This window comes from Ruminococcus sp. Marseille-P328 (assembly GCF_964249465.1).
Classification (GTDB): domain Bacteria; phylum Bacillota; class Clostridia; order Lachnospirales; family Lachnospiraceae; genus Blautia_A; species Blautia_A faecis.
Map to the genome: position 1 here is coordinate 1 of NZ_CAXUBQ010000031.1, position 41,406 is coordinate 41,406.

At 46.7% G+C, this 41,406-nt stretch carries 45 protein-coding genes and 3 pseudogenes; 3 read left to right on the forward strand and 45 right to left on the reverse strand.

Annotation, left to right across the window (positions count from 1 at the left end; translation table 11 throughout):
* Nucleotides 1-91 precede the first annotated feature (91 nt).
* The 43 genes and pseudogenes from ACESTK_RS17645 to ACESTK_RS17855 form a co-directional block, all read right to left on the reverse strand.
* The gene (locus tag ACESTK_RS17645) at nt 92-436 is read right to left on the reverse strand and encodes a DUF2116 family Zn-ribbon domain-containing protein (RefSeq protein WP_055307234.1); all 345 of its coding nucleotides are present in this window, start codon (nt 434-436) and stop codon (nt 92-94) included.
* A gap of 84 nt (nt 437-520) precedes the next feature.
* Nucleotides 521-1,147: an alpha/beta fold hydrolase gene (locus ACESTK_RS17650; RefSeq protein ID WP_055307235.1), complete on the reverse strand. Its 627-nt coding sequence runs from the start codon at nt 1,145-1,147 to the stop codon at nt 521-523.
* 348 nt (nt 1,148-1,495) lie between these two features.
* The gene (locus ACESTK_RS17655; protein WP_005341250.1) at nt 1,496-1,702 is read right to left on the reverse strand and encodes a helix-turn-helix transcriptional regulator; all 207 of its coding nucleotides are present in this window, start codon (nt 1,700-1,702) and stop codon (nt 1,496-1,498) included.
* Between the two features lie 146 nt (nt 1,703-1,848).
* Nucleotides 1,849-2,259: a single-stranded DNA-binding protein gene (locus ACESTK_RS17660; protein ID WP_055307236.1), complete on the reverse strand. Its 411-nt coding sequence runs from the start codon at nt 2,257-2,259 to the stop codon at nt 1,849-1,851.
* Between the two features lie 23 nt (nt 2,260-2,282).
* Entirely contained in the window at nt 2,283-2,582 is a 300-nt protein-coding gene (locus tag ACESTK_RS17665; RefSeq protein ID WP_370814238.1) for a hypothetical protein, read from the reverse strand.
* Nucleotides 2,583-3,268: 686 nt separating this feature from the next.
* Nucleotides 3,269-3,550, reverse strand: coding sequence for a hypothetical protein (locus tag ACESTK_RS17670; RefSeq protein ID WP_055307238.1), 282 nt, complete (start codon nt 3,548-3,550; stop codon nt 3,269-3,271).
* Between the two features lie 14 nt (nt 3,551-3,564).
* Nucleotides 3,565-3,912: a TnpV protein gene (locus tag ACESTK_RS17675; protein WP_055307239.1), complete on the reverse strand. Its 348-nt coding sequence runs from the start codon at nt 3,910-3,912 to the stop codon at nt 3,565-3,567.
* A 203-nt stretch (nt 3,913-4,115) separates the two neighbouring features.
* Nucleotides 4,116-5,726 (reverse strand): recombinase family protein, encoded by a 1,611-nt coding sequence (locus ACESTK_RS17680; RefSeq protein WP_173841930.1) that lies wholly within the window; start codon nt 5,724-5,726, stop codon nt 4,116-4,118.
* A 111-nt stretch (nt 5,727-5,837) separates the two neighbouring features.
* Nucleotides 5,838-6,026: a transposon-encoded TnpW family protein gene (locus ACESTK_RS17685; protein WP_002569233.1), complete on the reverse strand. Its 189-nt coding sequence runs from the start codon at nt 6,024-6,026 to the stop codon at nt 5,838-5,840.
* Nucleotides 6,023-6,880, reverse strand: a complete 858-nt coding sequence (locus tag ACESTK_RS17690; RefSeq protein ID WP_118371691.1) for an ATP-binding protein — start codon at nt 6,878-6,880, stop codon at nt 6,023-6,025. The genes ACESTK_RS17685 and ACESTK_RS17690 overlap by 4 nt, the downstream gene beginning before the upstream one ends.
* Nucleotides 6,877-7,626 (reverse strand): phage replisome organizer N-terminal domain-containing protein, encoded by a 750-nt coding sequence (locus ACESTK_RS17695; RefSeq protein ID WP_373120378.1) that lies wholly within the window; start codon nt 7,624-7,626, stop codon nt 6,877-6,879. The genes ACESTK_RS17690 and ACESTK_RS17695 overlap by 4 nt, the downstream gene beginning before the upstream one ends.
* Nucleotides 7,616-7,828 (reverse strand): hypothetical protein, encoded by a 213-nt coding sequence (locus ACESTK_RS17700; RefSeq protein WP_005927784.1) that lies wholly within the window; start codon nt 7,826-7,828, stop codon nt 7,616-7,618. The genes ACESTK_RS17695 and ACESTK_RS17700 overlap by 11 nt, the downstream gene beginning before the upstream one ends.
* A 184-nt stretch (nt 7,829-8,012) precedes the next feature.
* On the reverse strand, nt 8,013-9,635 hold the full coding sequence (locus ACESTK_RS17705) for a relaxase/mobilization nuclease domain-containing protein (RefSeq protein ID WP_270497480.1): 1,623 nt from the start codon (nt 9,633-9,635) through the stop codon (nt 8,013-8,015).
* Nucleotides 9,607-10,005 (reverse strand): plasmid mobilization relaxosome protein MobC, encoded by a 399-nt coding sequence (locus ACESTK_RS17710; protein ID WP_118515678.1) that lies wholly within the window; start codon nt 10,003-10,005, stop codon nt 9,607-9,609. The genes ACESTK_RS17705 and ACESTK_RS17710 overlap by 29 nt, the downstream gene beginning before the upstream one ends.
* Nucleotides 10,006-10,507: 502 nt before the next feature.
* The gene (locus tag ACESTK_RS17715) at nt 10,508-10,720 is read right to left on the reverse strand and encodes a helix-turn-helix domain-containing protein (protein WP_117946832.1); all 213 of its coding nucleotides are present in this window, start codon (nt 10,718-10,720) and stop codon (nt 10,508-10,510) included.
* Nucleotides 10,713-11,135 (reverse strand): sigma-70 family RNA polymerase sigma factor, encoded by a 423-nt coding sequence (locus tag ACESTK_RS17720; protein ID WP_117946833.1) that lies wholly within the window; start codon nt 11,133-11,135, stop codon nt 10,713-10,715. Before ACESTK_RS17720 ends, ACESTK_RS17715 begins: the two co-directional genes overlap by 8 nt.
* A gap of 169 nt (nt 11,136-11,304) precedes the next feature.
* Nucleotides 11,305-11,748 (reverse strand): DUF6591 domain-containing protein, encoded by a 444-nt coding sequence (locus ACESTK_RS17725; protein WP_117946834.1) that lies wholly within the window; start codon nt 11,746-11,748, stop codon nt 11,305-11,307.
* Nucleotides 11,749-11,751: 3 nt separating this feature from the next.
* Entirely contained in the window at nt 11,752-12,210 is a 459-nt protein-coding gene (locus ACESTK_RS17730; protein ID WP_117946835.1) for a DUF1700 domain-containing protein, read from the reverse strand.
* The gene (locus tag ACESTK_RS17735) at nt 12,207-12,566 is read right to left on the reverse strand and encodes a PadR family transcriptional regulator (protein ID WP_015534245.1); all 360 of its coding nucleotides are present in this window, start codon (nt 12,564-12,566) and stop codon (nt 12,207-12,209) included. Before ACESTK_RS17735 ends, ACESTK_RS17730 begins: the two co-directional genes overlap by 4 nt.
* 179 nt (nt 12,567-12,745) lie before the next feature.
* Nucleotides 12,746-12,874: pseudogene (locus ACESTK_RS17740) on the reverse strand (Maff2 family mobile element protein); the annotation flags it as partial.
* 241 nt (nt 12,875-13,115) lie between these two features.
* On the reverse strand, nt 13,116-14,816 hold the full coding sequence (locus tag ACESTK_RS17745) for a VirD4-like conjugal transfer protein, CD1115 family (RefSeq protein ID WP_373120379.1): 1,701 nt from the start codon (nt 14,814-14,816) through the stop codon (nt 13,116-13,118).
* 23 nt (nt 14,817-14,839) lie between these two features.
* Complete coding sequence (locus tag ACESTK_RS17750) at nt 14,840-15,091, reverse strand: DUF4314 domain-containing protein (protein ID WP_278592369.1); 252 nt, start codon at nt 15,089-15,091, stop codon at nt 14,840-14,842.
* A 30-nt stretch (nt 15,092-15,121) separates the two neighbouring features.
* Nucleotides 15,122-15,439, reverse strand: coding sequence for a hypothetical protein (locus ACESTK_RS17755; RefSeq protein ID WP_055149034.1), 318 nt, complete (start codon nt 15,437-15,439; stop codon nt 15,122-15,124).
* 95 nt (nt 15,440-15,534) lie between these two features.
* Nucleotides 15,535-16,473, reverse strand: coding sequence for an ArdC-like ssDNA-binding domain-containing protein (locus ACESTK_RS17760; RefSeq protein WP_373120380.1), 939 nt, complete (start codon nt 16,471-16,473; stop codon nt 15,535-15,537).
* 3 nt (nt 16,474-16,476) lie between these two features.
* The gene (locus ACESTK_RS17765) at nt 16,477-17,274 is read right to left on the reverse strand and encodes a PcfB family protein (protein ID WP_278592365.1); all 798 of its coding nucleotides are present in this window, start codon (nt 17,272-17,274) and stop codon (nt 16,477-16,479) included.
* 5 nt (nt 17,275-17,279) lie between these two features.
* The gene (locus ACESTK_RS17770) at nt 17,280-18,578 is read right to left on the reverse strand and encodes a relaxase/mobilization nuclease domain-containing protein (RefSeq protein WP_278592364.1); all 1,299 of its coding nucleotides are present in this window, start codon (nt 18,576-18,578) and stop codon (nt 17,280-17,282) included.
* 3 nt (nt 18,579-18,581) lie between these two features.
* Nucleotides 18,582-18,890, reverse strand: coding sequence for a plasmid mobilization relaxosome protein MobC (gene mobC, locus ACESTK_RS17775; protein ID WP_118437901.1), 309 nt, complete (start codon nt 18,888-18,890; stop codon nt 18,582-18,584).
* Nucleotides 18,891-19,016: 126 nt separating this feature from the next.
* Nucleotides 19,017-19,394 (reverse strand): DUF3789 domain-containing protein, encoded by a 378-nt coding sequence (locus ACESTK_RS17780; RefSeq protein ID WP_118437900.1) that lies wholly within the window; start codon nt 19,392-19,394, stop codon nt 19,017-19,019.
* A gap of 142 nt (nt 19,395-19,536) precedes the next feature.
* Nucleotides 19,537-19,869 carry a hypothetical protein gene (locus ACESTK_RS17785; RefSeq protein ID WP_044920437.1) on the reverse strand — a complete coding sequence of 111 codons (333 nt, stop codon included), beginning with the start codon at nt 19,867-19,869 and terminating at the stop codon, nt 19,537-19,539.
* Nucleotides 19,870-20,009: 140 nt separating this feature from the next.
* Nucleotides 20,010-20,831: a site-specific DNA-methyltransferase gene (locus tag ACESTK_RS17790; RefSeq protein WP_117889129.1), complete on the reverse strand. Its 822-nt coding sequence runs from the start codon at nt 20,829-20,831 to the stop codon at nt 20,010-20,012.
* A 57-nt stretch (nt 20,832-20,888) separates the two neighbouring features.
* Nucleotides 20,889-21,683: a hypothetical protein gene (locus tag ACESTK_RS17795; RefSeq protein ID WP_373120382.1), complete on the reverse strand. Its 795-nt coding sequence runs from the start codon at nt 21,681-21,683 to the stop codon at nt 20,889-20,891.
* Nucleotides 21,683-22,648, reverse strand: coding sequence for a DUF3991 domain-containing protein (locus ACESTK_RS17800; RefSeq protein ID WP_055149045.1), 966 nt, complete (start codon nt 22,646-22,648; stop codon nt 21,683-21,685). The genes ACESTK_RS17795 and ACESTK_RS17800 overlap by 1 nt, the downstream gene beginning before the upstream one ends.
* Nucleotides 22,648-23,808 (reverse strand): methionine adenosyltransferase, encoded by a 1,161-nt coding sequence (gene metK / locus ACESTK_RS17805; RefSeq protein ID WP_055267995.1) that lies wholly within the window; start codon nt 23,806-23,808, stop codon nt 22,648-22,650. The genes ACESTK_RS17800 and metK overlap by 1 nt, the downstream gene beginning before the upstream one ends.
* Before the next feature lie 445 nt (nt 23,809-24,253).
* Nucleotides 24,254-25,051 carry a class B sortase gene (locus ACESTK_RS17810; protein ID WP_373120384.1) on the reverse strand — a complete coding sequence of 266 codons (798 nt, stop codon included), beginning with the start codon at nt 25,049-25,051 and terminating at the stop codon, nt 24,254-24,256.
* Entirely contained in the window at nt 25,048-25,509 is a 462-nt protein-coding gene (locus ACESTK_RS17815; protein WP_373120386.1) for a gamma-glutamylcyclotransferase family protein, read from the reverse strand. Before ACESTK_RS17815 ends, ACESTK_RS17810 begins: the two co-directional genes overlap by 4 nt.
* A 34-nt stretch (nt 25,510-25,543) precedes the next feature.
* On the reverse strand, nt 25,544-31,873 hold the full coding sequence (locus tag ACESTK_RS17820) for a SpaA isopeptide-forming pilin-related protein (RefSeq protein WP_373120387.1): 6,330 nt from the start codon (nt 31,871-31,873) through the stop codon (nt 25,544-25,546).
* Nucleotides 31,874-31,958: 85 nt separating this feature from the next.
* The gene (locus ACESTK_RS17825; RefSeq protein WP_215719380.1) at nt 31,959-32,918 is read right to left on the reverse strand and encodes an amidoligase family protein; all 960 of its coding nucleotides are present in this window, start codon (nt 32,916-32,918) and stop codon (nt 31,959-31,961) included.
* Complete coding sequence (gene dcm, locus ACESTK_RS17830; protein ID WP_373120389.1) at nt 32,915-34,306, reverse strand: DNA (cytosine-5-)-methyltransferase; 1,392 nt, start codon at nt 34,304-34,306, stop codon at nt 32,915-32,917. The genes ACESTK_RS17825 and dcm overlap by 4 nt, the downstream gene beginning before the upstream one ends.
* Nucleotides 34,293-34,889, reverse strand: coding sequence for a hypothetical protein (locus ACESTK_RS17835; RefSeq protein WP_173906674.1), 597 nt, complete (start codon nt 34,887-34,889; stop codon nt 34,293-34,295). The genes dcm and ACESTK_RS17835 overlap by 14 nt, the downstream gene beginning before the upstream one ends.
* 218 nt (nt 34,890-35,107) lie before the next feature.
* On the reverse strand, nt 35,108-35,401 hold the full coding sequence (locus ACESTK_RS17840; protein WP_006428275.1) for a hypothetical protein: 294 nt from the start codon (nt 35,399-35,401) through the stop codon (nt 35,108-35,110).
* The gene (locus ACESTK_RS17845; RefSeq protein WP_373120393.1) at nt 35,389-36,297 is read right to left on the reverse strand and encodes a plasmid segregation actin-type ATPase ParM; all 909 of its coding nucleotides are present in this window, start codon (nt 36,295-36,297) and stop codon (nt 35,389-35,391) included. Before ACESTK_RS17845 ends, ACESTK_RS17840 begins: the two co-directional genes overlap by 13 nt.
* A gap of 207 nt (nt 36,298-36,504) precedes the next feature.
* Nucleotides 36,505-38,439 (reverse strand): P-loop NTPase fold protein, encoded by a 1,935-nt coding sequence (locus ACESTK_RS17850; RefSeq protein ID WP_373120390.1) that lies wholly within the window; start codon nt 38,437-38,439, stop codon nt 36,505-36,507.
* Nucleotides 38,440-38,588: 149 nt separating this feature from the next.
* Nucleotides 38,589-38,933 (reverse strand): hypothetical protein, encoded by a 345-nt coding sequence (locus ACESTK_RS17855; protein WP_373120391.1) that lies wholly within the window; start codon nt 38,931-38,933, stop codon nt 38,589-38,591.
* A gap of 131 nt (nt 38,934-39,064) precedes the next feature.
* Here ACESTK_RS17855 and ACESTK_RS17860 point away from each other — a divergent pair, with 131 nt between their 5' ends.
* The gene (locus ACESTK_RS17860) at nt 39,065-39,316 is read left to right on the forward strand and encodes a helix-turn-helix domain-containing protein (protein ID WP_019162211.1); all 252 of its coding nucleotides are present in this window, start codon (nt 39,065-39,067) and stop codon (nt 39,314-39,316) included.
* 52 nt (nt 39,317-39,368) lie between these two features.
* On the opposite strand, the gene ACESTK_RS17865 is transcribed toward ACESTK_RS17860, so the two are convergent.
* Both ACESTK_RS17865 and ACESTK_RS17870 read right to left on the reverse strand, forming a co-directional pair.
* Entirely contained in the window at nt 39,369-39,977 is a 609-nt protein-coding gene (locus ACESTK_RS17865) for a DUF6664 family protein (protein ID WP_373120392.1), read from the reverse strand.
* A gap of 296 nt (nt 39,978-40,273) precedes the next feature.
* Nucleotides 40,274-40,642: pseudogene (locus ACESTK_RS17870) on the reverse strand (carboxymuconolactone decarboxylase family protein); the annotation flags it as partial.
* Between the two features lie 198 nt (nt 40,643-40,840).
* On the opposite strand from ACESTK_RS17870, the gene ACESTK_RS17875 reads away from it, so the two are divergent.
* Nucleotides 40,841-40,981: a hypothetical protein gene (locus ACESTK_RS17875; protein ID WP_021651320.1), complete on the forward strand. Its 141-nt coding sequence runs from the start codon at nt 40,841-40,843 to the stop codon at nt 40,979-40,981.
* Nucleotides 40,982-40,987: 6 nt separating this feature from the next.
* Nucleotides 40,988-41,110 (forward strand): annotated as a pseudogene (locus ACESTK_RS17880) (transposon-transfer assisting family protein); the annotation flags it as partial.
* Nucleotides 41,111-41,406: the final 296 nt, after the last annotated feature.

A 41,406-nucleotide genomic window follows, 5' to 3' on the forward strand; every position in this document is an offset into this window, starting at 1 on the left:
GCTATTATCTGGTTGGCTAAACCTTGGATAAACCGGAATCCCACCGGCTTGACTACACACCCTTAGCTGGGCGCACAACTGGAATTTGTAATCAAACAAGCCCTACCCATAATCCAACCGCTATAAGTAATATACCAAGTATTCTTCCTACAACTTTTGACTTTCGGTATCCTAAAAAAGTTGTTGTTTCTGGAGTGGTAAATGGCAACACAACAACATCTATACCCATTACTATAATTCCAATTCCTATAATAAAGTCGCTGTTTAATGTAATGCCATAAAACATAACTAAAAACCCTAAAATAATCCCTATCATAAAATACTTGATTTTCTGTCTATCTTTCTCAATTATCTTTCTATAACTGTTTTCGCATTCATTGCTACAGAATTCAAAATTACTATTTAGTTCTTTGCCACAATATCTACATTTCTTCATACTAATGTTCCCCCGATAATTTCCAAAATTCCGTTCAATAACTCCCGATTTTTCGTTCTCTGCGACTTCCCGATAAATGGGAAGTTAATTGATACTATCATAAAATCTTTGCAACACGATCGCCAACTCTTCCGGATCTTCTATGTTTGCTTCATGACCTGTTTTCATAAGTTCATGGAAGTTGGAATTGTTCAAATAATGGCAAAGTTCTTTTGCAGTTTTTTTGTTCGCATTGTCCTTCTCTCCACAAACGATTAATACCGGACAAGACACCTTATGAAGTGAGTCGCTGAAATCTAATTCAGCCATCGTACCACATAGGTTAATAACATCTGCTTTTTTGAAGCCCATTTTATTGAATGCCGAATTCGGCATAAGATGAAACAACATATTCTGAACTTTTAATAATTTTTTTGGCATTTTATATTGTGCTGCAATTAATACGAGTGCCTTTACTTTATCCGGGTGGTCTATCGCATAATTAAGTGTCAAAACAGCTCCCAGTGAAAGCCCACATAAGACAATTTCTTCATTCTCCTTGTCGCATTCTGATGAGAATGCTGAATATAATTCCTTATATGTAGCAGCTTTCCCTTCTAACATCTCTGATAAACTTAAACTGCGACTGCTTTTCGATACTTTCGTTTCTTTTATTACTCTATTCCAACTGTCTGGTTTTTGCCCTAGTCCATGCAAATATAAATACTTCATATATTGTCACCCTTCAAATTTATATTTCACGCTTTCTATCACTTTATATGTCTGTATCTGAAATATTCAGCCACAAACTTTATCGGGGATAGGCACTTGTGCCGCAAGGGGAAACTCCCCTTGTACGAAATCTCTGATTTCGCTGTATTTCCCGGATTGAGATTTCTCAAAACCGGGAGCAGCACCGCAGGTCGCACGATACAGGCAGATGAAATTGCATGTATAGAAGTGCGCTCTTAGCTTTGCCAAGAGAATTATGCCGTATCCGGCATGTTATCTTTTTTCAATTTCTTTTTTCGACTTCTGAAGCATTCTGCCAGATTTAATAATTTGACATATCTGCTCCTGTTATTCATCATCTGTAAATTCCATCATCTCATCAACAGTGCAGTCCAGCTTCTTGCATATCTTCTCAATCGTCTCCATTGATACATACTGGTTTTTTCCCATCCGGGCAAGAATATTACCACTGATCCCAGTGAGGTACTGCATCTCTATCCGCTTCATATTTTTATCTATGAGCATTTTCCATAATCTGTTATAACTTACGCCAATAAGCTACCTCCATATTTCTCATTCAACCATATTTTGATTATATCACGTTTTCGTTAGGTTGAATACCTGTAATTTTTGATTTCTTCTTTAAAATGGAAAAGAGAATGCCCCGGCAAAGAGCAGCCTCTCCAACCATTTATCCCGGTTTAGTCAAATGGAACCTCTCCTTCTGGTGCTTCCATAAATCCGTCCTTATCTGTTTTCTGTGTTTCTGACGAATCTGCACCGGCACCGTTATCCTTGTTCTGAGCAAATTCATGTTCTTCCACAATCACATCTGTGGTGTAAATTGTTTTCCCGTCCTTATCCTTATAATTACCGGTGCTGATACGACCTCCGATCACAATTCTCGTTCCCTTGTGAAGATATTTCTGTGCAAACTCTGCACTCTTTCCAAATGTGACACAGGAAATAAAATCTGCTTCCTGTTCTCCGTCACGTTTATATCTTCTATTTACCGCAAGTGTATATCTTGCTACTGCCATATCATTATCTTTTCCGGCATATTTGATCTCCGGATTCTTTGTCAGTCTTCCCATTAAAATCACTTTATTCATAATCGCTACTGTCCTTTCCGCAGCTACGCTGCCATTGCATATTCTTCATCATCTGGTTCATTGTCCGGCATAAACATTGCACATGCGTCCGGTGGATTAGTATCATCCGGCGAAAACATTTTCCGAATCATTTCATATATGCTCGGATACCGATATGCGATTTCTTCTCTTGTGAGGAATCTGCATACCTTGTAAAGATTCTTTTTCATTTCTGCATCCGTTGCAAGCATAGCTGCCAGATGGATTCTTTTCTTTGTACAGTTCAGATTCGGGCATCCAAACCAGTGGATTATCTGCATTTCTTTCATTTTCAGTTCTGTCATAAACTGCTCCTTTCCAGGCATTTCGCCCTGTAAACATTGTTATCAGTTTCATTCGTCCGGCGGTCTGGCGTGCGTTTCCCTGTCATCTGCAGTCGTCTCAGACTGCCTCTGCCTGCATCAGCAGGCCACTGACCATAAGGCTTTGGTCAGCCGCCCATCATCGGGAGTGTCATTATGATTCCGCTCACTCTCTGTAAAAGAAAGGTCATGGCAGAACTCCTGGTAGACTTCCAGGGTGCACTTATCGGTTGTCAAGGTTCAGCGAAGGAACATTCCAAAACGTCCTCTGATTACTAAAGTCAAATGACTTGGCATGATGCAAAAAATTCGTGATATTTTTTTGCATTTTTATCATTTTTTCTTTTACTTTTGTTAGCTCCTTCACTTACTCTGTATTGGGAGAGATAAAAGCGGACATGATTTTGAAAAATTATGAAAAAATTTTGTTCCTCTACCTATAAAGCTTTTGAAAGTGTATTTACCAACCCCCTTTTGCAAGTTTTTTTCGCAAAAATGAACTATTCCCTCACTAATTGCAAGGTTCAGAGGGTGTTTGGACGGTACTTTCGCAGAAAAATTTATTTTTCTTACTAATCACACGTGGGGACTTGAAGAATGTCAGATGATTTTAAAAAAAACAAAAAAGAAGCACTGACCGTTACAGTCAGTGCTTGTAAGATGAATATTTAAATTTTACTGTCTTTCTCACACACCAGCCTTTCATAATCCAGAAATCCTCGGATATACATTTCTTTTGCCACAATCCCTTCCATGGCATTTTTCGCTGAAATAATTCTGTCCAATGCCTGCCACATCTCCTGTCCGGCATCTCTGAGGACTGGTTCCAGTATATCTATGTAATGATGAATTTCTGCTTCCAGAGAAAACATCTCTGGATCAGATTCAAGAAATCTTTCCAGTTCCTGCTGGTATTCTTCATAATAACTTTCAATCAATTCTCTTCTCATATCCGGAATCCCCCTTATATATAAATCAGTTCCTGCTTGATGATTTCAGCAGCCCGGTTGCGGATATTGTTGCAGTGGCGTACCCATTCCATAGGATTCTGTCTCTTCAGTTCCTCGGTAACTCCCTCCGCACTTCGTATTTGAGCTTCAATCAGCTCAAAGCGTTCCTGTGCCTGTTCATTCAGATCTGCCAGGTAGCTGTCCAGTCTGGCGGTCAGAAGAAGATATGTATAAGTTCCAGATTTATGTTCTTTCAGATATTCCTTCCGAAACATTCCCCAACAGCCGATCGGTCTGGTTTCCTCCGGATAATAAAGATTCGGTAAATAGTAGTCTCCAACTTTTGTGTATTCGATTTTCATAGTGTTTTCCTTTCGCTTTTCATGAAATTGTCATGTTAAATGCGTAGGATGTGCGTTTTTCCTTTAAAATCTTTTCACATAGAAGACATTAAGTGTTTTATCCCTTGTGACTTTGCTGATGTGTGATAAAGAAGTAATAGAAGTGTAAAAAATTTTGCCGTTCCTATCCGGCACTTAGCTCTTGTGTCGGATAGGTCAGGCGGTTATTCGGGTAAGTCCACCTTGCCAACAAAAGAATAATAAATCTCAATGTCCTGTCTGCGGGTCTTGTTCTCGTCATAGCTGCACTCATGCACAACGATTTTCTCTACAAACTCCCGCAGCAGAGTAGGGGTAAGTTCTTCAAAGCTGGTATGCCGCCGGACAACATTCATAAACTTTTCTGCGTTCACGGTGGCTTCCTGTGCTTTGGAAAGCTCCGCTTGGATAGCGGCGGCTCTTTCTTTCAGTTCCCGTTGCTCTGCTTCATAGTCTGCCGACAGCTCTGTGAAACGCTCGTCTGATATGCGCCCGGTTACGCTGTCCTCATACAGCCGTTTGAAGATAGCGGATAACTCGGCTATGCGTTTCTCGGCGGTTTCCAGCTCCTTTTTCTTGGCGGCGTTCCTGCGTTTGCCCCCGTCCTCGTTCTGCTCAATCAAGAGCTTCATAAACCGGGCTTCATGCTTTGCCGCATAGCTTGTCACTTTCCGCAGATTGGAGAGTACACCAGCGGTCAAGAGGTCGGTGCGGATAAAGTGCGCCGTACAGTCATGGGTGCGTTTCTTGTAGTTGCCGCAGATATAACAGTCCTGCTTGCGCTTATCCGTCTGGTATCGTTGCTGATACATCACGCTGCCGCAGTCCGCACAGAACAGTATGCCGGAGAACAAGCCCACTTCATCATAGCGGTTGGGGCGTTTGCGCTGCTTGCGAAGCTCCTGCACCCGTTCCCATGTTTGGGTGTCTATGATAGGCTCGTGGTGGTTTTCAAAGATTGCCTGCTTATCCTCGTCATTGTAAATGATTTTGCTGCACTTGTAGGATTGCGTGGTAGTCTTGAAGTTTACCAGACAGCCCGTGTATTCCCGGTTTTCAAGGATATGCACAACGGTATTGGTCGCCCACTTGCACTCATAGCCGGGGTGGTAACGGTGGGTGTGTCCCGTCCTGCGGTATTCCAGCGTTCCCGGCGTAGGGATTTGCTGCTCTGTGAGCATACGGGCTATCTTGGTCGGACCGTTCCCAGCAAGACAGAGGTTGTATATCTGCTTGACTACGGGTGCGGCTTCCTCGTCAATAATGAAATTTTCGTCCTCGTCCATGAGGTAGCCATACACAGGCTTGCTTGTGATGGGCTTGCCACTCATGCCTTTTGAGCGTTTTACCGCCCGTATTTTCTTGCTCGTATCTCTCACCAGCCATTCGTTAAAAATATTCCGCAGAGGGGCAAAGTCATTGTCGCCCTGTGCGCTGTCCACTCCGTCATTGATAGCGATGAAGCGGACACCTTTCTGTGGGAAAATCATTTCTGTGTACATTCCCACTTGCAGGTAGTTTCGCCCTAACCTCGACATATCCTTTACGATAACTGTCCCGACTTTTCCGGCTTCAATGTCTGCAAGCATGGCTTGAAAACCGGGTCTTTGAAAGTTCGCACCAGAATAACCGTCGTCCGTGTACCAGCGCAGATTGGAAAAGCCGTTCTGCTTCGCATAGGTTTCAAGGATACGCTTCTGATTGGAAATGGAATTGCTTTCGCCTTGCAGCTCGTCCTCATGGGAAAGTCTTGGGTAAAGGGCGGTAATTGGTTGTTGGTTGGTCTGTCTTAACATAAAATCCTCCGTTTCCGACAGCCAGCCCCACTATTCCGTACCTTGATTGTACCACATGGGGCGGCTGTCTGTATAGCGGCAAAAGCGTCAAATCTGCTTCTTTATGGTCGGTCAAATCGCCGTTTTTTGTGTAGCAGCTTCCGCTTCCAGCACTTTCATCATCTTGTCGGCTGCGGTGTCGGTTGCGCCCTGCTTGAAGAAGCCGGAAACGGTAAGGACGGAGTTGCCCATGCGGATTTCCGTTACACAGTCCGGGCGGCGGTCTGTTTTGGTGGTGCTTGTCTGTTTCGTTTCTGTCATAGGCTCTCCTTTCGCTGCTTCATCAGTTGCTTTAAGCGTTCCAGCTTTTCCTGTGCGGTTTCCTTTCGGAAGTTGCTGCCCGTGAAGCGGACGGGGGCGCACATGGAAGTCAGCCTGTCATAAATACGGGCGTGGGGCGTGTCCTGCGGGTGCTGCAATTCCTCCAGCGTGAGGTTGGTCGTGGCGATCAGCGGCTTGCCGCTTCGGTAACGGCTGTCAATCACGCTGTAAACCTGTTCCAGCCCGTATTCTGTCCCTCGCTCCATACCGAAATCATCAAGTATCAGCAGGGGGTAGCTGCAAAGGCGGGAAATATATTCGTTCCTGCCCTCAAAGCTGGCGGCAAGGTCATTGAGTATCGTTGCAAAGTTTGTCATGCGAACGGCAACCTCTTTTTCCATAAGGGCGTTGGCGATACAGGCAGCAAGGTAGCTTTTTCCTGTCCCCACGCCGCCCCAAAACAGGTAGCCGATATTTTCAGCCTGCATGGTTTCCCAGCTCTCCACATAAAAGCGGGCGGTTTCGGTCTGCGGGTTTCTGCCGTTGTCATGCTCAAATGTCCAATTCCGCATAGCAGGGTCGGTAAATCCCCGGCGTTTCAAGTCCTCCACTGTTTCAAGGTGCTTCTGTCGGCTTTCGGCGGCTTGCTGCTTTTCACGGGCTGCCCGCTGGCAGTCGCAGTCTGTTGGGTGTCGGTCATGCCCTAACCATTGGGCGGTTTCTTTTGAAAAGTAGGCTTCTTTGGGCGTATGGCACTTGCCGCAGTATAAAAGCCCGTCCTCGCCTGTGTAGTCCTCCGCTTCGGCGGTAGTGGTTGTAATATCCGTAATCATAGCTTCAATCTCGTTTTTCATAAGCTCTCGCCCTCCTTACATGAATAATCGGGTATGCCCTGTTTCGGGGCAGCCTTGCCTTTGGCAGCGTCCTCCTGCGCCCACTTGTAAATGGTGGCTGCATGGCTCTGGTACTGCTTCCCGGTGGAAGCGATATGGCAGGAAAGCCGGTCAATATAATACTCCCACTTGTCGGGCAGCTCTGTTTTCAGCCCGGAAAGCTCTGTATCGGTCAGTATCACATTGTTGTATCTGCCATAAGCAGCGGGGACGGGGTGTCCCGTTTCTCCCTCTCTCTCTTTTTCTATCTCTATCTCTTTCTCTAACTCTATCTCTATCTCTGGTGGACGAATGTCGGACAAATGTCCGCCTTTTGTCCGGGGCGGTAAAAGTGCCTTGTTTTCCAGTCTTGCAGCCCGTTTCCGCTCGGCTTCGGTAGAGGACTGTCCTATCATCAGCTCAATATCGGTCATATAAAAAACCCCGCTGTCAAGCTGCTCCACAAGCCCCAACTGCCGGAAAATCTCTAAAGCCCTTTCAACCGTCCCTATCTGGTGGCGGGTCAGTGTCGCTATCATCTGCGCTGTGTAGGGGATATGCTCGTCAAGCTGCAACTTCCCGCCGTTTTTCAGCGATTTTAAGTACAGCTTCAAGAGGATATTGGAATATAAAATCCCGTCTTTCATATCTTCCAGCAGCACAATGGAGTCGCTGTCAAAAAAGTTCTCTTTCAGCTTGAGGTAGTAATACTTGCGGTTATCTGCCATTGTCCCTGTCCTCCTTTTTCCGGCGTTTGGAGTAGTAGCGGGGGCAGAGTATGATAACCGCCCGGAAGCTCTGCTTGCAGCTATGTGTACAGCCCCGGCAGAGGTCGTTGTATGTGATACGGTCGCAGGTGGTATTCCCGACTTTTACTTGCCGCAGGAAAAAAGACCATTCCAGCCGCCGTTTCTTGCTCATTCTTGGCATGGGTGCGCTCCTTTCTGCCGTTTCCGCTGGTGTGGCGGTATCGGCGGTAATTCTGTATCATCTCGGTATCATTTTCGGGGTTTTTCTGCCCTGTAAGCCCGTTAAAAAATCCTTTGGTATTGCGGATAGGGTACGGGGCAGCCCCCTTGTTCTGTATGGGTTCGGGTACATTTTGGGGTGGTTTTTATCGCTCCTGTTCCTGCCTTTTCACAGGCTTGCGCTCCCGGCGTAAAATCTGGTCGATATTGCCCTTGACAGTCTGTAAGCGGCGGTATTCCTCCCGTTTTGCCCGGTAATCGTTGTAGCCGCTGTTTTTCTCTTTGATAAGGGTTTCAATCTCTGCTTGCAGGGCTTTATAGCTCGGCAGCTTGGAAATGCCGTTCTCCCTGAAATAGCGGGCGGCTGCGTCTGCTATAATAAAGTCGCTTTCGTGCTTCTGTCGGTAGGCTGCTTTTGCTTTGGCGTTTTTCTGCTGTTTCAGCCCGTCCCGGACAGGGCGGGTCTTGGAATAGGCAAGCACCTGCCGTTGCAGCTCCTTTTTCCCGTCCAGCGTCTTTTCCACCTGCTTCAGCTCCGTAAGGCTTTCCTGCATGGCGGCATAAGCGGCAGAACAGGCTTCGTCCAGTTCCTCCGGGGAAGAAAAGCCATACTGCTGATAGGCGGTAACGGTAGCTGCCATCTGCTTTAGGTTGTGCTTTGCCGCCCAGCGGTCATAGCCCACGCCCTTGCCCTCGGCTCGCTTGGCTTCCCGGTCAACCATGCGCTGCAAGGTGTTGTCTGCCGGGGTGGTTTTTGCGGCTTTTTCCTCCCGCAAGCGTTCCTTTTGGGTGTAGGGGTATTCGGGTATGGCTGTGGTCTGTTCGGCGGCTCTGCGGGCGTTCTGCGTGAGCAGGGTAAGGACAGCAGCCTTGTCAAAATCGTCCCCCAGCTTCCGGGCTGTGATAGGCTTCGTCCTGTCCGGCGTGAGGTAGGAAAGTCGCCCCCGGCTCTCCTTGACGGTCACGCCCTCCCGCAGCAAAAGGGAAGAAAACTCGTCAAAGCTGCCAGCTTGGGAAAGTGCCTGCCGTATCGTCCGGCGCAGCTTCGCCTTGTCCGTTTCAAACTTGGTGGGCTTGGTCGGCTGTCCTGCGGCTTCTCTGACAGCGTTCTCTTTATCAAGGGCAAGCTGCCCTTTCTTTGCCGCCCAGTATTCCCGTTCCGTTATCCGTTCCTTGCTGCCGTTCAAGAGGTCGATTTGGTAAAGCCCCTCCCGGTGGCACATTTCCATGACTTCACTCTTGAAATATTCCATAGCGGCGTTGGTGCAGCGGTGCTTGCAGCCCTCCCTTGTGTCGGCTGGTCTGTCCATGTAGGGCAGAAGCGGGACTTCGTAAATCCGCAGGGAGTTGATGACGATATGCACATGGATATTGCCGCTGTGGTTATGGCCGTCCGGGTGGGTGCATACAAGGGCTTGGTGGCCGGGGAAATGCTCGGCGCAAAACTTCTCACCCAACGCCTGCGCCTGGTCTACGGTCAGGCCGTTGTCCGCTGCGTCCCGTGGGTCAAAGCTGATGATGTAGTGGTGGCTTTTCACATCTTCCCGCCGCTGGTTCTTTCCATAGCGGAGATTTGCCCGCATACAGGCAATGGCAAAATCCTCCCCGCCGCAGTTCAGCGTGGACAGCCGGTAGTCCTCGCGGGGGATAAGCCTGCCGGATTCATCAAGGACGGGCTTCATGGTAAACTCGTCATGCTCAAAAAGCAGGTATTGTTCGGCGGCTCCGTAGTCGGCGTTTTTAGAGTTGATATGCTTGAGTGTTGCCAACCGCGTCACCTACTTTCTTGAGGACTTCATACTTGAGGGCGGCAAGGTCGGCTATGGCGGCGTGTACCTCGCCGGACAGCGCATTGTAAGGTGCGCCGTACTCGTTCAGATACCGGGCTATCTGGTTGAGGTTGCCGCCGATCCTGCCGTACTCGGCGGCCAACTTCCCGACAGCGGAAAGCAGTTCATCATTGACCGCCGACACATGGATTACGGGGCGTATGGTCGCCCGCCGTATCGCCTGCCGGAGAAATTCGGACTGGCTGATACCATAGGGCGCAAGCCGCGCTGTGAAGTCGGCGTATTCATCTTCGGACAGCCGGGTTTTCACAACGCGGCTGCGGTGGGGCGTGTTGTATTTCTTTCGCATGGTCGTGACCTCCTTTCTTGCCGCATGAGCGCGGCGGGGATAAGCGGCGTAAGCCGCAAAGCAGGGTTTGGGGAAGGCACTCCCCAACAAGTTTCCCGCGAGGGGCAAAAACCGCAGAATTGCGGATTTTGGCACCGTGGTAGAAACTTGCTCTCCGTAACTGCAAACCCCGGCGCATATGGGGGCTTCTCATTTTCCGCTAATATAACGCTCGAAAAGGGCTTTGCTGCCCGCTGTAGGCGGTCTTTTTTCCTTTCCGCTAAAGATACATTTCAAAGACCGTCATCTACCCGCTGGACGGGGATTTTCTCAAATTTCCTTTTGCTCCTGTAATCCGGGCAACAGCTTTTTGGCAACTGGCGGGGTAGAGAATTTTTCTTTTCACTCACTACTGCAACCGGCAAGGGGCAAAATGGCCGGAAATAGAATAGAAAAAAGCAGTAAATCTTTTTCAAGACTTACTGCTTTCGATGGCCGCCGGTGGGCGGCAAGTATTCAGTTTTTATGGCTCGTCCGGCGGGTAGTCAAATTGGAATTTGAGCAGACAGGCAATCAACCGTTCTTTCACATAGTCCTCAACTTCGGCATTGACTTGCCCGTTCATTTTGGAAAAGTATCGGATATATCCGGCATAGTGGGAAAGAACTGCGTCCACGGCTTCCGGGTCGCCTTCATGGGCTTTGACAATGGTTTCATAGGGAAGTAGCCTACTCATGGCGGCTCACCTCCATTTCCTCCCGTAACCGCTGCAAGGCAAGTTGGATATGCCGCCCCGCTGTGCTGCGTGTTTGACCAAAGTACGCACCGATCACGCGCTGCGGCTGGTGCAGGAAATAGTAGCGGAAGATTTCTTCCTGCGCTTGTTCCGGCAAAGTCGAGAGTGCAGCGGCAAGGGTGACGTTGCAGAGCAGGACGGTCTGGCCGCAGACGATAAAGGGGTGTTCTTCGTCCGGCTCCGGCTCGGCAAACTGGACAAACTTCTCATTTGTCAGATAGTCAAGGGAAATTTCCCGTTCCCATTTCTGCCGCAGCCGTATGATTTTCCCGATGGCGGCATACCGAATAACGGCTTTACAAAAGGCGTTGTGCTTGCACCGGATATACTCTTGATAGGCTTCAATCTCGGTCATGGAAATTCCCCCTCTCTGAATAATAGTACGGGGCGGGCAGCACTCCTTGCTGTCCACCCCTTGATTGCCTGCCAGCAAAGGCGGGCGGGGCTGTCAACGGCGGCGCGTATGCGCCGTTCATCTTAACCGTTGACTGGCTCGACTGGCTTTGCTATTTCGTTATGTTCATTCAGTTGTTGACAAAAGAAATGTAGATACCGAAACTGTCTGGAACATAGCTGATGCTTATCCACTTTTCTTCATTTGACAAAAGTGTTCCGATAGAAACATAGTTTTCTCCCTCGATTTCCTCTGACACATTTTCAATTACGGAAAAGCCTTCTTGGTTCAAAATCTCCATGTACTCGTTATAGTCGTTTTCGCTAACGCCGGTAAGGTTGATACTGCAATTCCCATGTTCTGTATCAAGTGTAGCCCATGCAACCGTACCAGGCGGAACAGGAAGCCCCTCCGTGTACTCATTCGCAGGCCAAACGCCCTCTTCCAATTTTGTAACACTGTTAGATTGTGTATTGCTCTCATTGCTGGTTGGTGCAGATGAGATATTTTGATTAGAACACGCAGCCAAAAAAATCATAAGCATGATTGCGAATACAGAAATATACTTCTTCATTGGTTACCTCCTGTTTTTGTGTATGGTTCTAATAATTAACAAAACAGCAATAGCCGTTGCTACAAACCCAATAGTCAAAAGGATTTGTGAAACATCAAAGGCAAATGCGCCCTCAATCTGTATATTTGTTGTCGCGTCTGCCTGTCCGATTGCTCCTTCTGGTACTTTTCCTGATTGTGCAACAGCATATACCGAAAAGGCAGCAACCGCGATAACAAGCGCAACAAGAGTAGAAATGATACCGTTCCTTTTTTTCAATGTGGTGTTATCAATGCCAAACTGTTCTGCGGTGCTGTCTGCAAATTCTTTTGGTGTGCCCAAACGTTGGATAACCTGTTGCTCTGTTTCTCCATGCTCCATAGCAGACGCAAAAACTTCATTCAAGTCACGCACAACCTCTTTTTTCATTTTGCGTGGTAAAGATAGTTCCTTTTCAACCTGTTTGATATATTGTTCTTTCATTTGGACACCCTCGCTTGTTGATAACTTTCTATAAAGCCGTTTACGCAGTTTTCATAGCTTGACCAAAATAAGATTAGTTCATCAAGTACATTCCTGCCTTTATCAGTTAAAGAATAATACTTTTTTGAGCCGCCATTTGCCGCAGCCGGAGCCAATCGGCATTTGATTAGTTCTGCTTCCTGTAAACGATACAGAATAGGGTAAATGGTTCCCTCTTTCGCATATCCCAAAACAGACGCACTATTGTTCAATTCGGTTATAATTTCATATCCATAAGTTTCCTTGCGTCCGATTAGGCATAAGAGTATCATTTCCAGAGAGCCTTTTTTGAATTGCTGGACATATTTGTTATTCATATCGTCGCCTCTCTTTAGTTTCGCTACTTAGGCTTGCTAAGTAGCAACTATATTATATCTCTTTCGAGGTATCAGAGTCAATAGTCTTAACGAAAAAGTTACAAGATGCGTGCGTAAGGCAATATCGGAATAATGGGCTGCTGTCTATCAAATTCTTGTGTGTTACTTTATGGCACATGAGCATTTGCACCCGGATTGTCCGTTCCATATCCTTCCAGCAGATTGATCACTCCCCAGGCTGCAAGTCCGGCTCCGATCGCACAAACCAATGTTTTTAAGGTCGTAATTGCCGTTGTAAAAAATGCCATAAGTGTACCTTTGGAAAACTTACATTTTCCAGTCCTTTCTTAGATTTTTTCCAGAAAGGGAAGAAAACACTATATAAACCCTGCCTTTTGTGCTACACTAAGCATAGGATTTTCTACTTGGAAAATTCCTCACACGTACAGTCGGTATATTCATTTTCGTCGATGGATACCGACTGTTCCTTTTTTCCAAATTATTCATGATTTCCTCCCATGATCCACTTCCCGACAATTTGTCGAGAAGTTACATCTGATACAGTTCCACTTCATCCTCTGGTTTTAGTATCAGATTAGTACTCAGATATTTTTCAATATCAAAAGTATTCTTTTTGTCATAATCGGACAGATATTTGTAGTTTTTATGTTTGCAAATATCGTATTTATTTGAGAAAAATGGTCTGACACCTCTCACCTGCAGAATACATTTTCCCCCGTCCATGACTGCTATTTCATCCTGGCTCATCAACTCCTTTCCTGTTTTCTGGTAGTTCATTCCATAAGACCGCTGACTGCCTCTCGTATCCGATGTGTTATAAAGATCTATGGTTTCTTTTCCCAGGATCTCCGCTATTTCCTTTAATGTCGTTTTTTCCTTTCCACCCAGGAATAAGGTCGTATCACAGTTCCCTTCGATGGTATCGGCATTATCCTTATAAATTGCCTTAAGCTGAGACTTTGACTGCAAAATAATAGAAGCTGAGATTTCCCGGCTTCTAATCGTAGCAATCAATTTTTCTAATTTTGGAATTTGTCCGATGTTCGCAAACTCGTCCAAGAGACACCTCACATGAATTGGAAGTCTGCCTCCATATACATCATCAGCTCTGTCACAGAGCAGATTAAAAAGCTGTGTGTACATAATAGAAACAATAAAATTAAAGGTATCATCGGTATCTGAAATAATAACAAACAATGCGGTTTTCCTATCACCGACCAAATCCAGTTCCAGCTCGTCATAACTCATAAGCTCCCGCAATTCCGCAATATCAAAGGGTGCGAGTCTTGCACCACAACTGATCAGAATAGATTTTGCTGTCTTACCTGCCGCCTGCTTGTAAATGTGATACTGCTTGACGGCAATGCTGTCCGGGTCCCGCATCTCCAGACGGTCAAACAAAATGTCCAGAGGGGACTCGTAGTCCTCATCCTCTTCTTTTACCTGTGCCGAGCCTAACATCTCCATGATCATGGCGAAGTTCTGTTCTTCCGGCGGAGCTTCGTGAAGCAGGTACAGCATCAGTGCCTGAAGCAGTGCTGTCTCGCTCTTCTCCCAGAATGGATCGGAGGACTGGGAACCTTTGGGTGTGGTGTTTTGTATCAGATTGGAAATGAGACGGAGTACGTCTTTGTCATCATGGACGTACTCGAACGGATTGTAACAAAAAGATGTGTCGGGATTGATAAGGTCAAAAACACGCACCTCATATCCCTTCTTTTCCAGCAGGCCGCCTGTCTTTCGAAGCAGTTCGGCTTTCGGATCGGTGATGACCATCGAACAGCAGCACTGCATGATGTTCGGCAGAGCAAAGCCTCTGGATTTTCCTGCACCGGAGCCTCCCACCACGAGAATGTTAAGACATCTGCGGTGCTTGTGGGTGTCCAGGCTGATGCGGAAGTTCTGCGTTAACAGAATATTCTGGGAGTACGGCTTCTGGCTGTATTTCTTACAGATCTGCCGGGCATCACCCCATCTGGCGGAACCATGTTCTTCCCCTCTGCGGTAGTTCTTCTGGCTGGAATAAAAAATGCCGATCCCGGCTGCGTAAAGTAACGTGCAGACCAGCACCGACTTGATGGTATATTCCGTATAATGAAGCTGGAAGGGGTGGTTCAGTTTTTCCGTTAGAACCTCCATCAGCTCAAAAAGATTCCTGCCCGGCTGAATAGCATCCGCAATCAGGATCGCTGCCCACCAGATGACAGGCAGTCCGGCAAGCCAGATCACCCAGTCTGACTTCCGGCTGTTTGTTACCGGGATGGCTGCTGTTTTGGCCTCTCTGCTCTCGGCAGATCCGTGATGTGGAAGCTGTCCACTCCAGGAACGAGGGCAAGGCTGCTTCCATTCTCCCAGTTTACGTGGATCTGCCCTGCATCGTCTACTATATCCACCTTACCTTTTAAGCCGGGTGGCATGTGGCTCTCCCCCTCCATGCTGTTAAGCGTGACCTCTGTTCCCGGCGGATATCTTCTCCTCATGGCTTCTATTCTTTCTTGTGTCATATTTCTGTATATTCGTACCACATCCTTTCTTTATCTTCCCCGTCCACGGTATGGGCGGCGGTATCTGGATTTCATGATCTTTAACAGGACACTGTCGATCCCATCGGAATAGCGTCCGTTTTTCAGGTATGTGTCCCGGAGCTTGTTTAAAGCTTCTACAGATTTGGTGTGTTCAGCTTCTGTCAGGTAGAGCTTTCCTTCTTCCTGCTCTGCCAGCTTCAGAACCAGATCCCGTGTGGTATCCACCGGAAGCCCCTGTTCTTTTTCCTGCCGGAACACTTCCCGGAGGGCATGGATCAGCATATGGTTCATGATCCGGTCCATCTTTACATATCGCATTCTTGTCATAGGCGAGCCTCCTTTTTTCCTCTTTTTTCTCAACCACAACATACCACACTTCCTCCCGGAAAGCTACTGCAAAAGAGCCGGAAAAACCCCTTTTATCAGCGTTCCGTGGACTTTTTGTTCTTGGCTGGTTTCTCTGATTTTTCCTCTGGGACGGCAAATTCATCGGGCATAAATTCCTGCTCACTTTTGCCGAGGTTGCGGTCTACCTGCTTGCCGATGGAATAGGCTGCGCTCTTTACATCCTGGATAAAGGAGCGGAGTTCTTTCGGATCTTTCTGTCCGAATGCCTGCATCTCGCATACCTTGTCAAAGGAAAAGCCGGAGACATCCACGCCATATTTCTGTGCTGTCACATACGCCGCACAATAAGCCTGTGCCGCTACCCCTGCCCGGCTGTAGCTTCCATCGTGATGGTCAAGAGATGCATACGCCAGTTCCCGGCTGATGGAATGGAATGTCGTATTTTCACTCATGCCGTTTCGGACATAGATCGTCCGCTGGTTCGGGATATACTGTGCCTGTACCTTATCCGGCAGGTTGTCTGCGATCTGAATCCGTACCTCGCTGTCGGTCAGCAGTGCTTCCATCAACTGGTCCATCGGTTTTGGCTCCGCCTCTTCCGGCTGTTTGGTGCGAATCTGGCTGATGTCATAGGCTTTCTGGATGGAGTATCCCTGCTGGATGACACCATCCCTTTCGTATTCCTGTCCGACAATGAAATTGTATCCCTTGCTTCCGGTCTTGACTACTTTGCCTTCTTCTTTCCATTTTTCAAAGGTCTTAATCTGCCGGATCTCCGGGTTCTGTGCATAGAGCAGGAACAGGTTGTCTGTCCTCTGTGGCTTACACTGTCCCATAAAATCAAGGAATCCTTTTAAGGAGTCCCCATTCTGGAAGACCTCCTGTGCCTTTCCATCGATCATGCCCCAGATTTCTTCCCTCTCCTGCTTTTTCTGTGCGGCATATTCCTCTTTCGATAGCCGCTGGGCGGACGGTTCCTGCGTGTCCTGCCCTAAAAATTTTGTCAGGTCCATCTTCTACCTCGCTTTCACCTTTCGTTTATTTCTCGCTTTCTTCTGCGTTTTCTTTGGTCCACGGTTCTTTTCCCGGCTCCGCTTCTGGGATTCCTCTGCTTTCTCCCGTTTGATGTTCTCCAGCTCCCGGCGGACACTGGGACGCTCCTGTTCCCTTGGCTTTGCTCCATCAGTCCCGTTTTCCTGCCCGGTAGAAATATTTCTGCTGTGCAAGGAAAAGCCGGACAGATTCTCTTCCCCCTCTTCCTGCACCGGGATAAAATTTTCCGGTTCGGAAGACTCCATGTCACCGACCTGGAATGCTTCATCCAGATCACTGATCTCGAACTGCACTTCACCCTCCGGCATCTGTACGGTTTCCTGTACCGCTCCGGTTTCCGGTGCGTCCATTCCTTCGGTTACCTCATGGACAGCTTCCCCGACTTCGCTTCTTACGAAATCAAGGTTCATCTTATCCATGACCCGGTTGACCTTGGCTGCATCATCTGCAAAGACCATGACCTCACTCATCTCCGGGTTCTTTTTATCCCGGATAATGACATAGAGCAGACCTCGTTTCCTGCCCTCACTGCAGAATTCACGCAGGCGTTCGGACGGTACGGTAAAGAACTTCAATGGCTTGTTCTCCTTTAACATCCGCACCATCCTGGTTTTGCCCCTCGTTTTCTTCTGGTCTTTTAATACAGCGGCAACAAATACCGCCAGATGCTTTGCCAGCGTACCGGAAAGCCTGAGCCCGTGGTCCACGCCGTCCAGGGAATACCGGACAATCTGATCCGCCGCATCGCCTCCATAATTCATACTGTTCACCTGCTTTCTGTTTCCTTTTGTCTGGTTTTCTCCGTCTTATTTTCTTCCTGTTCTGCCTGTCTCTGGATCTGCTCTGCCAGACGCATCTTTTCTTCCATCTCTTTGGACTGCTGTTCGATCCGGATACAAATGCGGATATCCTTTCGAAGCGGCTTCAGTTCTTCGTTGATCTGACCAATCCGGACACTATCCGGTTCGCTCCGGTAGAGCCTCTTCCGTTCTTTTGTGAGTGCCTGCACCTGTTCTTCCAATGGGATTCGGTATGCCAGCAGCTCCTCACGGGTGGTGATCTGATGCTTCTGGAGGAATTCCATTTGCTCGATCCTGGCATCCAGTTTCCGGATGTCTGCCCGAAGCACCGGGGAGATCCTTTGGGGCTTCTGCTTTAGAACACCCATCTGATACAGATAGGAATAGTACAGGGCCTGTATCCCCTTTAACTTCTTTTTCGGGGTTCTGGAAGTTCCGTCTTTCCCAACAGGTGTCGTGCTCTTTGGCTGTAAGATCCACTGCCGGATGCTCTCTTCCGAGTAATGCTTCCCAAGGCTCCGCAGACGGATATACCGCTCCATCCCTGGTGCTTTTAATGCAATGTACTTCTGGTTCAGCTTCCACTGGTATCCCCTCTGCTTCATCTGCTCCAGAAACTGTTTCCATGTGAAGCTTTCTGCCACCGCATCCCGGATATCCAGACGGATGGAAGTTCTCCAGGTCGGCTTTCCGTCCTGTTCTGCCATCCACTGGGCATAGGATTTCCCCTTGCTGTTTTTCGGTTCGATGACGGATAATCCGTATTTCAGGCATAAGGCATCCGATGCTTTCCTCACATCCTCGTAGTAGCTCCTGCTGTTGCTGTGGTACTTTTTCCCATCTTCCATGCTAACGGAATTAAACACGATGTGGTTGTGGTAATGCTCCGTATTCAGATGGGTGGTGATGACTGCTTCGTATTTTCCCTGAAGGAGCCTTTCTGCCATTTCCATGCCGATCTGGTGAGCAAGCTCCGGGGTGACTTCCCCTTTGACAAAGCTCTGCACCAGATGGTACCCCTGTACTCCGTCCATCTTGTGGTATCGTTTCTTCGTAGCTACCATATCTTGATAGGCAGTCTCACAGACGCAGCCGATGGCATCCTCAAAAACGGAACGCTCCGTCTTGTCCCGATTCATGGCGTAATCGATGGCTTCTTCCAGAGAGCCGGCACTCTGCCCTTTCTTGGTGGTCTTATCCTTGTTTCGGATGTAAGTGATGGAATTGTCCAGACGGCTGACCGGGATGATACTGGTGTATGCCATCGGCTACCATTCCTCTTTGACCAGCCTCCATGTCTCTTTCGTCATGCGGAGCATTTCCCGGATACTCTCTTCTCCGGCCATCCCACAGCCGTTGGCTACATGGGCAAGCTGGTTGGTGTTGTTGCACAGACCGGATATTTTCCGCAAAAGCTCCGTATGATGCTCACAGGGTCTTGCCCGGACTTCGCCGCCCATGACAATGGAACGGATGTATTCCTCACGGGACAGGCCGCTTTTTTCTACCTGCTCTTCCAGAAAACGCAGCTCCTTTGTATTGAGGCGGACTGGTATCACATGGTTTCTTTTTCTCATCTCTTCACCTGCTTTCCAACGGGTTATTGATCGTTTCCTTACATTTCACGGTTTTTCCAGATCAGGAATCCTGTCAGCACGCCAATGGCTACGGCTGCAGCAATGATCTTTTTCTTCATATAGGCCTCACCCCCTTTCCGGTACCTGGCACAGCTCCATCGGGGCAAGCATGATTCCCCTCTTTTCCATCTCTTTTGCAAATTCCAGAAGGTTCCATTTCTTCCCATCGATCATGGCAGAATCGGCATCCAGATAATGGCAGGTGGATACATTCCGCTCTCCATTTGGGGCATTCTGCACAAGGCTTTCCCCGTCTGCCAGACGGAATAGTTCCTCTCCCTGGCTGTTTACAAAACAGATGCACACGCCGTGGTCGATGATCTCCTTCCGTTTCATCCGGCACCGCTCCAGTGCCTCATCCTCACGCTTCCCAGCTATGAAAAGACACATTGCAAAAACTCCCATTACTCCTCCGGTCATTGTGCCAAGTATAAATCCCAACATTTTTTTGTTCTCCTTTCGTCTGTTTACGGCTCGGTATGGGGGATTGGGGTTCTCCCCAAAGTGCGTTTGGATATCCAAACGCTATGCTTGCAAAACCAGTCGCATTTTGCTTCGTCCCCTCTGAACCTATCGTTTTTCGGAATTATTCGTTTTCTTTGATTTTGCTTAACCCATCCAGCGTGGTACAGATGATATGGAGTCTGTCAGCCATGCTGATCTCCGTGTTCATCGTCCCGGTGGTCTCTTTTCCGCAGACGACCACCATCCTGCACCGTCTTAAGATCTGATGGGACATTCTCCGCATAGCCTGCATATCCTCCGCATCCCCATCATCAAGGAATGGGGAAAAGCTGTACTGCGGACAGATCGGCACATATCCCAGTTCGTAGATCTTCCGGCAGTACCGCTGTACTTTGGTCTTTCCCTCTTCTGCAGAGCAGCAGACATAAGCAAGTGCCTGTTCCAATACGACCATCTCCTTTCCTGACCAGACAAGTTTCCTCTGCCCAGCGTTTTTCCAAAAAGAAACACCCACAAAGCATTCCGGCTCTGTGGATGTCTTGTGGACATCTGGATTCTTTTCTTCCTTTTTTCAGATGTCTGGCAGACATCCGGTTACTGTGGTTCTTTATTCTCTGCTTCTGCCCCGGCTTCCAGTGCGATACGGACACGGTCGCTTCCCAGCTTATAATATGCATCCGTCACTTCGATGCCGACTGCCTGATAGCCCGACTCTGTCGCCGCAAGGATGGTCGTGCCAGCTCCGGCAAACGGGTCTAAGATCAGGCCGCCCGGCTCGCAGATCTGGATGACATCCTTCATCAGCTGGAGCGGCTTTTCTGTCACATGGATGCGGTTCTGGGGATTCCCATAACGGAACACACCCGGAAGACAGGACACCGGGCGGTTGATTGGCATCGGACCGTTGCTTCCCCACACGATGTATTCTGCCTGCTGGCGAAACCTGCCTTTTTGCGGACGGGAATTTCCTTTGTCCCAGACTGCAGTTCCTCTCCAGATCCAGCCTGCCCACTGAAGGGCATCGGTGATAGACGGGTACTGTCTCCAGTCAATAAAAAGACAGATCGGAGCCCCTCTCTTGCAGGCTTTCCGCACATCGTACAGCCATTCTGCCATCCAGTGGGTCCAGGAACGCTGATCCTTGTTATCCCCATCAAAGTCCGGCAGGGCATTCTCTGCTTTCATGCTGCTGTACTTCTGGTTGGTGGTGCGGTTGCGTTCATTCTGCTTGGTTCCCCCGGACGCATAGGGCGGATCGGTCACGACTGCATCAAAAATCCCCGGCTGGAATCCTTTTACCAGCTTTAAGGTATCCCCATGCAAGATACGCCAGTTCTCCCCTCCGGCAGACTCATCCGGCAGACAGTCCGGTTTTAAAAGATCTTCAAGTTTCAGGGTATTTCCCATAGGCATCATCCTTCCTATTGCTTATTTCCCAGATTTCTCTGGAAGTGCTTCTATCTATGGAACTGCTCATCGGCAGGTATCCTCTTTTTTTGGTACTTCTTTTTTTGGTACTTCTTTTCTCGGTGTTCTGCGCTGTTCACGGTGATCCGACAGTTCGGTTTCCACATATTCGCTGATGATTCCCAGTGCTTCATAATAATTGCCACTCTTGTGGACACGGTCTGCCATCTCGTTGGCCTGTTCGGACATCCCGGCACATCTGAGCAATCTTGAGGCATCCCCAAGGATTGAGAAAATATTTCCGTCATGCCCTAAGAGCTTCAGCTTCGGACGGGACGGATTTGGTTTCGGCTGCTGTTCCTGCATCTCGTTTTCTGGTGCTTTCACCTGTATCTGGAAATCCGAGCCGGCACCGACATAGAAATGTAAGTATAATTCACCGCCGTCTACCTTGATCTCCCGTTGCTCCAGACTTTCTCCCCAGCCATCGCTGTACTGGCCTCTCAGATACTGCCCCACCACACGGTATTCCTCTGGTGTCAGATTCTCCCGGAGTGTCAGGTTTGCACAGCCATATAAAACACCATCCTGTTCTTTTACCGCCATTGTAATACGTTCCACTTTTTCCTTAATGTCCTTATTTCGGTTAAAATAATCAATCAGGTTGCATGGCTGGTTGTCAAGCATACCGAGCCGGTTGATCTCGTCAACCTTTTCTGCTATAGATGGCTGATACTGCACCAGGTCAGGTCCTTCCAATGGTTCCGCATCATCCAAATCCACAATATCTGAATAGTCCGGGATAAACTCTGCCATCAGAGGGGACAGCATTTCCACTTCTATTTTTTCTTTGATAGGCATCACCTCACTTCCTTTCTCTGCCGTTTCTCCGGTGTTCGGGCAGTCATCTTTGCCATATCTGCCCAGTCTGCCCCTTCGATCTCCGGCAGGTTCTCGATGATCCGATAGCTTCCCTCGTAGGCTTTTCGGATATGTTCACATGCCCACCGTCCGGCAAAGTCATTGTCGGTACATACTTCAATCTCGGTAATCTCCGGGTGCTGGGACAGAAAATGTTCCAGTGCCTGCGGCTTTTTCATACTCCGCTGGCTCTGCCCTTCTTTTGGTGCACTGATCCCGCCAAGCTCCAGACGGTACTTATCCCGGCTTCCCTGTTCCAGTGTCATGTGAGCCAGCACATCCACACAGGCTTCATAAACGGCAACCCGTCTGCATCCTGTTTGTGCCGGAACACAAAAAGCGTATGCCTTTTCGCTTCCAGCCTGTTCCATCTTAAAAGCCTTTCCGCTGGCATCGTAAATCCCACGCAGGAAAGCATATCTTGCCACCTGATTTTCGTCCCGGCCTACGAACACAGCATTGTGATAGGGCAGGCTCTCATAGAGGATTCCCAGATGAACACACTGCTGTAAGACCTCTCCACTGATTCCGCGCTCTTTCAGATATCGGAACACCCTGCGGCAGTCCGGGCTGGCTGGCGGCAGGACAAACAGCTTTTTGGGCTTTGTCTCCACAGGCGGAGGGATGTAGGTGGGATACTCATCTTTCAGCATTTGCACTGCCTCCAGAAAGGAACACCCATCTACATGGATCAGGAAATTTAAGGCACTGGTTCCCCCGATATCTCTGGATTTCCAGTGCCACTGGCTGGTGAGCTCGTTGATTTTAAAGCTATCGTGGTCTGTCAGCTCCCATTCATTTCTGGCTGAAGATTTTTTCAGGCGGTTCGGCTGGTATTTCTTCAGGTACTCAATGGCGGTGATTTCCCTTGCCCGTTTGATCTCTTCTTCCGGAATCCACGGCATTACATCACGGTATCCCGGAGCTGCTCTGCCTTATCCGTTTTCTCCCACGGGAATTCCTTTCTTCCAAAATGCCCGAACACGGCACTCTGTCGGTAGATCGGCCGCTTCAGGTGCAGGGTGTCACTAATCTGGCTTGGGGTAAGCCCAAACACCAGAGGAATCGCAGCGGCGAGGCAGTCATCCGCACAAATCTTTCCGGTTCCAAAGGTATCCACCTGCACCATGACTGGCTGGGCAACCCCGATGGCATAGGCAAGGGACACCTGACATCGGCTGGCAAGTCCGGCAGCCACCATGTTTTTGGCGATGTAACGGGCCATGTATGCCCCGGATCGGTCAACTTTGGAACAGTCCTTCCCGGAAAATGCACCGCCGCCATGCGGTACCAGGCCACCGTAGGTATCCACCATCAGCTTCCTTCCGGTCAATCCGGTGTCTGCATCCAGACCTCCGCACACAAATCTGCCCGATGGATTAATCAGGATCTTGGTATCCTCATCCGGCGGCAGCATGCGGAGTGCCGGGCGCAGCACTTTCTCCCGGATCTCATGCTCCAGCTTCCGAAGGGATTTTTCCTTTTCATGCTGACAGGACACAACGACCGTATCCAGACGGACAGGTCTGTCATCTTCGTATTCCACGGTCACCTGTGCTTTTCCGTCCGGCAGGATTCCCATGATATATCCGCTTCTACGGCTTGCAGACAGTTCTCTTACGATGCGGTTCGCCAGAACCACTGGCATCGGCATAAGCTGCGGCGTATCATCGCAGGCGTATCCCACCATGATTCCCTGATCCCCGGCTCCATTGGCAAGTCCGCTCTGAACAGAAACAGTCCCTGTCCTGCGTTCTCTGGAACGTTCCACTGCCCCGGCGATATCCGGACTCTGTTTGTGGATGAGGGCATCCATATGGATTCCATCTGCTTCATAGCCTGCACTCTCCAACACCTTTCTGACGATTTCAAACACCTGTGGCTCATATCGGCTGGTGATCTCTCCTGCCACAATGATGTTCCCTTTAGTAGCCAGCACTTCGCAGGCCACCTTGGAATTTTCGTCCTCTTTCAGACACGCATCCAGAATACTGTCTGCAATTAAGTCGCAGAGCTTATCCGGATGTCCTTCCGTTACGGATTCTGCTGTATAAAATCGTTTCATAATTATTACCATCCTTTCCAACGAGTCAAAACTCGCTGCTCGTTATAAACTAAATAGATCCAGCAGAAAGCACTCCTTTTTGGAACACTTCCTGCCGGATCTGGATTATGAGCTGTCTCACATTCTGCACTTTTCTAGTACGTTCAGACACTTTTTTCCATCTGAATACTACCAACACACACCCTTACATAATCCCCCTGTTTTGAACACTTCCCAGTCTGTGCGGTCATCATTTGTCTCATTTTCTACACTTTTTGGGGGCTTTCAGACACTTTTCGTTAGAGCATTCGCTGATATTCCGTAGAGTATTTACCAAAGTTTCCACTTTTGAACACATTTTCCATCTGAATACACCTGGCATACACCCTTTATATACTCCCCTGTTTTGAACACATCCCTGCCCATGCGGTCATTATTTGTCTCATTTTCTGCACTTTTCGGGTACTTACGAACACTTCTGACTCCACACTGCCCCGGAAACCGGCACCGCCAGGACGATATTCCTGGCACCGCTCCATTCATATGAACACGTGACGAGCGTCAAAACCTTATCGTATATACACTTCAGGTAATCATCTCCGGTTTCGAACACTTCCCTCCGCTTGGCTACTTTTAGGTACTCTTGCACGGCCACCACATCTGGAAGTTTCTGCTGGAACGGGAACAGATTCCGGTCTGCTTTCAGTACCGTGACAATCTTATACTCCTGAATGCCGTCCTCTGTCTGAAGATAAGCAAAACGATGGGCGTTATAATAATCTTCCCCTGCATATAAGTCCAGGTTTCCGAAGATCGCCCCGCTGTTCATGTTGTGACCATAAATGATGAGATTCCTGCTTTCGGACACTTTACAGTCTGCCTGTAAAAACAGGCTTCCGTTGATGTCATATTCCTTTTTGTAATTCCGTTTCAGGTAAAACTCCCCATTCTCCTGTTCGGACTGAAGCACCGGGTAATCAATCCCGGTATCCGGTATGGTCAGCCATCCCTGCACATCCGGGTATTGTTCCTGGAGAGAAACAAGGTCTACCGCAGCCACCGGGCATTTTCTCCCAGCTAGTTGGTCTTTCTTTTCAGATCCTGAGGCTCCCGGAGCTTCCGGCTCCGGGAAATTCCCTTTCAGCTCTGCCACCAGCTTTTTGTTCTCCATTGGGAGATATACCATATGGTAAAGCAGGAACCCGGCACTTAAGAAAAGTGCTGCAAGGCATACCGTTTGAAAAAGTTTTTTCGCGATTTTCATCGTTCCTGTCCGGCTTTTCTCTTCTTTGGCTGACTCTTCTGTGTCTGTCCCGGCACAGGCGGTTTCCTTGCTGCTTTCAGGATTGGTTCTGTTGGAATCTGATTCTGCCTGCAGCCCTTTAAGATTCCGGTCAGGTACGACCGTCCGGGCGGATTAAAGTTCTGCATGTAATCTTTTGTCATGATATAGACAATAGCTTTGATCTCTCTTCCGCCTTTATTCTTGACGGTGATTTCCTGTTTGTCGTAAAAATCAGGATAGCCTTCATAAAGATCCAGGCTCTTTTCGCAGTCCCCGGTCAGTGACCAGAGGACGCCGTCCACATGGCTTCCCTCTTCCGGGAAGATGGTGGCAAGACCGCTTCCTGCGGCTGCAAAGGTCAGCCGATACTCCTCCAGGCGGACGGTTTCTACCACCTCCGCCTTTGGGCACCGATATGCCATCTGGTCCAGATCCATGTTGCTTCCATACGCAAAATATAATTGTTTCAGCCTATCTGCCCCCTTTTTTCTTCTTTCTTCTGGATGCCACACCCATGCCGATCAGACCGCCTGTGGAAAGGATCAGGCACAGGGCCGGAATCCAGAGGTTGGTGTCATCGCCTGTTTTCGGGTTACTTACAGACGGGGTGTCCTCCGGAAGCTTCTCGTTCGTCACTTTCTGGATGACTTCAACCACTGGGGTTTTGTCATCTACATAAGTAAATGTCACTTCATGCTTGGTCTCATCCATCTGATATCCTTCCGGTGCTTTGGTCTCAACCAGATAATAAATGGCTGCCTTATCAAATTTGCCATCCTTATAAGTTCCGATTGCAAGCAGTCCGCTGGTTGCATGACCGTTTTCATCAGTGGTCAGGGTTTCTACCACTTTGCCATCGGCATCCCTCAATTCAAATTCCGCACCTTTCAGTGCAGCTCCGGTATCCTTGTCCGTTTTCTCAATGATCAGACGTCCCTTTGCGGTATCATCTTTCATGGCTACCTTCTGGATCTCTGCGGTGTCTGCCACCTCGAAGGTGATCTCTTCCGAAACGACATAACCGTTTGGAGCCTGCTCTTCTTTCAGGGTGTATTTACCGATTGGAAGTTTTTCGATATAATGCGGCTCTTTACCGGAAGTCCAGGTTTCTACGATATTGCCATTTTCATCTGTGATGGTCAGTTTGGCTCCTTCGATCTCATTATCTCCGGTAATATCCGTTTTGCTGATCTCCACTTTGGTCACATCATCTTCCATTACCTGTTTCTGGATCTCTACAGTATTCTCCACGGTGAATGTGATGCTTTCCGCAGTGGCATATCCATCGGCCGGCTTGGTTTCTGTCAGGGTGTACGATTTTCCTACAACCAGTTCTTTGATGATGTGCGGCTCCTTGGTGGATGTCCATTTCTCAACAACAGCCCCGTTTTCATCCGTCAGCTGTAATCTGGCTCCCGGCAGTTCCTCGCCTGTGGTCAGATCGGTTTTGGAAAGTTCCACGGTTGTCGGCTCATCTTCAAATACGAACTCATAGGACACTTCTGCTTCTTTGTCTCCCTGGTACTCAAAAACAAATTCCTGTTCTTCTCCGGTGGTGACAAATCCATCCGGTGCATACAGCTCCTTCACATAATAGGTTCCGTCAATCGGCAGGTCTGCAATAAAGGAAATCTTTCCATCTACATCTGTTGTTTTTAACTCGATCAGGGTATCTGCTTCCATCAGCACCTTTCCAGATGCGGACAGGATGTCGTTCCTAGTGTACAATCCAAAGATGCCGCCTTTTAATACACGGTCGGTATCCTTTTCTTTCTTCAGGACGTTCACTTTCACCTTCTGGCGGTTGTTCTGCCAGTCCTCATCGTATACGACAACCGGGGTATCCTGATCGCGGTAGGAAAGATCTACATATCGTGGTTCTTCATCCAGGATATAACCATATGCTGTGCCTACCTCTTTGACATAATATTTTCCAACCGGAAGGTCAGATACTTCTGCAACACCGTTTGCATCGGTAGTTACAGTTGCTACCAGTTCGTCCTTGGAATAATAGTCCGGGCTTACGCCATCAGCTGCTTTGATATCTTCGGCAGCACGGATTTCGAAGGTAACGTCTGTCAGGCTTCCTGTAATGTACTCAAAGAAATGTTCCACAACACCTTTGACGTTATCCAGCAGGGTGATCTTATCGAGGAATTCGCCCTTCTTGTTTACGATCAGCAGTGCTTTCGGTACATGGTCCTGCATTTCCACTTTCTGTATTTCTGCGGTATCCTCGATGGTGAATTTCACATCCGTAGTCTTTAAATAACCAAGCGGTGCAAGGGATTCACGGAGGATATAGGTTTTTCCAACAGTCAGATATTTGATCACATGAGGCTCATCCTTTACGGAAGTCCAGCTGTCGATCACGTTTCCATCCTCATCCAGAACAGAAAGGGATGCTCCGTTCAACTCCACGCCTGTTGTCAGATCGGATTTTGTCACCTCGATGGTCGTCGGCTGGTTCTTCTTAATCGATTTCAGTTTAATGGTCTGGATGTCCTGTCCCTGATAGGTGGCATCAAATTCCAGTACCTCATCAGAGGATACAAAACCGTCCGGTGCAGAAATTTCTTTTACATAATAAGTTCCAAGCGGCAGGTCCAGGGTGAAGTGTGCCTGTCCCTTTTCATCGCTTGTAATCTCCTGTAATAAGGTGTCCGCTTTCACGATTACATTGTCACCGGATTTGATCTCATTCTTATTATAAAGACCAAAGACGGCTCCAGCTACCACGCTTCCGGTTTCTGCATCCTGTTTTTCCACGGTGATGCTTACCTTCTGGCGTTCATTGGTAAATGTCACTTCTTCGTCTACAACCGGGGTATCCTGTCCGGCATAGGTAAAGGTTACCTTTTCTCCTTTGGCATTCCAGGTGTATCCTTCCGGTGCTTTTTTCTCTTCTACACGGTATTTTCCGAGCGGAAGATTCTCGATTACGGCACTTCCGGTTTCATCGGTCGTTACCGTTGCCACCAGTGTGTCCTTTGCATATTCCAGATAACGGTTGCCGTTCTCATCTGTCTGATGGTCTGCGGTATAGATATCCTCGGAGGCGTAAACTTCAAACACGGCTCCTGCAAGGCTGGCTTCCTCATAAGTAAAGTCTTTATCAAAACCTTTGACTACTTCGCCTTCTTTGCGGATGGTCAGTCTGCCCTTAGCTGGGTGGTTCTCAAAATCCACCTCGATGATCAGGTCACCGCTGACCGGATCTTCCTGGTATGCGGTATCACTGTCTACCTTGATTTCCACGGTATTGGTGCTGTGGGTATATCCATCTGGTGCAGTCACTTCTTCGATGCGGTAATTTCCACAAGCCAGATTCTGTGGCAGGATCAGGTATCCGTTTTCATCCGTAAAATAGGATTTATGTACCGTAGTGGATGGATAAGTAGTCACTTGTTCTACATATTTCTTGTTATCCAGATCGTATACTTTAAATTCAGTATTCGGAACCAGAACAGATTTCTTTGTCTCGTCATCTTTTTTGACGATTTTTAATTTTGCTTCAAACTCTTCGTCCAGAAGCACACGCCATACCTGCGGTTTCTCTGGATTGTTCTCTGAAATCACAACTTTGAAATCATCAACTGGTTTGAAGTTGTGCGGTGTGGTGGTTTCTCTTACAATGTAAGTCCCGTATGCAAGCGGAATGGAGCATGCATATCCACGCTCATCCGTGAACATTTCTGTCTGTCCGTCTGCAGTCAGCACGACCGGAGTAGCGGATGTAAAATCATAGGAACCGTCCTTATTTTTCTTCAGGCTGCTCTCCAGATATGCACTGAATCCCACACCTTTTAACAGATCGGCATCGGTCTTTCCGTTGTTGGCGGCTTTGATGACCTGAAACGGCTGTTTGATCACATCTTCCAGAGAAGTTACGGTACGTTCTACCGTCTGAACCAGATCTCCCTCGTCATTACACTCCAGATCATGTTCTCCCGGGTCTGCCAGATATCCGACAGGCGGAGTCAGTTCTTTAACGTAATACTTTCCGAGATAGAGGTCTGCGACTTCTGCATTTCCCTCTGTATCCGTAGTCAGGGTTGCAATCTGTGTTCCTGCCGGGTAAAGAACACCTGTCTGTCCATCTGGATGTACGATATCTTCACGGGCATACAATCCGTAAACAGCACCCTCAAGGGTTGCATCTCCCTGTGCGGTCTTTCCGGTTTCGGAATCCTCTTTTACCAGTTTGATCTTCGCATTGATCCGCTCATTCTGGAACGTATGGTTGAAAGAAACCGTTGCCTCTTTGTCTGTTGTGTACTGGAAGGTAAAGGAGTACACATCCTCGCCGTTTCTCACATATCCAGCTGGTGCACCCAGCTCTTTCATGTAGTAGCTGTTGGCTATCGGCAGGTCTGCCTGATATACGGCTTTTCCGTCTGTTCCGGTCACTGCTTTCTCAATGAGAGTATCTTTCTTGACCACAATGGTTCCGTCCGCTGCTTTGATGTCATTTCCGGCATACAGACCATAAGTGCCGCCCGGAAGGTATTTCCTGGTTTCCTTATCCTGCTTGTATACACTTACGCTTGCTTTCTGGCGGTCATTTTTGAATGTCACGCTTCCCATGACCTTTTCTACGTTGCTTCCAGCATAGGAAATGGTGATCTCCTGGCTTTCGCCTGTGCATACCAGATTTTGTGGTGCCTGCATTTCTTTTACTACATATTTCCCCAGATATAGATTATCCAGTGTGGCACTTCCGTCATCTCCGGTGGTAAGTCCGGCTTTGACTAATGCGTCTTTTTTGTAGACTACTGTTCCGTCTGCGGATACAATGTCCGACGCGGCATAAACGTTATAAACCGCACCTTTCTGTTTCTGCTCGGTATAAACAAAGGAAACACCATCATCAGTTACCTTTGCCCCAGTCAGAACTTCTCCTAATTTATAAACAGTCAGGCTTGCCATCTGTTCAGCATCAGTAACGGTCTGTTTTACAGTGCCGCCGATGACCAGGTTCACATCGTAAGCCTTAGTGTCCAGCAGGTATCCGTTTGGTACGGAGATCTCTTTCAGGTATACGGTATCCTGTGTTTTTGTGATCGTAACGCTGGAAGCTCCGTTGTCATCTGTGGCCGGCATCTTCGTGATCAGGTTCTTTCCGTCCTTGTCACTGTAAACGCCATAGACTGCACCTGCGATGGCTTTGTTGCTCTTACGGTCTTTCTTTACGATCTCCAGAGTTGCCTGTTTTACCCATGATACTTTAAAATCTACATATTTCTCATCGGTCACACCCTCGCCAAATACCAGGGCAAGGTCCTGTGTCTCGCTTCCGGTGGTGATCTTATAAGCGGAGTAGTCTTTGATGATGCCTCCTTTCATGGTGGAAGACCATTCCCCTTTGACATCCACTGCCTGTGTCAGCGGTGCAGATAAGTAGAATTTGGTACCGCCGCAGATCTCCACGGATGCACCTGCACTGCTGGTCTTTCCGGTTGTCACATTATGCAGTCTGACACCGGACGGCAGCTTCATGGTGATGGTCTGCAGTTCGGATGCCTTGAAGGTGATCTCTTCTGTTCTCTGGCTGTTGCCGCTGATATATGCGGTAACATCTGCATTGGAGAAACTCATGTCCACTTCCGGTATCTCCGGCTGGCTCATGCAATAATTGTAGAGTTCCATTGCCAGAGCCTGTCCGGTTGCATTCGTACCGGAAAAAGCGTCACTACTGTTATTGGCATAAGACGCAGCCAGATGGACAATGATAAACTGTTTTCCAGCGGAAAAATCAGGATGTTTCTCTGAGAAAAATCCATTTTCGCCGGATGCTTTTGTGCCGTAGTAGCATACTTTTGCCAGTGCTTTGCTGTCACCCAGTTTGGTGATCTTATAGACACCATCCCCAGGTCCTGCCTTGGACGGCTGCACACAGTAGGCAGTTGCAGACACGTTTCCAAATTTTACGGTATATTTATAAGTTACATAGGAACCCAGACCGTAGTCTGCATAATAGTATGCAGCCCCTCTTGTCACATCTACGTCCTGTGTTGCTCTTGTACTGGTATTGACTGCGGTGAATGAAACGGTTTCCCCATCTTCCATTGCCATCAGGTCAATATCCTGTTCCCCTGCCTGCTCCAGAACATCGCTGAGTGTCAGCCCGGATTCTTCATCGGTTGTATTTTCCGTTTCGGATTCCTCTAATGCAGCATCAAACTCGGATTCGGAAAGTCCGTCCTGAAATTCGGGTTCTGTTTCTTCCGGTTCTTCTGTTTCAGATTCAGCTGTCTCCGGCTCAACAATTTCTGTCTCTACAGGCACTGTCTCAGTTTCTTCCTGCGAGGCAGCTTCCTCATCATCAGAACCTGTATCCTCTTCGGTAACTGCCTGTTCTGTCTGCGGTTCACTCTGAGCTGCTGTCACAGGCTCTTTTACGATCAGGTTTCTCCCAATCTGATAAACCGGGTGGTTCTGGTTGACTGGCTCCACATAATAAACAGCATGGTAAGTGTCTGCATGGCTGGTGCTGAAGTTCTCCCCGGCGTCATTCTCTGCTTTCTGGAATGTCACTTTGACTTTGCTTTCGTCCTTGATTTCCAAATTTGTAAAATCCGTGGAAACATCAAAGTCCTGTCCGACTTCCAGCTCCAGATCGGTGGCTTTTACCACTTCATTTTCATCCAGCTGATCCTTTACGGATTCATACGCTGGCGGTTCCGCCGCTTTCGGCTCTTCCGAAGCATACACCGTCAGCGGTGAAATGACCGTGGATAAGATGGTGACTGCCGCCATCACCCCTGAAAGGATTCGCCTGAATCGATATTTACTCTTCATGTTTTCTACCTCTTTCTTCTTTTTCTTCATTTTGCATAAGAACAGCCGGATGTTTCCACCCGGCCTGTCTGTTCTCATTATTCTGTTATCTCGCATCATCTGTCCGTCTTGGATTCTGCAGACAGGCATAGGTACTTTTGTCATACCGCCATGCCTTATCCCCGTCCAGATTGGCAAGCAGATGCTTCCGCACATTTTTGTATTCGTCCCCGATCAATCCGAGGCGGAGCAGAAAGGTGCGGAACGTAAATGCCGGGTTATCCCCGATCTCCGTCTTTTTTGCATGGGTACAAGATTGGTTGATCGCCTGTGCGGATATGGCAAGTGCCAGTGTGATATTCGACCGGACTTTTCCTGCATGGAGGGTGCTTTCAAAACAGCGCCATTCCAGTGTTCCCTTTGAAAAAACAGCGTGTAGGTTTAATGCATAATACCTTGTCCAGTTGTAATGCTCGGAACTTCCGTCATTTCCCTCATACCATGCCCTTTTGAATTTTTCCATTGTAATGGTGCTGTTGGGCATCCTGCGGATCTTCTCCAATACCATAGGACGGACTTTCTGGCAGTACTCATCCTGTCTTCTGGTCTGTACATTCAAGGCTTTGAACAGAATATCCTCTTTGCAGTACATGATCGTCAGTGCATTTTTCAGACTCCTTGGTGTATGGTTGGATGCGTCCACATGGACATGCATGCCACAGGATGAATTGACAAAAGCACCTGCGTTTTTGACACACCGCACCACTTCCTGGAGTTTCCCCATTTCCGAATATTCCAATTTCGGGGATACCATTTCTGTCGAATAATCTCCATCGGCATCTATTACAGTACCATTTGCCAGCCTTTCACAGTCGATACTGCTGTCCCTTGAAAATTTCCACGTTTTTCCATCTGAATCTTTTACACACCAGGAATCGTAAGAACGGATATGATATGGCTCTGTTCCGAACATTCTTCCAATCGCAACAGCCGCATCATAGCGGCTGATACCTGTCATCTCAATCTCTGTACCAAAATACTGGTCTTTTAGGTCGATCTGCTTCACCCACCCTTCGCTTCTGGAACAGGTGATCCGCTTTGGATCTCTTCATCTACTGCTTTCAAATTTCTGCCTATTGCTTCAATGACATTGACAGTGACACCATTACCGGCCTGCTTGTAAAGCTGGTTATCCGATGTTTCTTTTTCCATCTTGGAAATCTGACCATCCCGGTATCCCTGCAGCCGCAGACACTCCCTTGGCGTCAGCCTGCGGATTCTGCCGTGGTAAATCACTCCATGACGGTCAGTTGCCGTAATGGTGAACATTGGCTCTTCCGGTTCTTTCATCCTTCTTCCATTCTGGCGGACTTTTTCCCTGGCCGGTGTCAGCACTGCCCTTGGCGGTTCTTCCACCAGCACCCCGGAACTTTCGCCCCTGTGGTTATGGATGCTGGAATCCTGTCTGGTATTCAGACATCTTGCAACGTCTGTCACCAGCGGCGGAGGGGAGATATCTACAAAATGTAGTGTTCCCTGCTGGTTTCCGGTCGTCAGGGTATGGGCGATCTCATGCCCGACTCTTCCCCTGCGGCTGTTGATTCCCGGATATCCGAGATCGATGCTGTCCCCCTCGTAGGCCATCTTGTATCCTTTTCGTGTGTTTTCCTTGATTGGGATACCGACTTCGTATAATCCGGTCTTGCCGCCCATACCACCAGCCCCGCTGGTCAGCGTGCAGCTCAGTCCTTCTTCTGCGTAGACTCTTTCTCCCTGTTTGCCAGCATGGACTTGTATAAGAGCTGTTCCATTTGCTTTTGGGAAAGGTAATATTTTTCCGGCACATCTTCCATCAAGATATCCGACAATATACACCCGCTTCCTTGACTGGGGGACTCCGAAATCCTTGCTGTTAAGCACCTTCCATTCGACATGATACCCCAGTTCAGATAGCGTACTGAGGATGGTGTGAAACGTCCGGCCTTTGTCATGCGAAAGCAGACCGGGTACGTTTTCAAGGAGAAAATACGCAGGTCGTTTGTCTGCAACCAGTCTGGCAACTTCGAAGAAAAGGGTTCCTCTTGCATCGGCAAATCCTTCCCTTCGTCCAGCGATGGAGAATGCCTGGCAAGGAAATCCCGCGCATAAAAGATCAAAGTCCGGCATTCGTTCTGTTTCAATATTTCTTGCGTCATTGCAGAACCACTCTCCTTCCGTATCAAACAGCACCCGGTAGTTGTGGTCTGCATACGCATCCGCTTCACAGTGTCCGACACAGGTGAAGCCTCCTGCCCTCTGCAGCCCTTCTCGGAATCCTCCGATTCCACTGAAAAGGTCAAAAAATCGAATTGTTCCGGCTATCAGCCTCCCTTCGCTGCGAAAAAAAACAGTGCAGATTTCTCTGCACCGTCTCAGTCTTTTAGTTTCTGTTTTTTGATGTCTATTCTTCTGCATCCTCTAGCTCTGTTGTTTCTGGTTCCGTCTCTTCGGTTTCCGACTCTGTTTCATCCGTTTCCTCTTCGTCTGCTTCGTCTGACGCTGTTTCATCTGGCTCCTCGGTTTCCGGCTCTGTCGGCTCTTCTGACTCTGGCTCTTCGGCTTCCGATTCTGTCGGTTCTTCCTCTGTTTCGGCTTCTTTCAACTCCGGCTCTTCATCCGTTTCTGATTCTGCAGACTCAGCTTCTTCCAGTTCCGTTTCGGATGGCTCTTCTTCCGGTTCCGTAGCTTCTGCTGATTCCGCTTTCCATTTGGCTTCCTCTTTTTTGAGTGCTTCTTCGATCAGTCCGATCAGGAAGTCTTTCTGTTTCATGCCGTTCTTGGCGAGGACTGCTTTCAGTCTGGAAAATAAATCCTCGGTTACCTGTACTGCTACTGTTCTTAAATCTGCCATGTTCGTCTTTTCTCCTTTTCTTGCTATGTGTTCTTCAATTACCATCTCAAGGTATTTTGGTATGCTGATTCCTAACTCTTCGACCTCCAGTTTTACTTTCTCATGCAGCTCTACCGGGATCTTTCCGCATATGTTTTTCATCTCCATTGCGTTTGTTCTCCTTTCTTTTTTCTATACACAACATACCCTAAAACGTGACAGAAAGCTATTCACAATACCCAACGAATATGAAACCTTCAAAAGCACCCAAAGGATGCAGATCTAATAACATTCAATAGGCATCACCCCTTTCAAAGATCCGTGATTTATACTAATTTGACTGCTTGAATTTTAGCTATTTTATCGCCGGGAAAGACTTGACTTGTTCAGAATGCATCCTCAAGCCCGGAGAGAAAATCCAGCATCTGTGATGGGATTTCTTCCTTCTTTGAAACACTTTCCCCGGAGCCTGAAATGGAAACACCTGCCAGTTCTTCCCGGATTGCCTGCCGGATACTTTTCTCCAGCTGGTTGTTTTCCTGATCTTTTAAGATCACTTGAACCAGATAGCTGCTCTTCTGCCCATCCGGAACACTTTGCAGGATCTCCCATGCCTTTTTGTGGTCCGGGTTATCAAGGTTCAGGCGGAACGAGAAAACGGGTCTCTTTACTTCGCGCACATCTGCCCCACAATCCGCTCATAGCCGGAAGCGTTGGCGTGTACGTCTGTCAGGTAAACCTGCCGACACAGCCCGTCCTGCGGTGTCACGTGCCGTTTCAGAATGCTGGCTCCGCCGCCCATGATTACAGACGGAATTGCCTTCAGATCGAACCCGGCTTCCATAATTGCAGACAGTATTTTCTCCGTGTAGAGCCTTCCCTGCCGGACAATGATTTCTTTTGCGACCGGGTCCATGCTACAGCTCTGACCGTTCAGAACACGTTCAATCTGAATGTCCGTTACAGACAGTCCAGTATTTCTGCGTACCTGTTCGGTAATCTCATCCACACACCGTATCACACCAAGCTCCAGGCTGCGGCAGGTTGCGGCGTTTGGAACACTATTGTCCAGCCGCATCAGGTCTACGGTCCAGCCACCGATGTCTGCTAGAAGAACAGAAGGCTCATCCCGAACACATTCCGGGTGGAGAGCCAGTGCCGAGTAACCCTGTGGGAACAGTTTTACATCCTGAATCTGGATCTCATAGCTTTCATCCTCGTACCGGAAACGCAAAGGCTGCTCTTTCCGAAACAGATATTCCCGGAAACTTTTTTTCTCCCTGCCAAAACTTGCCAGTGGGAGGCCGGCTGCCAGAACCACATCTGTTTTCCTCTCTCCCCGGCGGTAGCGGATCTCCTGTGCAATGGCTGCCATTGTCAAAAGATAATAATTGTCATTGGAGGTTTTGCTTCTTACCAGCGTCTGCCGCCCAGTTCCACACACATAAAATTTCCCATTGTACTGCAGGACATTCTGCATGGTGTACGGCTCGTAATCGTATCCGGTCAGCCCTGTCGGGAAGCACACGTGGGGAGTTTTGATGGCATAATATCCATGATCGATTCCTATAATGATAAGTCACCACATCCTTTCTTGGTTTTTCTTGTTCTTTTCCAGCAGGTGGTCTTTTGGTCTGGAAAAATAGAAAAAGGGCAGAACCCCGAAGAGTCCTGCCCATGATAAAAATTATTCATTTTGTATAACATATTTTTAAAGTATCTAATATATCGATTTTGAAACAAAAAGTTTTATAATACTACAGTGATCACAACGCTGTATCTTTTATATTGTATATGTAGGTGTCTCAATAAGTTTCAAATATTCTTGCAATTTACTTTTTAATGTCTCCACTGCCATCTTTCGAGTCTTTTTTCCTAGACTTAATTCATCAATATCTATTTTTTCCAATGCATTCTTTAAATTTGGAATATCTGGTTTAAAAAAGTCGTTTAAATTTGAAAAACTATATACTTTCTTTATTCCAGTTATAAAATTACGTATTTCTATAACTTTTGCATTTTTCAATTCTTCAATAAATTTTTCTGGATCAATATAAGAAAAAAAAGCATTACTCGTTGTATACGTTTGACTACGTTCTTCACATTTTATTTCAAAATCTTCATCCCAACACCTGTGATCACATAAGAAAGCATTATCTTCTATTTTTTCTTTGTTTTCTTTGTTATCAAGTATTGCAAACAATGGTTTTACAATTTTATTGTATTTTTGAACAAAGTCAGTGTCTTCACTTAAAACTTCTAAGTAACGACGTTCAAATTTTTCTGTATAAGTTTCCAATTTCTTTGCCATTGAATTAATGATCTCATCATAATTAAAACAATTAAAACCGTTATATTCCATTTGTAAAAAAGTGACAATCATATCTTTGAAATATCGAGGTTCATATTTTTGTTGTTTCAATTCAATGCAAATTTGAGAAATAAGTTCCTCTAGTTCATCATCTTCTAATTCCCACCAAAAATATAATTTCGAATATTGCAATGAATTTTCAAATGCTCTTGAATCATCTAATTTTTTCTGCATATTAGCTATTTCCAAAATAGTTTCTTCTACATATTCCTTATTCAAATCACATTGCAATAAATAATTATCCACAAATCTATATCCATATACTCTATTTTCAGCACTCTTTATATCGTAATATACAATTCCCGATTTAGAAGAATTTTTTTTCCATGAATATGCGGGCTTTCCTGATTTTATTTTAATAGCTGAAAGTATTGTATACTTCAAAACATTATCTAACTCACGAGAAATATATTTATGTTCTTCAAATGCAATCGCATCTATAATAATATAAAATTTTTCAAATGCAATTAACGCAAAAATCAAAGTACGAATATTGTAATGTCTTTTCTCTTCAAAAATGTTTACGATTTTTTGCTTATTTGAAATTAAGTAGTCCTTTACTTTTTTTTCTTTAATAAATTTCTCTACAACAGCAGTATATACCTCTGCCAAATTTGGCTGATAGTAAATTGTTAATCCTATAAGTTTCTCCTTTACTTTTTTGTAAAAAATGTCTTCTGAAAAAAGCTGTTCTGCTCGTTTAATTAACTGCTCTTTTGTATAACTTATCTTACTATCCTTTTGTCTTCCTTTTTCATCTAATTCTATTCTATCATCTATTGCTATCTGATACTTATGTGAAAGCCCTCTCGAAAAATTAATTTTTCCAATCTCATTTTGATTAGCAATCAAGATAACTTTTATATCATTATGTTCAACTAAGTTGTTAATGATTCCCAGTGTTTGATTGATTTCCAATTCGCATCTCTCTACGTCATCAAAAATAATTATTACATCTTTCAATTCCTTTACATCCGAAAGCTTGGGTAACTCCTTAGTGTCTACATTAAAATATTTCATTCCTGCGGTAATTAATTTGGACGTAAATGTTATACCTTTTTCAACTATCTGTCCCGTTTTTTCACCTAAGTTTTTGTCTATAATTTCTTCCACCATTGACGAATAAATTTCATCCATAATTTGTCCTGAAGATGATACGCCGTATAAAGAAATATAATAAATTCTTTTTTCGGCTAATTCTTCCTTCATCTTCATTAACAATTTTTCTTTTACAAAAAATGTCTTTCCTGCTCCCCATTCTCCATCAATTAATACAGCTTGACGATATCTTTCGTCTTTAACATATTCCAACACATTTTTTATGATATCATCATCTTTCATTACCATAGAAAATTCCTCCTCTAGTATAGTTTCTTCTCTTTTGTCTTTTTGTTTTTTCAGTAAAAAGTTGGTTTTTTATTATTTTTTCTTTATAAAACTCTATTTTCCAATAATGATATCACAAAAATAAGTTGAGGTATATTTCTATTTGTTTTTTAGTCCAGATCTTTGATGCACACTCTAATCTCTTTTGGAGCCTTTTCATAAAACTCCTGAATCCACAACTCGTGTAACCTATTTTCTGATTCTGTATTGCCCATATTTCCGACACAACCTCCTGTTTCCCGGAGTGCTTCCAGGCAATCCCATTCCTTTTTGAAGTCCCCTGCAAATTCCATCCATATTTTTATATGATATTCCTTTAAACCAAGATAATAAATCAGATAAGTCAGCCTGTCAAAATCAGCTAATTGCATTTTTTCTTTCTTGAGTAATAACCTTTTATCATGCTCGCTGCATAAATATAAAAATGCAAGCTGTTCTATTTTTGCCTGCTCCATATATTTCTCCTTTCTCTTCTGCTTTGTCTCACTTTTACAACCGATTCTACCTTGTCCAATCGTTAAAATCAATACAGATGGTGCAAAAAGTGAGACAAACCATCCTTTTACCAGAGAGGAAGAGATTTAAAATGCCAAAGCCAAGGACACAGTCTGGTGAGAAGAATCTGATCAGCCAACGGTTGATTGAGCTTCGCAGGACTCACAATATGTCTCAGCGTGATCTTGCCTATAAACTCCAGTTAGCTGGTTACGATATGGATAAAAATGTAATCACCAGAATCGAAACAAACAAGCGTTATGTCACTGATCTTGAATTAAAAGCCATTGCTGAAATCTTTCAGGTTTCATACATATTTCTCATTGATGGCAAAGACGAATAAAAGTGACAAATGGGGAAGTTTCTTTCGTGCTTCCCCATTTTATCCGTCCTTATTACAGATTCAGTAGTTCTAAGATTTTCTGCATACCGGCCTGATATAAAGATTCCGCATATAATATCCATCTTTCACTGACTTCTGTAACATATGCGTCTATCGTTTTTCGCTTTTCTTTTGATAATCCCATTGTCTGAACCTGTTCTTCATATTTTGATATTTTTTCCAGCATTTCCTGGTACACTGAATTTTCTTTCAGCTGTTCTTCTACATCATCAATCCAAGTATCCATCAGCAACTCCAGCAGTTTCTGTGTGTCACCATCATCCTTTCCCAGTATTGCTTTTTTTATTTTCCCCAGCATAGCTCCATAAGAAATCATTTGAGCCTGTCCCATATAAAAATGGTACTGTTCTTCTATCATTTCCTTTTCGCTCTCCAGTCGGAAATATTGATGCACTGCCTTATGCTCTTCTGTCGTTAGACTGATTGCCTGATTCGACTCCATAAATGTTTCTATTACTGGATACCTCTCTGTAAGTTCCAGTATTTTATTTTGCAGTCTCTGGTATTCCGCATCATGCTTTTTCAGATAGGTGCAAACCTGTTCTCCTATCCGTATCCCCAAGCATTGCTCATTCCAGATGATATCTGGCTGTGCTGTCATATCGGTGTCTCCCTTCTGTGTAGTTTTCCTGTTCCAAGCACAAGACTATACCACACTTCTGGGAGAAAGCTATTCACCAAACCTACTGAAATCTCCTGGCAGATCCTGTGCAACCTATCCCTTTTCCCACAAAAAAACTGGTATGAAAGACTCCTTGTTCTCTCATACCAGCTATCTATTTCTTATTTAACTGAATACACATTCTTTTCTATTCTCTGTGTATCCTGTACTTATTTATGGCAAAAATCAGACTACAGACACGCTATACACTCTTATGCTACATAATCCAGTTTACTGCATCCAGGTTCGAATGTCACATTGAAAATTCCAACCTGAGAAGTAGAAATCGGTGCAAGAAAACTTCTGCCGGAAAAATACTGTGCAAAACTATCATTTGGTGCACCAATTGGAAATACCATCTCTTTTGCATGCGCACGCATCCCTTCCTCTTCGTATGGCAAATCTCCTTCGCCTGTTTCCCACACTTCCTTTGCAAGATTGAATACAGCCCATGCTTTTGGCCAACCTGCATAGAATGCGGCATGTGTGATCACTGCCGCAATCTCTTTTTGTGTCACACCATGATTTTTTGCATTTTGAAGATGATATTTTAAAGAAGAATCCGTTAATCCCTGCGCAAGCAATGCAGTTACCGGGACCAGTGATCCGTCCCTCAAGCCGCACTTCTGCATATACATCCCCTTAAACTTTTTTCCCATCTCATAAGCCTCTTTTAATGCCGGATTGCCCTGTATTGCGCCAACAGCATCTGCACCTCCGCCAAATACGGTTCCTGCAAGTTTGGAATTTAGAAAACATTCGATTCAACATTGTTTTCATATGTCCGCTACGGGGTATATGCCATGATTAACAAAGATGAGCGCCGTGATGTGAGTATTCGCAAGCCCCGGCCATCTATCCGCAAGCAGCTTGCCGACAGCAAACAGGCCACCAGCCCGAAAAAGGCGGCGGCCAGAACCAAGAAAAATGAATTGGAGGTATGAGGAATGATGCACTTTACCGTGGAAGAAGAAAATTTGATCTGTATGTACCACAACGCAGACCGACGCAGGACGATAGGCAAGATCACCGCAGCCATGCCGGGTATGGACGGGGATATGTGGCCGCTTGCGTCCGGCGTCTTTTCTTTTTGCCTGTTCCTACGCATTTAGGACCCAGTATTGACGGGGATAGGATAAAGTATTCGCCCACCTCTGCAAACGTGCGGGAGAAGCCTTGAAACTAGCGGTTATCAGCCCCGAAAGGCGTAGGTTACAGTCATTATTAGCCCCCGAAACAGGTACAGACGCGCAGCGGGTGTATCTGTTTCGGGGGTGTGCAGGTGATAGCCGTGGTGCTAGAATATAAATAGTACAAGTCAAAATGAGAATCCCTAATTACAAATTTTATGGTACTATGTAGTTACCGC

Coding starts and splice junctions, on each gene's coding strand:
- ACESTK_RS17645 (WP_055307234.1), bottom strand. CDS start 436: ATGAAGAAATGTAGATATTGTGGCAAAGAACTAAATAGTAATTTTGAA.
- ACESTK_RS17650 (WP_055307235.1), bottom strand. CDS start 1,147: ATGAAGTATTTATATTTGCATGGACTAGGGCAAAAACCAGACAGTTGG.
- ACESTK_RS17660 (WP_055307236.1), bottom strand. CDS start 2,259: ATGAATAAAGTGATTTTAATGGGAAGACTGACAAAGAATCCGGAGATC.
- ACESTK_RS17665 (WP_370814238.1), bottom strand. CDS start 2,582: ATGACAGAACTGAAAATGAAAGAAATGCAGATAATCCACTGGTTTGGA.
- ACESTK_RS17670 (WP_055307238.1), bottom strand. CDS start 3,550: ATGAGAAGAGAATTGATTGAAAGTTATTATGAAGAATACCAGCAGGAA.
- ACESTK_RS17675 (WP_055307239.1), bottom strand. CDS start 3,912: ATGAAAATCGAATACACAAAAGTTGGAGACTACTATTTACCGAATCTT.
- ACESTK_RS17680 (WP_173841930.1), bottom strand. CDS start 5,726: ATGTTAAGACAGACCAACCAACAACCAATTACCGCCCTTTACCCAAGA.
- ACESTK_RS17685 (WP_002569233.1), bottom strand. CDS start 6,026: ATGACAGAAACGAAACAGACAAGCACCACCAAAACAGACCGCCGCCCG.
- ACESTK_RS17690 (WP_118371691.1), bottom strand. CDS start 6,880: ATGAAAAACGAGATTGAAGCTATGATTACGGATATTACAACCACTACC.
- ACESTK_RS17695 (WP_373120378.1), bottom strand. CDS start 7,626: ATGGCAGATAACCGCAAGTATTACTACCTCAAGCTGAAAGAGAACTTT.
- ACESTK_RS17700 (WP_005927784.1), bottom strand. CDS start 7,828: ATGCCAAGAATGAGCAAGAAACGGCGGCTGGAATGGTCTTTTTTCCTG.
- ACESTK_RS17710 (WP_118515678.1), bottom strand. CDS start 10,005: ATGCGAAAGAAATACAACACGCCCCACCGCAGCCGCGTTGTGAAAACC.
- ACESTK_RS17715 (WP_117946832.1), bottom strand. CDS start 10,720: ATGAGTAGGCTACTTCCCTATGAAACCATTGTCAAAGCCCATGAAGGC.
- ACESTK_RS17720 (WP_117946833.1), bottom strand. CDS start 11,135: ATGACCGAGATTGAAGCCTATCAAGAGTATATCCGGTGCAAGCACAAC.
- ACESTK_RS17725 (WP_117946834.1), bottom strand. CDS start 11,748: ATGAAGAAGTATATTTCTGTATTCGCAATCATGCTTATGATTTTTTTG.
- ACESTK_RS17730 (WP_117946835.1), bottom strand. CDS start 12,210: ATGAAAGAACAATATATCAAACAGGTTGAAAAGGAACTATCTTTACCA.
- ACESTK_RS17735 (WP_015534245.1), bottom strand. CDS start 12,566: ATGAATAACAAATATGTCCAGCAATTCAAAAAAGGCTCTCTGGAAATG.
- ACESTK_RS17750 (WP_278592369.1), bottom strand. CDS start 15,091: ATGACACAAGAAAGAATAGAAGCCATGAGGAGAAGATATCCGCCGGGA.
- ACESTK_RS17755 (WP_055149034.1), bottom strand. CDS start 15,439: ATGACAAGAATGCGATATGTAAAGATGGACCGGATCATGAACCATATG.
- ACESTK_RS17760 (WP_373120380.1), bottom strand. CDS start 16,473: ATGGACCTGACAAAATTTTTAGGGCAGGACACGCAGGAACCGTCCGCC.
- ACESTK_RS17765 (WP_278592365.1), bottom strand. CDS start 17,274: ATGAATTATGGAGGCGATGCGGCGGATCAGATTGTCCGGTATTCCCTG.
- ACESTK_RS17770 (WP_278592364.1), bottom strand. CDS start 18,578: ATGGCATACACCAGTATCATCCCGGTCAGCCGTCTGGACAATTCCATC.
- mobC (WP_118437901.1), bottom strand. CDS start 18,890: ATGAGAAAAAGAAACCATGTGATACCAGTCCGCCTCAATACAAAGGAG.
- ACESTK_RS17780 (WP_118437900.1), bottom strand. CDS start 19,394: ATGTTGGGATTTATACTTGGCACAATGACCGGAGGAGTAATGGGAGTT.
- ACESTK_RS17785 (WP_044920437.1), bottom strand. CDS start 19,869: ATGGTCGTATTGGAACAGGCACTTGCTTATGTCTGCTGCTCTGCAGAA.
- ACESTK_RS17790 (WP_117889129.1), bottom strand. CDS start 20,831: ATGATGCCTATGGGAAATACCCTGAAACTTGAAGATCTTTTAAAACCG.
- ACESTK_RS17795 (WP_373120382.1), bottom strand. CDS start 21,683: ATGCCTATCAAAGAAAAAATAGAAGTGGAAATGCTGTCCCCTCTGATG.
- ACESTK_RS17800 (WP_055149045.1), bottom strand. CDS start 22,648: ATGCCGTGGATTCCGGAAGAAGAGATCAAACGGGCAAGGGAAATCACC.
- metK (WP_055267995.1), bottom strand. CDS start 23,808: ATGAAACGATTTTATACAGCAGAATCCGTAACGGAAGGACATCCGGAT.
- ACESTK_RS17810 (WP_373120384.1), bottom strand. CDS start 25,051: ATGAAAATCGCGAAAAAACTTTTTCAAACGGTATGCCTTGCAGCACTT.
- ACESTK_RS17815 (WP_373120386.1), bottom strand. CDS start 25,509: ATGGATCTGGACCAGATGGCATATCGGTGCCCAAAGGCGGAGGTGGTA.
- ACESTK_RS17820 (WP_373120387.1), bottom strand. CDS start 31,873: ATGAAGAGTAAATATCGATTCAGGCGAATCCTTTCAGGGGTGATGGCG.
- dcm (WP_373120389.1), bottom strand. CDS start 34,306: ATGCAGAAGAATAGACATCAAAAAACAGAAACTAAAAGACTGAGACGG.
- ACESTK_RS17835 (WP_173906674.1), bottom strand. CDS start 34,889: ATGGAGATGAAAAACATATGCGGAAAGATCCCGGTAGAGCTGCATGAG.
- ACESTK_RS17850 (WP_373120390.1), bottom strand. CDS start 38,439: ATGGTAATGAAAGATGATGATATCATAAAAAATGTGTTGGAATATGTT.
- ACESTK_RS17855 (WP_373120391.1), bottom strand. CDS start 38,933: ATGGAGCAGGCAAAAATAGAACAGCTTGCATTTTTATATTTATGCAGC.
- ACESTK_RS17860 (WP_019162211.1), top strand. CDS start 39,065: ATGCCAAAGCCAAGGACACAGTCTGGTGAGAAGAATCTGATCAGCCAA.
- ACESTK_RS17865 (WP_373120392.1), bottom strand. CDS start 39,977: ATGACAGCACAGCCAGATATCATCTGGAATGAGCAATGCTTGGGGATA.
- ACESTK_RS17875 (WP_021651320.1), top strand. CDS start 40,841: ATGATTAACAAAGATGAGCGCCGTGATGTGAGTATTCGCAAGCCCCGG.